Origin of the sequence: Photorhabdus temperata (assembly GCF_025384845.1) — a bacterium.
In the GTDB taxonomy this organism is placed as follows: Bacteria; Pseudomonadota; Gammaproteobacteria; order Enterobacterales; family Enterobacteriaceae; genus Photorhabdus; species Photorhabdus temperata.
Window position 1 is genome coordinate 1 of the sequence record NZ_JAJAFX010000037.1, and the last position, 52,865, is coordinate 52,865.

3 protein-coding genes are annotated in these 52,865 nt (G+C 54.0%); all 3 read right to left on the reverse strand.

Features of this window, described 5'->3' with window-relative positions:
* Nucleotides 1–13,727 (reverse strand): non-ribosomal peptide synthetase (locus tag LGZ99_RS15120; RefSeq protein WP_262979285.1); only part of this gene is annotated, 13,727 nt, incomplete at its 3' end.
* Between the two features lie 1,192 nt (nucleotides 13,728–14,919).
* Nucleotides 14,920–34,437, reverse strand: a complete 19,518-nt coding sequence (locus tag LGZ99_RS15125) for a non-ribosomal peptide synthetase (protein ID WP_036840870.1) — start codon at nucleotides 34,435–34,437, stop codon at nucleotides 14,920–14,922.
* A gap of 1,082 nt (nucleotides 34,438–35,519) precedes the next feature.
* Nucleotides 35,520–52,865: non-ribosomal peptide synthetase (locus tag LGZ99_RS15130; protein ID WP_262979286.1), on the reverse strand; the 17,346-nt coding region annotated here is incomplete at its 5' end.

Below are 52,865 nucleotides of genomic sequence, written 5' to 3' on the forward strand. Positions count from 1 at the left end.
TGATGAATGCACAACGGATCAGGATACGGGGTTTCCGTCGCATTCCAGTTTTCCAGCAATAACCTGCGCTCTGCCGGTGTCAAAATATCGATTTCTCCAACAGGCTGTTGAGGATCAACTACCATCGCTTGCAGTACCGTGCGCAAATACCCCACATAGCGCTCGATTGTGGGTTGATCAAACAGGGCCGTGGCATAACCCAAAGATCCCACAATCCTGCTATTCTCTTCAGACAGTTCCAATTCCAGATCAAACTTAACTGTGTCTGTTTCAAGAACAGAATCAACAAGCGAGACAGCCAACTCGGGCAGTTCCCATTCCGGGCTCTCATTGTTCTGCCAGGCAAACATCACCTGGAACAACGGGGTATGCGCCAGTCGGCGCGGTGGCTGCACGATTTCCACCACCTGTTCAAACGGCAGGTCCTGATGCGCCTGTGCCGCCAATGCGGTTTGCCGCACACGCGCCAGCAATTCAATGACATTCGGCGCATCCGATAAATCAATACGTAACGCCAACGTATTGACAAAGAAACCGATCAGGGGTTCCACTTCCTGGTGACTGCGGCCCGCACTCGGTGTGCCGATAACCAGATCGTCCTGACCTGACAGGCGCGACAGGACCATCGCCCAAGCTGACAACAGGGTCATGAATAACGTAACGCCCTGCTGTTCGCTCAGGTGCTTAAGAGATGCCGTTAATTCCGCATCCAGATCGATGAGCATAACCCCCGCGGCAAACGACTGCTGAGGCGGACGTGGCCGATCGGTTGGTAAATCCAACAACACGGGGGCGTCAGCCAGCAGGGTACGCCAATAGTCCGATTGCGCCCGGATCCGTTCAGCCGACAGCCACTGACGCTGCCAGGCGGCGTAATCAGGATATTGAATCGCCAGCGGTGGCAAGGGATCACGTTGCCCGGCCAGAAAAGCCGTATAGAACGTACTCAATTCACTTATCAGCACACCTACAGACCAGCCGTCTGACACAATGTGATGCTGGGTAAGCAGGAACCGGTATTCGTCATCTGTGAGCCGGATAAGCGAAGCACGAATAAGCGGGCCATGACTGAGATCAAATGACGTACTGGCTTCCCCGATGCTCAGATGTTCAAGCACCGTTTCGGTATCCGGTACCCCACGCAGGTCATACTGAGACAACGGCACCCCACGGTCCGCCGCCAACAGTTGTACTTGTGGCTGACCATCAACGGAGACGAAGACGGAACGTAACGCTTCATGACGGGCAAACAACGTGTCGAGTGCCTGCTGCCAGGCAACGATATCCAGCTGACCACTCAAGCGCAGTGCCATTGAGATATGATAAATATCACTGACGCCCTCAAACTGGGCCAGGAACCACAAACGCTGTTGGGCGAATGACAACGGCAACGTCCCTTCACGGGATATCGGCAGAATAGTGGGTAATATCTTGCGCTGTTCATCAAACCGGACACGTATTGCCTCAGCAAAGGCCGTTAAAGTGGACATTTCAAACAATACGCTTAATGGCAGTTCAACACCCAGCGCCGCTATCCGGTTCATCATCCGTACAGCCAACAGCGAATGCCCACCTAACGCAAAGAAGTTATCATGCCGGCTGATCTGTTCAATCCCCAGGACTTCACACCAAATCGCCGCCAGCGCAATTTCAGTTTCCCCTTGCGGTGCTTCATAGATCTGACGGGCAAAGGCTTCCTCGCCAGGCACCGGTAATGCCCGGCGATCCAGCTTACCATTCGGGGTCTGCGGGAAGGAATCCAGGCGTACAAAGGCCGCCGGTATCATATAGTCAGGTAAAATCGCACTCAGGTGCTCACGCAAACAGGCAACTAACCCGTCATTCGCTTCCGCCACCACATAAGCTACCAGACGTTTATCCTGCCCATCCTCCCGCGCCAGCACCGCCGCCTCTTGTACCGCCGGGTATTCCAGTAACCGGGTTTCAATTTCCCCCAGTTCAACCCGGAAGCCGCGAATTTTAACCTGCTGGTCGTTACGGCCGAGGAATTCCAAGTCACCGTCCGGCAGATAGCGGGCCAAATCCCCCGTCCGGTACATCCGCGCACCAGATACCGGACTAAAAGGATCCGGTATAAAACGCTCCGCACTCAATTCCGGCCGGTTCAGATAACCCCGCGCCACCCCGACGCCACCAATATACATTTCGCCAATGCAGCCTAATGGCACCGGTTGACCGTCTTTGTCCAACAGGTAGATGCAGGTATTTTTAACCGGCCGGCCAATAGAGCTATCATCCACAGGGGATAACACCGCCTTACAGGTCGCAGTCACGGTATTTTCCGTCGGGCCATAGGTATTTAATAGCCGTGGGCGATAAGTTTCCTCTACAAACCACACCTGAATAGATCTCTTCTGTACCGCCTCACCCCCAATAATGATTAACCTGAGACAATCCGGCAGCGGTGATGCTTTGTCTCGGGCCACCAATTCAGACCAGAATAAAGTCGGCAGAGATATCACCGTAATACGGTTTTGTCGAATTAAGGTGATAAATTCCTGCATCGAAGTCAGCCAGCTATCATCACGAATCACCAGCGTCGCACCATTACATAATGACGAGAAAAGTTCTTCCACTGAAACATCAAAAGAAAAAGAAGCAAATTGCAGCATCCGGTCTCGCGCCGTGACAGCATAGGTGTCATTAAAACCCAGATAACGTTGATACATCGCCTGATGTTCCACCATTACCCCTTTCGGCTGCCCGGTTGAGCCGGAGGTGTAAATCACATAGGCCAGATGCTGTGGCGTCAACGCCGGGACCTGCGGGTTGCTGTCCGGCAAGTCTGACAGCGTATTCGGGTCAAGTACCGTCAACCCGGCCAGCACCTCTTCGCCCAACGCAGCCCGTCCAACCGCATCAGCCAGCACCACTGCCGGGGCGGTATCATTCAGGATATACGCCAGACGTTCCCCCGGGTAAGTTGAATCCAACGGCACATAAGCCCCACCAGCTTTCAGCACCGCCAGCAATCCCACCACCATCGCCGGGGAACGTGCCACACAAATCGCCACCAGCTGGTCGGGTGCGACACCCAACGCAATCAGTTGATGAGCCAAACGGTTGGCACAAGCATTTAATTCGGCATAACTGAACGTCTGCTCCTGATATACCAATGCTGTCGCCTGTGGGGTTTGCTCTGCCTGTTGCTCAAACAATTGGTGAATACATAACGCCTCAGGATACGGAGTTTCTGTTTCATTCCAGGTTTCCAGCAACAGCGTGCGTTCCGTTTCCGGCAGGATGTTCAACGCCCGTATCGGCGTCTCCGGTGCCTGCTCAAGGGTCTCCACCAGACTCTCCAGCGCCTGCTGCATATAACCGCATATCCTGTCCGGATCAAACGGCTGCACTGCACTGGCCGTCAGCCCCAAAGTGGCCCCCCCGTCCTCCACCGACAACCCAAAGGGATAGTTAGTGCTCTCCTGCCCGCCCAGGAATTCAATGCCGTCCATCGTTTCATCCAGCGGATCCTGTTGATCATTATGCCGGTAATTCAACAGAGCACTAAAGAGAGGCGTACCGCTGGCAACCCCACTGCACCGCTGGGCCAGCGCCAGTGACGCATGTTCATGCGCCAGCAACCCGGCCAGCCGTAAATGGGCCGCCCGCACGCTGTCCCGTACCGGGGTCTCATCAATATCCAGGCGTAACGGCAGAGTATTAATAAACAGCCCCATCCCATTATCAGCGCCTTCTCCCGCCGCCATGCGCCCAAACAGCACGGTACCAAACACCACTTTCTCCTGACCACTGGTATGTGATAACACCTGCGCCCAAGCCAGATGGCACAGCGCCGCCAGACTGACCCCCAAATACCGGGCTTGATAGCGAAGACGGTCATTCAACCCAGCAGTCAGCATCCGGTAGGATGTTGTCTCCTGCGATCCATCATGATGCACATCCGCCAGCCCAAACGGCAGCGTGGGTTCATCCACCGCCGCCAGCATGTTAGTAAAGAAGCGGGTATGTTCCTCCTGACTGATACCCAACCGAGCCTGCGCCACCAGATTGCGGAACGGCACCGGCGCAGGCAGGCTCTCCTCCTGACCGGTAAGATACGCCAGTACTTCGCGATTCATCACATCCAGCGTGGTATGGTCGCCAATCAGGTGATGCAACAATTCCAGTAAAAACCAGCGTCCATCAGTCTCCTGCGCCACAACAAAACGCAGCAGCGGTGCTTGACCCAAATCAATACGATAATGACGGGGATCAAAACGTTGAACCAGTTGATCGCCCACCGGCCCATCAGCCGGGTCCAATCTCAATTCAGTGACCGATAACGGTACCTGACGCCAGACCACCTGCGCCGGCTCTGATAATCCTTGCCAGATAAAGGCCGTACGCAGAATATCGTGCCGATCAACCATCTGTTGTACCGCAGCCAAATAACGGTCCAGCAGAGGCCGGTCAGCAAAAGCCATCTGACTGACTAACAAATAGGGATCACCTTCATTTGCCAGTAAGTGGTGAAACAAAATACCGTCCTGCAACGGTGACAGGGCATAGATATCCTGAAGATTCGCTATTCCGCCCGGTACCTGTTCAATGATGCTGTCAATCTCAGGCTGAGTCAGATCAATCAACGGTAACATCGCCGGTATAAGTGTCGTCGTCGCGGGTGTAATCACATTAGCCGGCGCCATCACCGCGCGATGCCGTCCCAACGTTTGGGCCAGTGCCGACAATACCGGCGACTGGAACAAATCACGCGCCGTCAGTGTCAACCCCTGGTGACGCAGGCGTTCAATCATGCGTACCGCGAGCAGTGAATGGCCCCCCAAGGCAAAGAAGCTGTCATGCCGGCTGACCTGTTCAACCCCCAGTAATTCACGCCAAATCGCCGCCAGGGCGATTTCCGTTTCGCCTTGCGGCGCCTCGTAAACCTGACGGGCAACAGCTTCACCATCCGGCGCCGGTAGCGCATGACGATCCAGCTTACCGTTCGGGGTCAATGGAAACGCCTCCAGACGTACAAAAGCCGACGGCACCATATAATCAGGCAAAACGGCACTCAGGTGGGTACGCAGGTTGTTCATCAGCTCCTCATCCGCTGTTGCCGCCACATAGGCCACCAACCGTTTATCCGACCCGTCACCCAATGCCAACACAGCAACCTCACGCACCGCCGGGTGTTCTACCAACCGGGCCTCAATTTCACCCAGTTCAATCCGGAAGCCGTGGATTTTCACCTGATGATCGTTGCGGCCCAGAAACTCGAGATTGCCATCCGGCAGGTAACGCGCCAAATCCCCGGTGCGGTACATGCGTGCATCCGGGTTATCACTGAACGGATCAACCAGGAAACGTTCAGCCGTCAATTCAGGATGATTAAGATAACCACAAGCAACCCCATCGCCCCCGACATAAATCTCCCCGACCGCCCCCAACGGCACCAACTGACCATACGTATCCAACAGATAAACCTGCGTGTTGGCTACCGGTCGGCCAATCGGGATGCGGATCGCTCCCTGCGCTAATGCGGTGATACGGTATGTCGTCGTAAAGGTAGTGCCTTCACTCGGCCCATAGCCATTCAATAACTGTTGTGGCGGACTGGTGCTTAGTACCTGCCCGACAACATGGGGATCAAGGGCATCTCCCCCGACAATCAGGAGCTTTAATTGCGGCAGAACCGGAGACAGCTCCGCCGCCAGCTGGTTAAACAATCCGACACTCAGCCACAGCACCGTCATGCGCTGAACCTGTAGAACTTGTACAAACTCCAGCGGTGTCAGCAAAGTGGCACGATCGACCACCACTAACGCGCCGCCATTGAGCAACGGCGCCCAGACTTCAAACGTGCTGGCATCGAAAGCCGGGTTAGCGGCAAAGGCCACCCGATCGTCCGGTCCAATTTCGGCATAGCCATTATTGATGACCAGCCGGACCACCGCACGATGCGGCACCAGAACCCCTTTGGGTGTACCGGTAGAACCGGAGGTATACATAATATACGCTGACCCAGCGCTGGAGCGCGATAAGCCAAGGTTGAGGCGATCTTCCCCGCTGCCCGGGTCTGTCTCATCAAAGAGACGAAACAGCGGAACAGTCAGGTTAGCGGGAATATCCGCCCGTGTATCGGTGAGCAGCAATTTGGCTGAACAATCGCTTATCAGCCAGTTTTTCCGTTCATCCGGCACACTGGGATCAATCGGCACGTAAACGCCGCCAGCTTTAAGGACAGCTAATTGGGCTACCACCAGCGCCACCGATCGTTCTAACAGGAGCGCAACAGGGTCACCGGGGCAAACCTTTTGTTCGATCAACTGACGGGCCAGCCGGTTAGCACGGGCATTCAGTTCCGTATAGCTCAGCGTCTTCTCTCCCGCTACCAGTGCCGTCGCTTCCGGGGTTTTCTCCACCTGCTGTTCAAACAACTGATGGATACACAACGCCTCAGGATACACGGTTTCCGTGGTGTTCCAGGTTTTTAACAGCAATGTACGTTCCGCTTCCGGCAGGATGTTCAGTGCCCGAACAGGCATGTCCGGGGCTTGCTCCAGCGCCGCCGCCAGACTTTCCAGCGCCTGCTGCATATAACCGCATATCCTTTCCGGATCAAACGGTTGCACTACTTGAGCGGTCAGCCCCAGGGATTCAGAAAAATCCTCCACCGACAGCACAAACGGATAGTTGGTCCGCTCCTGTTCACTCAGGAATTCAATGCCGTCCATCGTTTCATCCAGCGGATCCGGCTGAACATTATGTCGATAGTTCAACAGGGCACTGAAGAGGGGCGTACCGCTGGCAATCCCACTGCACTGCTGGGCCAGCGCCAGTGACGCATGTTCATGCGCTAATAATCCGGCCAGCCGGGTATGAGCAGCCTGCACGCAGTCCCGTACCGGCGTCTCATCGATATCCAGCTGCAACGGCAAGGTATTAATAAACAGCCCCATCCCATTGTCGGCGCTGTCCCCTGCCTGCATCCGTCCAAACAACACCGTGCCGAACACCACTTTCTCCTGCCCGCTGGTACGCGACAACACCTGTGCCCAGGCCAGATGGCACAGGGCCGCCAGACTGACCCCCAAATGCCGGGCCTGACTGCGCAGACGATCATTCAGCTCAGGCATTAACATCCGGTGGAATTCCGTCACCTGTGAGCCGTCGCGGTGCACCTCTGTCAGCCCGAATGGCAACGTGGGTTCATCTACCGCCGCCAACATCCCGGTAAAGAAACGGGTATGCGCTTCCTGACTCACCCCCAACCGGGCTTGCGCCACCAAATTGCGGAAAGGAACCGGTGCAGGCAGGCTATCCGCCTGACCCGTAAGGTATGCCTGGACTTCACGGTGCATCACTTCCATTGTTTCATGGTCGCCAATCAGGTGATGCAGCAATTGCAGGACAATCCAACGGCCATCGGTCTCCTGCGCCACCACAAAACGTAATAACGGCGCTTCGCTCAAGTCAAGACGGTGATAACGTGGATCAAAGCGCCGGGTTAACTGGTCACTCACTGGACCGTCAACCGGGTTCAGCGTCAGCTCAGTCACCGATAATTGGGCCTGACGCCAAACCACCTGCGCCGGCACTGACAATCCTTGCCAGATAAAAGCGGTACGTAAGATATCGTGCCGATCAACCGCCCGTTGAACCGCAGCCAAATAACGATCTAACAGAGACCGGTCAGCAAAGGCCATCTGACCCGTCAACAGATACGGATCCCCTTCGTTTGCCAGCAAGTGGTGGAATAAGATACCGTCCTGCAACGGCGACAGGGCATAGATATCCTGAATATTGGCGATCCCGCCCGGCACCTGTTCAATGATGCTGTCAATCTCAGGCTGAGTCAGATCAATCAGTGGCAACATCGCCGGCGTCAGTGTCGTAGCTGCCGGGGTGATGACGTTAGGCGGCACGGTCACAGCCTGGTGCTGTCCCAGTGACCGGGCCAGTTCAAACAGCACCGGAAACTGGAACAGATCACGCGCCGTCAGTGTCAATCCCAGATGACGCAGGCGTTCAACCATCCGTATCGCGAGCAGCGAATGACCACCCAAAGCGAAGAAACTGTCATGCCGGCTAACCTGTTCAATCCCCAGTAATTCACGCCAAATCGCCGCCAGGGCCATTTCCGTTTCGCCTTGCGGCGCGGCGTAAACTTGATAAGCAAAGGCTTCATTGTCCGGCGCCGGCAATGCCCGGCGATCCAATTTACCGTTAGGCGTCAATGGAAATGCATCCAGACGCACAAAAGCCGACGGCACCATATAGTCAGGTAAAATGGCACTCAGGTGGGCACGCAGGCTGTTCACCAGCCCGTCATCCGCTAGCGCCACCACATAGGCCGCCAGCCGTTTATCCAGCCCTTCCCCCCGAGCCAACACCGCAACTTCATGCACCGCCGGATGCTCTGCCAGATACGCCTCAATTTCACCCGGTTCAATCCGGAAGCCGCGGATTTTCACCTGCTGATCGTTGCGACCCAGAAACTCGAGATTGCCGTCCGGCAGATAACGCGCCAAGTCCCCGGTGCGGTACATGCGTGCATCCGGGTTATCACTGAACGGATCAACTAGGAAACGTTCGGCGGTTAACTCAGGCCGATTGAAATAACCCTGAGCGACGCCATCTCCGCCGACATAAATCTCACCGGTCACCCCTGTCGGTACCGGCTGCTCATAGGCATCCAGCAGATAAACACGGGTATTCGCGATTGGCCGGCCAATCGGGATACGGGTCACGCCCTGCGCTAACGCCACGATAGGGTATACCGTGGTAAAGGTGGTCCCTTCACTCGGGCCATAGGCCTGCAACAATTGTTGAGGCGGGCTGTCACGCAAAACCTGGGCAATCACATGTGGATCCAGCACATCGCCGCCAACAATCAGAATTTTGAGCTGAGAAAGAACCGGGGACAACTCTGCCGCCAACCGGTTAAACAGCCCGATAGTCAGCCACAGCACTGTGATGCGGTGCGTCTGGAAAGCCGGTATTAACTCCTGTGGTGTCAGCAACGTGGCATGGTCGATAACCACCAGCGCACCGCCGTTGAGCAACGGCGCCCAAACTTCAAACGTGCTGGCATCGAAAGCCGGGTTAGCGGCAAAGGCCACCCGATCGTCCGGTCCAATTTCGGCATAGCCATTATTGATGACCAGCCGGACCACCGCACGATGCGGCACCACCACCCCTTTAGGCATACCCGTCGAGCCGGAGGTATACATAATATACGCTGACCCGGTGCTGGAGCGCGGTAAGCCGGGGTTGATGTCATCTTCCTCGTTGCCCGGGTCTGTCTCATCCGAGAAACGCAACAGCGGAACAACCAGATTAGCCAGAATATCCGCCCGTGTATCGGTGAGCAGCAACCTGGCTGAACAATCGCTTATCAGCCAGTTTTTCCGCTCATCCGGCACACTGGGATCTATCGGTACGTAAACAGCCCCCACTTTGAGAATAGCCAACTGCGCCACCACCAGTTCTATCGATCGCTCTAACAGAATCGCAACAGGGTCATCCGGGCGAATTCCCTGTTCGAGCAGCTGACGGGCCAGCCGGTTAGCACAGGCATTCAGTTCCGTATAGCTCAGCGTCTTCTCTCCCGCTATCAGTGCCGTCGCTTCCGGGGTTTTCTCCACTTGCTGTTCAAACAACTGATGGATACACAACGCATCAGGATACGCGGTTTCCGTGGCGTTCCAGGTCTCTAACAACAAGGTACGTTCCGCTTCCGGCAGGATTTCCAAGGCCCGAACGGGCATGTCCGGGGCTTGCTCCAAGGCTTCCACCAGACTTTCCAGCGCCTGTTGCATATAACCGCACAGGCTTTCCGGATCAAACGGTTGCACTACCTGAGCGGTCAGCCCCAGAGTGGTGGCACCGTCCTCTACCGACAGCACAAACGGATAGTTGGTCCGCTCCTGTTCACCCAGGAACGCAATCCCGGCCATCGTTTCATCCAGCGGATCCGGTTGAACATTATGTCGATAGTTCAACAAGGCGCTAAAGAGGGGCGTACCGCTGGTAACCCCGCTGCATCGCTGGGCCAGCGCCAGTGACGCATGTTCATGCGCCAGCAACCCGGCCAGTCGCAGATGTACCGCCCGCACACTGTCCCGTACCGGCGTATCATCCATATCCAGCCGCAACGGCAGGGTATTGATAAACAACCCCATGCCATTGCCGGCACCTTCACCTGCCGCCATACGTCCAAACAGTACGGTGCCGAATACCACTTTCTCCTGCCCGCTGGTACGCGACAACACCTGCGCCCAAGCCAGATGACACAACGCCGCCAGACTGACGCCTAAACGCCGAGCCTGACTGCGCAGACGGTCATTCAACCCGGCGGTCAGCATCCGGTAGGATTCCGTCTTCTGAGATCCATCATGATGCACACCCGTCAGCCCGAACGGCAGCGTCGGCTCCTCCACCGCCGCCAGCATGTCGGTAAAGAAACGGGTATGCGCGTCCTGACTCACCCCCAACCGGGCTTCCGCCACCAGATTGCGGAAAGGAACCGGCACAGGCAAACTCTCCCCCTGCCCGGCAAAATACGCCTGCACTTCACGGTGCATCACTTCCATTGTTTCATGGTCGCCGATCAAGTGATGCTGCAACTCCAGTAAAAACCAGCGGCCATCGGTTTCCTGCGCGATAACAAAATGCAACAGCGGGGCCTGATTCAGATCAAGACGATAGTGATCCGGATCAAAACGCCGGGTTAACTGGTCAATGACCGGGCCGTCAGCCGGGTCGAGCGTCAGCTCCGTCACCGGCAAGGTCGCCTGACGCCAGACCACCTGCGCCGGCACAGATAATCCTTGCCAGATAAACGCCGTACGCAGAATGTCATGGCGATCAACCACCTGTTGCACCGCGTCCAGATAACGGTCCAGCAGAGCGCGGTTAGCAAAGGCTACCGGATAGAGCACCAAGTACGGGTCGCCTTCCTTTTCCAATATGTGGTGGAACAGGATACCGTCCTGCAACGGCGACAACCCATAGATATCCTGAATATTGGCTATCCCACCCGGCACCTGGCCGACGATGTGGTCAATCTCAGGCTGAGTCAGCTCAATCAGCGGCAACATCGCCGGTGTCAGCGCCGTGGTGGCCGGTGTAATGACATTAGGTGGGACTATCACGGCCTGATGCCGTCCCAACGTCTGGGCCAGGTCTGACAGCACCGGCGACTGGAACAGATCGCGCGCCGCCAGTGTCAACCCCAGGTGACGCAAGCGTTCAATCATCTGTACGCCGAGCAGTGAATGACCGCCCAACGCAAAGAAGCTGTCATGCCGGCTTATCTGCTCAATACCCAGTAACTCACGCCAAAGGGCGGCCAGGGCGATCTCAGTCTCCCCTTGTGGGGCTTCATAAATCTGCCGGACAAAATCGTCTTCCCCCGGTTCAGGCAATGCCCGGCGATCCAGCTTGCCATTCGGGGTCTGCGGGAAGGACTCCAGACGCACAAAGGCTGCCGGGACCATATAGTCAGGTAAAATAGCACTCAGGTGGGCCCGCAAATCGGACGTTAATCCCTCCTGCGCTGCCGCCGCCACATAAGCAACCAAACGTTTGCCTTGCCCACTCTCCAACGCCAGCACCGCCGCCTCTTGCACCACCGGATGCTCCAGCAACCGGGTTTCAATTTCCCCCAGCTCAATACGGAAGCCGCGGATTTTAACCTGCTCGTCATTACGGCCCAAAAATTCCAGATCACCGTTCGGCAGATAACGGGCCAAATCTCCGGATCGATACATCCGCGCACCGGCTACCGGGCTAAAAGGATCCGGTATAAAACGCTCCGCACTCAATTCCGACCGGTTAAGATAACCGCGCGCCACCCCGACGCCACCAATATACATTTCACCCACGCAACCTAATGGCACCGGTTGACCATAGGGGTCCAGCAGGTAGATGCGGGCATTTTTAGCTGGCCGGCCAATAGAATGCGCATCGGCTGGGGATAACACGTCCTTATAGGTCACCGTCACCACATTTTCCGTCGGGCCATAACCGTTCAACAACCGGGGCCGGTGGCCTTCCTGCCTGAACCAGTCCTGAATGGCGTTCTTTTTGACCGCCTCACCGCCAATAATGATGAGCCGGAGACCATCCGGCAGCGGTAACCCAGTCTCTCTGGCCGCCAGTTCAGACCAGAACAGAGTCGGCAGTGACACCACCGTAATACGATATTGCCGGGTTAAATCAATAAATTCCGGCATCGACGCCAGCCAACTGTCATCGCGAAGAACCAGCGTAGCCCCGTTACATAATGACGAGAAGAAATCTTCCACTGAAACATCAAAGGCAAACGCGGCAAATTGCAACACCCGGTCTTGCGCCGTGACAGCATAGGTCTCATTAAAGCCCAGATACCGTTGATAAATCGCCTGATGCTCTACCATCACCCCTTTCGGTTGCCCGGTTGAGCCGGAGGTGTAAATCACATAGGCCAGATGCTGTGGCGTCAACGCCGGGACCAGTGGATTGCTGTCCGGCTGGTCCGGCTGGGTATTCGGATCAAGCACTGTCAGCCCCGCCAGCGCGGCTTCACCCAACGCCGCCCTCCCAACCGCATCAACCAGGACCACTGCCGGGGCGGTATCATTCAGAATATACGCCAGACGCTCCCCCGGATAAGTTAAATCCAGCGGCACATAAGCGCCACCGGCTTTCAGTACCGCCAGCAAAGCCACCACCATCGCCGGCGAGCGTTCCACGCAAATCGCCACCCGCTGGTCCGGTGTGACCCCCTGCGCAATCAGTTGATGGGCCAGACGGTTGGCTCGGCTATTCAATTCTGCATAACTGAGGATCTGCTCTTGATATTCTAATGCCGTGGCCTGCGGGGCCAGTTCGGCCTGTTGCTCAAACAGCTGATGGATACATAACGGGTCAGGATAAGGGTTTTCCGTGGCGTTCCAGGTCTCCAGCAACAACCTGCGTTCCGCCTCAGACAACACATTAAGCTGTCCGACGGGGATGTCCTCACCCTGCCTTTTTGACGCAGCCAGCACCTGCAAGTGTTCGCTCATCCGCAGAACCACTTCCTCGCTCAAACGATTTTCATCGTATATCCAGCGAAAACCGCCCTGTGCATTCACCTGGAGCGTCAGCAATTCACCGGATACCTTCTGATCACACAGTGCGTCATCTTGTCTCACCGAGACGGCGATCTGCCACGGCCAGCGGGTTGTCAGCGCCGGAATAGCCTGCAATGAAGGAAAGCGAATAAGGAGATCATGACTAAATGCCTGGTGCCGCGCCAACTGGGCAAGCTCGTTATCAATCCAGTCAGCTACCGCTCTCCACGGCTTATCAAACGCCACCTCAATGGTCATTGGCACCACAGGCGCCAGATCGGCCAGGTTATCGTTTGCCTTCACGCCCCAACCAATTTGGAATTCGGTCTGCTGAGTCAGGCGCGCAAGGTAAATGACAAATGCCTGCAACAGTGTCCGTAATGGGTCTTCTTCCCCATTTTTCGGCAACGGGGGCTGCCAAAGGCTGATTGCCCATCTGGGCTCCGCTTGCTCCCCGACGGTCTCGAAAGGTAACTGGAGCGGTTGCAAAGCGGCAAGGCGCTCATACCAGAATAATTCACCGGGTGTGAGCGCCTTGAGAATATTCTTTGTATTTTTAGTCTGTGATGAAGCGTCATTTGCGCTGATTATGTTTTCTGATATCTGAGAGAGGAATTCAGCGTTAAGAGCACTTCCTGCTTGAGCAATGCTATCTTTCATTTACTACTCCAACGAATCTGCTAGAAATTTGAAAACTGTCATTCCTGACAGCCATCACCCGTATTTTTCTTACTTCTTATCCCCAAGAAATAAAAACGGATACATCCGACATCTCTTCAAAATACGCAAATACTGGATGCCATAGCCCGGTTAATCGCCATATCATTAACAACGCTACGATGCTAATTCCCTTGACAACGAAATAAATAATTCAATTTATGATCCGGAATAAAATATTCCATTTTTGCTCCTGTTTTTTAGATAAATTAGATTAATTCTCTGTAATCCCTATTGGCTGATGATAAATTACACAATTAAAGACAAGCCAATTCCCTGCATTTATTATGCATATTTAACAAAAATATAACTTCAGGTTAAAAACCATCATATACGACATTATTTTATAACACCAAAACAGTACCACCAGTGTAGATACCATAAACAGACCCACACCAGCTTAAATATATTTCTTTATAACGATTAGATTCCATTGAAAATAGAAACGTTATTTCACTCAATACCACCAAGAAACAATTATAATTTAGAATTAATTCCACTATATATTATTCCATAATAATAGAATAATGTAACAAGCGTAATTATTAACTCTGTATGATATTGATTAAAATGACAAGCACTCCAGAGAAATCGCTTTTTGATGCGATTTCTCTGATATCCGGCGATATTAGCCATGACGAGGTATAAGCAGGAGAAGAATTTAATGCTATTCAGTTCAAAAACACCGAATAACAGATACATTGAGACTATCCGCCACTGTTTTTTCACTTCTTGTTATCCTGAGTTGTTTAAAATAAAAACAATATATACCAAGACGAGATCATGAAATTAAAGCTGATTAAATCAGCCTATATCATCACCAGGAAATATATTGTCATTATCAAATTTTCGATTATTTTTATCAAAATAAATATTTTCAATAATTACTCTACAACTAAATACACCGTCGAGATACCCAGAAAATCAAAAAAATAAAACAAAAGTAACAATATAATTAGATGTAGATCACATAATAGAAAATAACAACAATAACGAAGAGATATAATAAAATAATTTATTATGAAACTATCATTTTCCTGATTCTTTTCTAGCATAGAAATAATCCGGTATAAACAATATATACCGGATCATTACACCAATATTAGATTATTCAATATTGATTAATATATCTATATTATAACACCTCGCCACCACAACTGATTGCCAACGCCCTATTTATAGCCTGAGCTAAAGAGATTCTATTCTCATTATCCTCCAATAAACTAAAATGATTACCCGGAACAGCAATCAACCGAAGTGAAGAGTCAGGTATCATCTGTGCCCAACCTAACGATGGGTCTATAGTTAAAGGTTTCGGTTTTTCATCCGTCACAAAAGGACTCGCAGGGGGACGTTCCATCGCATAAAACTGATGCAGCGTTACCGTTAATACCTGTGGCTCATAATCTCCAACTATTTGCGCATAACACTCTATCTGCTCCCAACTTTTTGCGACTAATTCAGGGCGCAGATTGGCGGGGTATAACGCCAATTCTTGTGCTACTTCAATAAATTGCACTAAATTCAGCTCATCAATTCGCCGGTACAACGCCGCCATCTCCTGAGTGTGCTCTTCCCCAAACTGCCTGACTAACTCGTCAAAGAACTGATGCTTGAGTTGCATAGGCTGCTCCCTGATATAATGAGGCGCCGGCGTATCAATCAATCCCAGGAAGTTCACCGTCTCACCGGCATGCAAAAGCTCCTGGGCAATAGCATAAGCCAATATGCCGCCGGAAGAGTAACCACATATCCGATACGGGCCTGCCGGTTGAACCGCCTTCATCAAACTGATCATTTTGGCCGCCTGCTCTTCCATAGTCGGCACCGCTTCTTCATTGATGGACGACCAGGATACCGCATAAATCGGATAGCCTGACCGGATATGTTGAGCCAGCCCGAAGACATAGGAATAGTCTTCCATTCCACTGGGTACAAAGAACAACGGCAGTTCTGTTCCTTCCTGTCGCACCGGTATGGCACTGCTTTGCGACTGAGACTGCAAATCTGAGGTGATTTTCGCTGCCAATTCGGACAACACAGGACATTGGAACAAAGCATTCAAGGTACAAATCAACCCCTGACCGGCGGCAAGATTTATCATTCGTATGGCAAGCAGTGAATGACCGCCCAGGGCGAAGAAGTTGTCATGCCGGCTGACCTGTTCAACCCCCAGCAATTCACGCCAAATCGCCGCCAATGCCATTTCTGTTTCCCCATACGGTGCGGCGTAAACCTGACGGGCAACGGCTTTTTCGTCCGGTGCGGGTAATGCCTGACGATCCAGCTTACCATTAGGCGTCAGCGGGAAAGCATCCAGACACACAAAGGCGCCCGGCACCATATAATCCGGCAGCAAAGCACTCAGGTGTTCACGTAAACTGTTAACCAGCCCATCATTCTCCTGAGCCATCACATAAGCCACCAAATACTTGTCCAGCCCATCACCCAACGCCAGTACCCGCGCTTCACTCACCGCCGGATGTTCAGTCAAACGCACCTCGATTTCCCCCACTTCTATCCGGAAGCCCCGGATTTTTACCTGCTGGTCATTACGGCCAACAAACACCAGGTTGCCGTCTGGCAGGTAACGGGCCAAATCCCCAGTTCGGTACATACGTGCACCCGGTTTATCGCTAAACGGATCTGTCAGAAAACGTTCAGCCGTCAGCTCTGGACGGTTCAGATAACCCCGCGTCACACCCGCGCCGCCAATATACAGCTCACCGACCACCCCCAAAGGCACTGGCTGGCCCTGAGCATCCAGCAGATAAACCCGCGTGTTGGCCGTCGGACGCCCGATAGGAACCCATGTATCCGCATAGTCTGACGGACAATGCCAAGTCGTGGCACACACCGTGATTTCTGTCGGGCCATAATCATTGAACAGATTTACCCGATCTCGCAATGCCTGAAGCAGCGCCGTGCTGGGCGCTTCACCCGCCAGTACCAAGGTTGGCTTCATCGTTAGCGCCGGTAAATCGCCTCTTTCCTGGAACAAAGCCGGTGTCAGGAAAGCGTGCGTCACCCTTTGTTCTTCCAGATAGTACCAAAGGCGTAATGGGTCCTGACGAACCGGGTCGGCAGGAATAATCAGGCCGGCCCCACCGCCCAACGCGGTCATCATTTCCGACACACTGGCATCGAAACCAAAGGAAGCAAATTGCAATACCCGACTGGTTACATTCACATCAAACCGGGTTATTTGCGCCAGAGCCAGATTAACCACACTATGATGCTCCACCATCACCCCTTTCGGCGTGCCGGTCGAACCGGAGGTGTAAATCACATACGCCAGATGCCGTGCAGTCAATGCCGGTAGCTGTGGGTTACTGTCCGGCTGGTCTGGCAGTGAATTCGGGTCAAGCACGGTCAGACTCGCCAGTACTTTCTCACCCAGTGCGCCACATCCGGCATTATCCGCCAACAAGATAATCGGCGCGGCATCAATCAGAATATGCGTCAGACGCTCACCCGGATAGGCCGGGTCCAGTGGCACATAGGCTCCCCCCGCTTTCAGCACCGCCAGCAATCCCACCACCATTGCCGGTGAACGTGCTATGCAAATCGCCACCCGCTGATCCGGTTCTACACCCAGCGCAATCAGTTGATGCGCCAGCCGGTTAGCCCGGGTATTCAGTTCAGCATAGCTGAAAGTCTGGTCTTGATACACCAGTGCCGTCATATCCGGCATTTTCCCGGCCTGTTGTTCAAATAACTGATGAATGCACAGCTGGTCAGGATAGGCTGTTTCAGTGGCGTTCCAGGTTTCCAACAATAGCCTGCGCTCTGCCGGGGCCAAAATATCAATTTCCCTAACTGGCTGTTGAGGATGGACCACCATCGCTTGCAGTACCGTATGCAAATACCCCACATAGCGCTCGATTGTTGGTTGGTCAAACAGGGCCGTGGCATAACTCAGCATACCCACAATCCTGCCTTCCTCCTCAGACAGTTCCAGTTCCAGATCAAACTTGACTATATCGAGAACGGGATCAACAGGTGAGACAACCAACTCGGGCAGCCCCCATTCCAGGCTCTCATTGTTCTGCCAGGCAAACATTACCTGGAACAGCGGGGTATGCGCCAGTCTGCGTGGCGGCTGCACAATTTCCACCACCTGTTCAAATGGCAGGTCCTGATGCATCTGTGCCGCCAATGCGGTTTGCCGCACGCGCGCCAGCAACTCAATCACATTCGGCGCACCCGATAAATCAATACGTAACGCCAGCGTATTGATAAAGAAACCGATCAGGGATTCCACTTCCTGGCGACTGCGGCCTGCACTCGGTGTGCCGATAACCAGATCCTCCTGACCTGACAAGTGCGACAGAACCGTCGCCCAAGCTGACAACAGGGTCATGAATAACGTGACGCCTTGCTGTTCACTCAGACGCTTAAGGGATTGTGTCAATTCCGCATCCAGATCGACAGGTACAATATTCCCCGTAAACGACTGTTGAGGAGGACGTGGCCGATCGGTTGGCAAATCTAGCAGTACCGGCGCGCCAACCAGCATGGTACGCCAATAGTCGGATTGGGCCTGAACCCGTTCAGCCGACAACCATTGACGCTGCCAAGCGGAGTAATCAGGATATTGAATCGCCAACGGCGGTAGCGAGTCAGGTTGTCCGGCCAGAAAAGCCGTATAGAGGGTACTTAACTCATGCATCAACACGCCGACAGACCAACCGTCCGACACAATGTGATGCTGGGTGAGCAAAAAATGATATTCATCATCCGTGAGCCGGATAAGCGAAGCACGGATAAGCGGGCCATGACCGAGATCAAATGGCGTGTAAGTTTCCTCAGTGCTCAGGCGTTCAAGCACGGTTTCAGCATCCGGGATCCCACGCAGGTCATGTTGAGACAACGGCAAGCCGCTGTCCGCAGCCAACAATTGCACCTGTGGCTGACCGTCAACGGAGACGAAAACAGAACGTAACGCTTCATGACGAGCAAACAACGTGTCGAGCGCCTGCTGCCAGGCAACGATATCCAGCCGACCACACAAACGCAGTACCATCGGGATATGATAGGTATCACTAACGCCCTCAAACTGGGCAAGGAACCACAGACGTTGTTGAGCGAATGATAGCGGCAACACCTCCTCACGGGATATCGGCATGATAACGGGCAATATCCTGCGCTGTTCATCAAACCGGGCACGCATTGCCTCAGCAAAGGCAATTAAAGCGGGGGCTTCAAACAATGCACTCAGTGGCAGTTCAATACCTAAAGCCGCTATCCGGTTCATCATCCGCACCGCCAACAGCGAATGACCGCCCAGGGCAAAGAAATTGTCATACCGGCTAATCTGTTCAATCCCCAGCAACTCACGCCAGATAGCCGCCAGCGCAATTTCAGCTTCCCCTTGCGGGGCTTCATAGTGCTGACGGGCAAAGGCTTCCTCACCTGGCGCCGGCAATACCCGGCGATCCAGCTTGCCGTTAAGGGTTAACGGGAAAGCATCCAAACGGACAAAGGCCGTCGGCACCATATAGTCAGGCAAAGCTGCACTCAGGTGGGCACGAAGGCTGTTAATGAGCCCGTCATCCTCTGGCGCCACCACATAGGCGACCAGCCGTTTATCCTGCCCGTCCCTCAACGCCAGTACCCACGCTTCACGTACTGCCGGGTGCTCTGTTAGATGCGCTTCGATTTCTCCCGGTTCAATACGGAACCCCCGGATTTTCACCTGCTGGTCATTACGACCAACAAATACCAAGTTGCCGTCCGGCAGGTAACGGGCCAAATCCCCGGTTCGGTACATACGTGCACCGGGTTTATCGCTAAACGGATCCATAAGGAAACGTTCAGTGGTCAAGTCAGGACGATTGAAATAACCCCGCGCCACACCGGCCCCCCCAATATACAATTCCCCCACTGCTCCCAGTGGTACCGGATGACCGTGAGCATCCAACAGATAAACCCGCGTGTTGGCCGTCGGGTGCCCGATAGGCACCCCTGTATCCGTATAGTCTGGTGGACAATGCCAAGTGGTGGCACACACCGTGACTTCTGTCGGACCATAATCATTAAACAGATTTACCCGGCCACACAACACTTGAAGCAGCGCCGTGCCAGGCGTTTCACCACCCAGTATCAAGGTTGGCTTTATCGTTAGCGCCGGTAAATCACCCCCTTCCTGGAGCAAAGCCGGTGTCAGAAAAGCATGCGTCACCTTCTGTGCTTCCAGATAATGCCAAAGGCGGTTCGGGTCCTGACGAACTGTATCGGCAGGAATAATCAGGCCGGCCCCACCGCCCAACGCGGTCATTATTTCCGCGACACTGGCATCGAAACCCAATGAGGCAAACTGTAATATCCGGCTGGTTACCCGAACATCAAACCGGGTAATTTGAGCCAAAGCCAGATTAACCACGCTACGATGTTCGACCATCACCCCTTTCGGCGTGCCGGTCGAACCAGAAGTGTAAATCACATACGCCAAATACCGTGAAGTCAATGCAGGGACCTGCGGGTTACTGTCCGGCTGGTCAAACAGGATATTCGGGTCAAGGACAGCCCGTTCTGTCAATGCCTTCTCACCCAACGCTGTACGTCCAACATTATCCGCCAACAAAATAGCCGGCGCGACATCCTTCAGAATATGCGCCAGACGCTCACCCGGATAGGCCGGGTCCAGTGGCACATAAGCCCCACCCGCTTTCAGCACCGCCAGTAATCCCACCACCATCGCCGGTGAACGTGCCACGCAAATCACCACCCGCTGGTCTGGTACGACACCCAACCTAATCAGCTGATGCGCCAGCCGGTTAGCCCGAGCATTCAGTTCAGCATAGCTGAAGGTCTGGTCCTCATACACCAAACCCATAGTGTCTGGATTTTCCTTCGCTTGTTGTTCAAACAATTGATGAATGCATAACTGCTCAGGATACGCGGTCTCAAACGCATTCCAGGTCCTTAACAACAACGTACGTTCCGTTTCAGGCAGAATATTCAGTGCTCGTACCGGTGTCTCCGGGGATTGTTCCAGCGCTTCTGCCAAACTTTCCAGCGCCTGTTGCATATAACCACATATCCTTTCCGGATCAAGCGGTTGCACTACCTGAGCAGTCAGCCCTAGGGATTCACCAAAATCCTCTACCGATAGTGCTAGCGGATAGTTAGTCCGCTCCTGTCCACCAATAAATTCAATACCGCTGATCAGTTCATCTGACGTCTCCAGTTGGGTATTATGCCGATAATTCAACAGACTATTAAAGAGGGGGATCTCACCCCGCACACCGCTGCAACGCTGGGCCAGCGCCAATGAGGCATGCTCATGCACTAATAATCCAGCGAGTCGGCTATGTGCGGCCTGCACGCCGTCCCGTACCGGGGTATCATCCATATCCAGCCGCAACGGCAACGTATTGATAAACAATCCCATACCGCTGTCAGCGCCATCACCCGCCTGCATCCGTCCAAACAGCACCGTGCCGAACACCACTTTCTCCTGCCCACAGGTACACGCCAGCACCTGTGCCCAAGCCAGATGACACAGCGCCGCCAGACTGACGCCCAAACACCGGGCCTGATTACGCAAACGGTCATTCAGTGTGCTCGTCAGCATCCGGTGGGATTCTGTCACCTGCGAACCATCACGACGCACCTCCTTCAACCCAAACGACAACGTCGGTTCGTCTACTTCAGCTAACATCTCAGTAAAGAAACGGGTATGTTCTTCCTGACTGACACCGAGCCGGGCCTGCGCCACTAGATTGCGGAAAGGAACCGGCGCAGGCAAACACGCCTCCTGACCGGCAAGATACGCCTGTACTTCGCGATCCATCACTTCCAGCGTGGTATGGTCACCAATCAGATGATGCTGGTATTCAAGCAGTATCCAACGACCCTCTGCTCCTTCCTGCGCAATCACAAAATGTAGCAAGGGTGCCTGACTCAAATCGATACGATGCCGACACAGGTCAAAACGCCCGGTTAACTGGTCACTGATCGGGCCGTCAGCCGAGTTTAGTATCAGTTCAGTCACTGATAATTGGGCCTGACGCCAGACTACCTGAGCAGGGACTGACAGTCCTTTCCAGATAAAGGCGGTACGTAAAATATCATGCCGATCAATTGTCCGTTGCACCGCAGCTAAATAATGATCCAACAGCGCCCGGTCAGCGAAAGCCATCTGGCTGATCAACAGATACGGGTCACCGTCATTCTCCAGCAGATGATGGAACAAAATGCCATCCTGCAACGGCGACAACCCATAGATATCCTGAATATTTCCCATCCCACCCGGCACCTGCCCGACGATAAGGTCAATTTCAGGCTGGGTCAGATCAATCAACGGCAACAAGTCCGGTGTCAACGCCACCGTATCCGGTGTAATACGGTTGTCAGGCACCGGGATTTCATCATGCAGAACCAAGGATTGCGCCAGAACATGAAGTGTTGGATGCAGGAATAACGTTTGTACCGATACGCCCAAACCGATACGCCGTAATCGTTCAATCATCCGCACAACAAGTAGTGAATGGCCACCCAGGGCAAAGAAGCTGTCATGCCGGCTAATCTGTTCAACCCCCAGTAACTCACACCAGACCGCCGCCAGCATCGTTTCTATCTTCCCTTGCGGGGCTTCATAGACCTGACGGGCAAACGCCTCTTCCCCCGGTGCCGGCAGCGCCCGGCGATCCAGTTTACCGTTAGGGGTTAACGGAAAGACATCCAAACACACAAAGGCCGATGGCACCATATAGTCAGGCAAAATTGTACTCAGATGAGAACGCAGACGGTTAACCAACCCGTCATCCGCTTGCGCCACCACATAGGCAACCAGACACTTATCCTGCCCTTCTCCCAATGCCAGCACAGCAGATTCACTCACCGCAGGGTGTTCCAACAACCGGGTTTCAATTTCACCCAGTTCAATACGGAAGCCACGGATCTTCACCTGATGATCATTACGGCCCAGGAATTCCAGATTACCGTCCGGCAGGTAGCGGGCTAAATCTCCCGTTTTATACATCCGTGCACCCGGTTTATCGTTAAACGAATTGACCAGGAAACATTCAGCAGTCAATTCTGGCCGGTTCAGATAGCCCCGCGCCACACCCGCGCCACCAATATACAATTCCCCCACCACGCCCAACGGTACAGGACAGCCAAACTTATCCAGTAAATAAAGCCGGGTATTAGCAAGCGGGCGACCAATCGTCGGGTAAGGATGCGCCGGCGCTATGCAGGCCAGCGTCGCATCCACGGTGCATTCGGTTGGACCGTAGACGTTATAAGCCGTCAGTTGCGGTATACTGGCTACCGCCTGCCAGGTTTGTACTGATATAGGCTCACCGCCAATCAGCAGCGTCAACGCTTTTTGATGCTGATGCAAACCCGCTGCCAACAACATCTCTAATTGCATTGGCGTACAATCCAGCACATCAAGATTTGTCCTGGCTAAAAATTGCAATAAGGCCGCACTATCGGCGCGCACATCTTGTGGAACAATCACCAGCGTGTAGCCATTCAACAGGCCAAGTATGTTTTGCAATGCCGCATCAAAGGAAATACTGGCGTTCAGGCTAACCCGGTAAGGGGCCGGTGAAAACACAAATGCACGCTCTGTCAGCGTTCCATGTAAATTTAACAAAGAGCGATGCTCAACCATGACACCCTTCGGTGTACCGGTAGAGCCGGAAGTGTAAATCACATACGCCAAATGACGGGAAGTCAGCGCAGGTATCTGTGGATTACGGTCTGACTGGTCAGGTAAAAGATTGGGATCGAGTACCGTCAGTCCGGCCAGCGCTTCCCTGCCCAGTACCGCACATCCCACCTCATCCGCCAGTATCACTGACGGTGCAACATCATTCAGGATATGCACCAGACGTTCACCCGGATAAGCCGGGTCTAACGGCACATAGGCGCCACCCGCTTTCAACACCGCCAACAATCCCACCACCATGGCCAGTGAACGTGAAGCACAAATCGCCACGCGTTGATCAGGCACTACGCCCAGTGCAATCAGCTGATGGGCCAGCCGGTTAGCACGGGCATTTAATTCCGCATAACATAGGGTTTGCTCTTCATACACCAACGCTGTCGCGTCAGGGGTTTTCTCCACCTGTTGTTCAAACAACTGATGAATACACCACTGGTTAGGATACGCAGTTTCAGTGGCATTCCAGGTTTTCAGCAATAACGTATGTTCCGTTTCAGGCAGAATATTCAGTGTCCGTACCGGCGTCTCCGGGGCTTGTTCAAGCGCTTCTATCAGACTTTCCAGCGCCTGTTGCATATAACCGCATATTCTTTCCGGATCAATAGGTTGCACTACCTGGGCAGTCAGCCCTAAGGATTCGCCAAAATCCTCCACCGATAACGCTAACGGATAGTTGGTCCGCTCCTGTCCATCAATAAACTCAATACCGCTGATAAGTTCATCTGTTGTTGCCGGCAAAACATTATGCCGATAGTTAAACAGACTATTAAAGAGGGGGATCTCACCCCGCACACTACTGCAACGCTGAGCCAGCGCCAGTGAGGTATGTTCATGTGCTAATAATCCAGCGAGTCGGCTATGTGCTGCCTGCACACTGTCCCGTACCGAGGTTTCATCCATATCTAACCGTAACGGCAACGTATTGATAAACAATCCCATGCCGCTGTCAGCGCCGTCCCCCGCTTGCATACGTCCAAACAGCACCGTGCCGAACACCACTTTCTCCTGACCGCTGGTGCGCGACAATACCTGCGCCCAAGCCAGATGACACAAAGCTGCCAAACTCACGCCCAAATGTCTAGCCTGACTACGCAAACGGTCATTCAGTTCAGTCGTCAGCATCCGATGCGATTCCATCACCTGTGAACCATCACGATGCACCTCCGTCAACCCGAACGACAGTGTCGGTTCATCTACCTCAGCTAACATCTCGGTAAAGAAGCTGATATGTTCTGCCTGACTGACACCCAACCGGGCCTGCGCCACCAAATTACGGAACGGCGTCGGCTCAGGCAGGCTATCTTCCTGACCGGTAAGATACGCCTGTACTTCACGGTTCATCACTTCCAGCGTGGTATGGTCACCGATCAAATGATGCTGATATTCAAACAGGATCCAGCGTCCCCCAGCTCCTTCCTGCGCAATCACAAAATGCAGCAAAGGCGCCCGACCCAAATCGAGACGATAATGACGCGGGTTAAAACGCCCGATTAACTGGTCACTGATCGGACCGTCGGCCGGATCCAGCGTCAATTCAGTGACGGACAATTGGGCCTGGCGCCAAACTACCTGCGCCGGCACTGACAATCCTTGCCAGATAAAAGCGGTACGTAAAATATCGTGCCGATCAATTATCCGTTGAACCACCGTCAAATAATTATCCAACAGTGTCCGGTCAGCAAAAGCCATCTGGCTGATTAACAGATACGGATCGCCTTCACTCTCCAGCAAATGGTGGAACAAAATACCGTCCTGTAAAGGCGACAAGGCATAGATATCTTGAATATTGACCATCCCGCCCGGCACTTGCCCAACGATCAGATCAATTTCAGGCTGAGTCAGGTCAATCAACGGCAACAGGTCCGGGGTCAACGCCACCGTATCCGGTGTAATAGGGTTATCAGGCACTAGGATTTCATCATACTGAACCAGGGACTGCGCCAGAATACAGAGGGTTGGGCACTGAAATAACGCTTGTACCGATACGCCTAAACCGATACGCCGCAATCGTTCAATCATGCTCACGGCGAGCAGTGAATGGCCGCCCAACGCAAAGAAGCTGTCATGCCGGCCAATCTGCTCAACACCCAGCAACTCAGACCAGACCACCGCCAGCATCGTTTCTATCTTCCCTTGTGGGGCTTCATAGACCTGACGGGCAAACGCCACCTCCCCCAGCGCAGGCAACGCCCGGAGATCCAGCTTGCGATTCGGGGTTTGCGGGAAGGTATCCAAGCGTACAAAGGCTACTGGTACCATATAGTCAGGTAAAACTGCTCTCAGATGTTCACGTAAACTGACCACCAACCCCTCATTCGCTTCTGCCACCACATAGGCGACCAGCCGTTTGTTCTGCCCATCATCCAATGCCAGCACCGCCGCCTCTTGCACCACCGGGTGTTCCATCAACCGAGCCTCAATTTCACCCAGCTCAACCCGGAAGCCCCGAATTTTAACCTGCTGGTCGTTACGGCCCAGGAATTCCAGATCACCGTCCGGCAGGTAGCGGGCCAAGTCCCCGGTGCGATACATCCGCGCACCGGACACCGGACTAAAGGGATCCGGCATAAAACATGCCGCACTCAATTCCGGCCGGTTCAGATAACCCCGCGCCACCCCGACGCCACCAATATACATTTCGCCAACGCAGCCTAATGGGACGGGTTGGCCGTCTCTGTTCAGCAGGTAGACGCAGGTATTCTTAATCGGCCAGCCGATAGAACTATCATCTGCCAGAGATAGTATTTCCTTACAGGTCGCCGTCACGGTATTTTCCGTCGGACCATAAGCGTTCAATAACCGGGGTCGGTGGGTTTCCTGCCCAAACCAATCCTGAATGGCGCTCTTTTTAACCGCCTCACCGCCAATGATAATGAACCGGAGACAATCCGGTAACGATAATCCGTCATCTCTGACCACCAGTTCAGACCAGAATAAGGCCGGCAGTGACATCACCGTGATACGGCTTTGCCCGGCTAAGGCAATAAATTCCGGCATCGAAGCCAGCCAGCTATCATCCCGCATCACCAGCGTGGCACCGTTGCACAATGACGAGAAGCATTCTTCGATCGAAACATCAAACGCAAAAGCGGCAAATTGCAACACTCGGTCTTGCGCGGTGACGGCATAAGTCTCATTAAAACCCAGATACCGTTGATACACCGCCTGATGTTCTACCATCACCCCTTTCGGCTGCCCGGTTGAACCGGAGGTATAAATCACATATGCCAGATGCTGGGGTGTCAACGCAGGAACCTGCGGGTTGCTGTCCGGCTGGTCCGGCAGAATATTCGGGTCCAGTACCGTCAGCCCAGCCAATATCTCTTCACCCAGCGCCGCCCGACCGGCTGCATCAGCCAATACCACCGATGGAGCCGTATCATTTAGGATATACGCCAGACGTTCCTCCGGGTAGGTTGGGTCCAGCGGCACATAAGCACCACCGGCTTTCAGCACGGCTAACAACGCCACTACCATCACCGGGGAACGTGCTACGCAAATCGCCACCGGCTGATCCGGTGTGACACCCAGCGTCATCAGTTGATGGGCAAGGCGGTTGGCGCAAGCATTTAATTCAGCATAACTGAGGAACTGATGTTGATATTCTAACGCCGTGGCCTGTGGGGTTTGCTCTGCCTGTTGCTCAAACAGCTGATGAATACATAACGGATCAGGATACGGGCTTTCCGTGACGTTCCAAGTTTTCAGCAACAACGTGCGTTCCGCTTCCGGCAGGATGTTCAACGCCCGTACCGGGGTTTCCGGGGCCTGTTCAAGGGCCTCCACCAGACTCTCCAGCGCCTGCTGCATATAACCACATATCCGATCCGGCTCAAACGGCTGCACCACATGAGCGATCAGCCCCAATGTGGTGCCATCATCCTCCACCGACAGCCCAAAAGGATAGTTAGTGCGCTCCTGTTCGCCCAGGAATTCAATCCCGTCCATCGTTTCATCCAACAGATCCGGCTGATCATTATGTCGGTAGTTCAACAGCGCACTAAAGAGGGGCGTACCGCTGGCAACCCCACTGCACCGCTGGGCCAGCGCCAGTGAAGCGTGCTCATGCTCCAGCAACCCGGCCAGCCGCAGATGCACCGCCCGCACGCTGTCCCGTACCGGGGTCTCATCCATATCCAGCCGCAGCGGCAGAGTATTAATAAACAACCCCATGCCACTGTCAGCGCCTTCTCCCGCCGCCATGCGCCCAAACAGCACGGTGCCGAACACCACTTTCTCCTGACCACTGGTACACGACAGGACCTGTGCCCAGGCCAGATGACACAACGCTGCCAGACTGACACCCAAACGCCGGGCCTGATGGCGAAGACGGTCACTCATCCCGGCCATCAGCATCCGGTAGGCTTCCATCTCCTGCGAGCCATCAAGATGCACCTCCGCCAGCCCGAACGGCAGTGTAGGTTCATCCACCTCCGCCAACATGTCGGTAAAGAAACGAGTATGCTCGGCCTGACTCACCCCCAGCCGGGCCTGCGCCACCAGATTACGGAAAGGAACTGGGGAAGACAGACTGTCCTCACGTTCAGCAAGATACGCCTGAACTTCACGGTGCATCACTTTCATTGTGGTATAGTCACCGAGCAAGTGATGTTGCAATTCCAGTAAAAACCAACGGCCATCGGTCTCCTGAGCAATCACAAAACGCAGCAAAGGCGCCTGCCCCAAATCAAGACGATAATGACGGGGATTAAAACGTTCTGCCAGTTGATCACCAACCGGCCCATCAACCGGGTCCAGCGTCAATTCAGTGACCGACAAAGGCACCTGGCGCCAAACCACCTGAACCGGCACTGACAACCCTTGCCAAATAAAGGCGGTACGCAGAATATCGTGGCGCTCAACCACCTGTTGCACCGCCGCCAGATAACGGTCTAACAGAGACCGGTCAGCAAAGGCCATCTGTCCGGCTAACAAATACGGATCACCTTCGTTCGCCAGTAAGTGGTGGAACAGAATACCATCCTGCAACGGCGACAACGCATAGATATCCTGAATATTGGCAGCCCCACCCAGCACTTGCCGGATGATATGGTCAATCTCTGGCTGAGTCAGATCTATCAGCGGCAACATCGCCGGTGTTAACGCTGTAGTTGCCAGTGTAATGACGTTAGGCGGCACCATCACAGCACAATGCCACCCCAACGTTTGAGCCAATTCAGACAATACCGGCGACTGGAACAGATCACGCGCCGTCAGTGTCAATCTCAGGTGACGCAGACGTTCAATCATGCGCACGGCGAGCAGTGAATGGCCACCCAGCGCAAAGAAATTATCATGCCGGCTAACCTGCTCAATGCCCAGTAACTCACGCCAGATGGCGGCTAGGGCAATCTCAGCCTCCCCTTGCGGGGCTTCATAAATCTGACGGGCAACATCTTCCTCCCCCGGAGCCGGTAACGCCCGGTGATCCAGCTTGCCATTCGGCATCAACGGGAGGGCATCCAGACGTACAAAAGCCGCCGGGACCATATAATCAGGCAACAAGACACTCAGGTGTTCACGCAAACAGGCAACTAACCCGCCATTCGCTTCCGCCGCCACATAGGCGACCAACCGTCTGTTCCGTCCGTCATCCAGCGCCAGCACCACCGCTTCCTGCACCGCCGGGTGTTCCATCAACCGGGTTTCAATTTCCCCCAGCTCAACCCGGAAACCGCGGATTTTAACCTGATGGTCGTTACGGCCCAGGAATTCCAGATCGCCATCCGGCAGGTAACGAGCCAGATCCCCAGTGCGATACATGCGCGCTCCGGCTACCGGGCTAAAGGGATCCGGTATAAAACGTTCCACGCTCAACGCCGGCCGGTTCAGATAACCGCGCGCCACCCCGACGCCGCCAATATACATTTCACCAATGCCACCTAATGGTACCAGTTGACCATCTCGGTCCAGCAGGTAGACGCAGGTATTCTTAAGCGGCCGGCCGATGGAACGAACATCCTCCGGAGACAATATTTCCTTACAAGTCGCCGTCACCGTATTTTCCGTCGGGCCATACGCGTTCAATAGCCGGGGCCGGTGGGTTTCCTGGGTAAACCATGCCTGAATGGCACTCTTTTTGACCGACTGACCACCAAAAACCATTAACCGGAGCTCGTCTGGTAGTGACAACGTATTATCCCCGGTCATCAGTTCGGACCAAAACGACGCCGGCAGAAACATCACCGTGATACGGTATTGCCGGGATAAGTCAATAAATTCCCGCATAGACGCCAGCCAGCTATCATCCCGCATCACCAGCGTGGCACCACGACATAATGACGAGAAACACTCTTCCACTAAAACATCAAAGGCAAAAGAGGCAAATTGCAACACCCGGTCTTGCGCCGTAATGGCATAGGTCTCATTCAACCCCAGATGACGTTGATACACCGCCTGATGCTCTACCATCACCCCTTTCGGCTGCCCGGTTGAACCGGAGGTGTAAATGACATACGCCAGATGCTGTGGCGTCAACCCAGATAACCGTGGGTTGCTGTCCGGCTGGTTCAGCACGGTATTCGGGTCAAGTACCGTCAGCCCGCCCAGCGCCTCTTCCCCCAGCGCCGCCCGGCCAGCCGCATCAACCAGGACCACGGACGGGGCCGTATCATTCAGGATATACACCAGTCGTTCTCTGGGATAAGCCGGATCCAGAGGCACATAGGCCCCACCCGCTTTCAGCACCGCCAGCAGCGCCACCACCATCGCCGGGGAACGGGCCACGCCAATCACCACCCGCTGGTCCGGTGTCACGCCCAGCGCAATCAGTTGATGGGCTAACCGGTTGGCACAGGCATTCAATTCGGCATAACTGAGGGTCTGCTGTTGATACATCAGCGCTGTGGCATTCGGGGTTATCTCCACCTGTTGTTCAAACAACTGATGGATACATAACGGATCAGGATAAGGGGTTTCTGTTGCATTCCAAGTTTCCAGCAACAACGTGCGTTCCGTCGCAGGCAGGATATTCAACACCCGTACCGGCGTCTCCGGAGCTTGCTCAAGCGCCTCCGCCAGACTCTCCAGCGCCTGCTGCATATAACCGCATATCCTGTCCGGATCAAACGGCTGCACCACATACGCGGTCAATCCCAAAGAAGAGCCGCCATCCTCCACCGACAGCCCAAACGGATAGTTAGTACGCTCCTGTTCGCCCAGGAATTCAATCCCAGCCATCGTTTCATCCAGCGGATCCGGCTGTTCATTATGTCGGTAGTTCAACAGGGCGCTAAAGAGGGGCGTACCACTGGCAACGCCACTGCACCGCTGGGCCAAAGCCAGTGACGCATGCTCATGCGCCAGCAAGCCGGCCAGCCGCAGATGTACCTCCTGCACACTGTCCCGTACCGGGGTATCATCGATATCCAACCGCAACGGCAACGTATTAATAAACAGCCCCATCCCATTGTCAGCACCGTTTCCCGCCGCCATGCGCCCAAACAACACGGTACCAAACACCACTTTCTCCTGCCCGCTGGTACACGATAACACCTGTGCCCAGGCCAGATGACACAATGCCGCCAGACTGACACCCAAACGCCGGGCCTGACTACGCAAACGGTCATTCAACCCAGCCGTCAACATCCGGTAGGATTCCGTCACCCGCGAGCCATCACGATGCACCTCCGTCAGCCCGAACGGCAGCGTCGGCTCATCCACTTCGGCCAACATGTCGGTAAAGAAACGGGTATGGGCGGCCTGACTCACCCCCAACCGAACCTCCGCCACCAAATTGCGGAACGGCACCGGAACCGGTAGACGGTCCTCCTGCCCGGAAAAACAGGCCTGCACTTCACGGTGCATCACTTCCATCGTTTCATGATCACCAATCAGGTGATGCTGTAACTCCAGTAAAAACCAACGGCCATCGGTTTCCTGGGCGATGACAAAATGCAATAGCGGGGCCTGATTCAGGTTAAGACGATAGTGACCTGGGTCAAAACGCCGGGTTAACTGGTCAATGACGGAGCCGTCAGCCGGGTCCAGTATCAATTCAGTCACCGACAAGGTCGCCTGACGCCAAACTACCTGAGCCGGCACAGATAATCCTTCCCAGATAAAGACGGTACGCAAAATATCATGGCGATCAATCGCCTGTTGCACCGCCGCCAGATAACGGTCCAGCAGAGCGCGATTAGCAAAGGCCACTGGATAGAGCACCAGATACGGGTCGCCTTCCTTTTCCAACACATGGTGAAACAGGATACCGTCCTGCAACGACGACAGGGCATAGATATCCTGAATATTCGCCATCCCGCCCGGCACTAGTCCGACGATGTGGTCAATGTCAGGCTGAGTCAGATCAATCAACGGCAACATCTCAGGCGTCAGCGCCGTGGTCGCCGGTGTCATCACGTTAGGCGGCACTATCACGGCCTGATGCCGCCCCAACATTTGGGCCAGATCTGACAGCACGGGCGACTGGAACAGATCACGCGCCGCCAGGGTCACCCCTTGGTGACGCAAGCGTTCAATCATCTGCACGCCCAGCAGTGAATGCCCGCCTAGTGCAAAGAAGCTGTCATGCCGGCTGATCTGCTCAATACCCAATAACTCACGCCAGAGAGCGGCAATGGCGATCTCAGCCTCCCCTTGTGGGGCTTCGTAAATCTGCCGGGCAAAATCTTCCTCCCCCGGGGCCGGTAATGCCCGGCGATCCAACTTGCCATTCGGGGTCTGCGGAAAGGACTCCAGACGCACAAAAGCCGCCGGGATCATATAGTCAGGCAAAATGGTACTCAGGTGTGCACGCAGATCGGCAGCCAATCCTTCATGCACTTGCGCCGCCACATAGGCAACCAAACGTTTGCCTCGCCTGCCATCCAGCGCCAGTACCGCCGCCTCTTGCACTGCCGGGTATTCCAACAGCCGGGCTTCAATTTCCCCCAACTCAACCCGGAAGCCGCGGATTTTAACCTGCTGGTCGTTACGGCCCAAGAATGCCAGCTCACCGTCCGCCAGGTAGCGGGCCAAATCCCCCGTCCGGTACATCTGCGCTCCGGATACCGGACTAAAGGGATCCCGTATAAAACGCTCCGCGCTCAATTCCGGCTGGTTAAGATAACCGCGCGCCACACCAACGCCGCCAATATACATTTCACCAATGCAGCCTAATGGCACCGGTTGACCGTTTTTGTCCAATAGGTAGATGCAGGTATTTTTAACCGGCCTGCCAATAGAACGATCATCTGCTGGGGATAAGATTTCTTTACAAGTCGCAATCACGGTATTTTCAGTCGGACCATACGTATTTAATAACCGTGGGCGATAAGTTTCCTGGGCAAACCACGCCTGAATAGCTCTCTTCTGTACCGCCTCACCACCAATAATGATTAACCTGAGACAATCCGGCAACGGTAATGCTTTGTCTCTGGCCGCCACTTCAGACCAGAATAAGGTCGGCAGAGACATCACCGTAATACGGTTTTGTCGGATTAAAGTGATAAATTCCTGCACCGAAGCCAGCCAGCTATCATCACGAATAACCAGCGTCGCACCATGACATAATGACGAGTAGAATTCTTCTACCGAAGCATCAAACGCAAAAGAGGAAAATTGTAGAACCCGGTCTTGTGCCGTGACAGCATAGGTCTCATTAAAACCCAAATACCGTTGATACACCGACTGATGCTCTACCATCACCCCTTTCGGCTGCCCGGTTGAGCCGGAAGTGTAAATCACATACACCAGATGCTGTGGCGTCAACGCGGCGACTTGCGGATTACTGTCCGGCTGGTCTGGCAGGGTATTCGGGTCCAGTACCGTCAGCCCGGCCAGCGCCTCTTCGCCCAGCACAGCCCGTCCAACCGCATCAGCCAATACTACTGACGGCGCCGTATCATTCAGAATATACGCCAGACGTTCCCCCGGATAGGTTGAATCCAGCGGCACATAGGCCCCACCGGCTTTCAGTACCGCCAGCAAAGCCACCACCATCGCCGGAGAGCGTTCCACACAAATCGCTACCTGCTGGTCAGGTGTGACACCCTGCGCAATCAGTTGATGCGCCAGACGGTTAGCCCGGCTATTCAATTCCGCGTAACTGAGGGTCTGCTCTTGATACTCCAACGCCGGGGTCTCTGGGGCCCGCTCTACCTGTTGCTCAAACAGTTGATGGATACATAGCGGATTAGGATAAGGGTTTTCCGTGGCGTTCCAGGTTTCCAGCAACAACGTGCGTTCAGCCTCCGGCAACACATTAAGCTGCCCGACAGGGATTTCCTCACCCTGCCTTTTTGACGAAGCCAGCACCTGCAAGTGTTCGCTCATCCGCAAAACCCCTTCCGTGCTCAAACGATTTTCATCGTATACCCAGCGAAAACCGCCCTGTGCATTCACCTGGAGCGTCAGCAATTCACCGGGTGCCGTCTGATCATCCTGTATCACCGAGACGGCGATCTGCCATGGCCGGTGGGTTGTCAGCGCCGGGATAGCCTGCAATGAAGGCAAGCGGATAAGAAGATCATGACTAAATGTCCGGTGCTGCGCCAGCCGGGCAAGCTCGTCATCAACCCAGTCAGCTACCATCCTCCACGGCTTATCAAACGCCACCTCAACAGCCATAGGCACCACAGGCGCCAGATCTGCCGGTGTCTCATTTAACTCATTCACGCACCAACCGATTTGAAATTCGGTCTGCTGAGTCAAACGCGCAAGATAGATAACGAATGCCTGCAATAGTACCTGTAATGGGTCCTCTTCACCTTTTTTCGGCAACGGAGACTGCCAGGCACTTATTATCCATCTGGGTTCTGCCTGATTCCCGGCAGTTTCAAAAGGTAACTGGAATGGCTGCAAAGCGGCAAGACGCTCATACCAGAATGATTCACTGGGTGTAAGCGCCTGGGAGAGATCCTTTGTATTTTGGGTCGGTTGTGAAGCGTCGTTTGCGTCGGTTATGTTTTCTGACCTCTGAAGGAGGTGTTCAGTTTTACAAGCACTTCCCATTTTAGCAATGTTATCTTTCATCTATTTACCTCAACGAACCTGTTAGAAATTTGAAAACCGTCATTGCCGACAGTTACCATCAATGTTGTTTTCTTATTTCTTGCCCCCAAGAAATAAAAACGGACACGTCTGACATTAATTCAAGATACTCAGATGCGGGATGCCATAGCCCGATTAATAGCCATATAATCAACAATTATTCAGCGCTAATTTCCTTGACAATAGAATAAATAATTCATCTTATGAGCCGGAATAAGATATTATTCCCCATTTCTACTTTCAGGTAAGCGCCTTTGGCTTTCTGCAATTTTCATTATCTGACACTGAATTCCATAATTAAAAATGGAATCGTTAACTGCATTTACTATATACAAACACTAAATCAATGTTATATTTTACCCGTCCTCCATTAATATCCAACTGAAATTATTCAATATTGACAATGCAATCCTGCAATCTCAATTATGTAATAATATGACATCAGATTAAAATAATTCATAAAACATTATTTTTCAATAGAAAAAACGCCGCCAACTCAAATATCACAAACAGGCGAACACACTTTAAAAACGACTTAATGATATATTACCTCGTAATAATTAGATCATAATAAAATATAATTTCAACTACAAATAAGATTCCAAAATAGCGCTACATCTTATGCCGACAATAATTCTATTTATAACAATTGGTTGAAGGAGGCCATGTATGGCAGAATTATGAAATGTTATTTATTCACCATACTTATCACTACTAATTATTTTAATGAAAAATAGAGATTATTGAATTAAGATCAATTCAATCAACACATGTTGTTATTAATAAATAAATTACTATCATCACATGTTACACCAACTCTTCAGAATCATTTTTTTAAAAAACCAAATAATAACCACACAATTAAATATATTTCCAATATGGTAATAAAACTAAATTACACACCGAAAAATAACAACAATAGCAAAAAAACCTGATTAAATAACTTATATGGAAATTAGCCATTCCCTTATCTTGTCTTAATATAAAAATAATCCGGTATAAACAACATATACCGGATTATTACGACAACATTAAATTATTCTATATTTCTTAATCTATCCGTACTATAGCGTTTCCCCATCACAATGCATTGCCAACGCCCTATTTATAGCCTGAGCTAAAGAGATTCTATTCTCATTATCCTCCAATAAACTAAAATGGTTACCCGGAACAGCAATCAACCGAAGTGAAAGATCAGGCATTACCTGCGCCCAACCTAACGATGGTTCGCTATTTAACGACTCTGGCTTTTCATCCGTGACAAAAGAAATAGCAGGAGAAAGCTCTATCGCATAAAACTGATGCAGCGTTACCGCTAATGCCTGCGGTTCATACTCTCTGACTATTTGTGCATAACGCGCTATCTGCTCCCAACGTTTGGCGATTAAATCAGGGCACAGATTGGCGGGATATAACGCCAATTCCTGTGCCGTTTCAATAAACTGTACCAAACTCAACTCATCAATTCGCCGGTACAACGCCACGACCTCTTCTGTGCACTCTTCCTCTGACTGCCGGGCCAGCTCAGTAAAGAAATGATATTTGGGTTGCATGGCCTCTTTCCCTAAATAATGAGGCGCTGGCGTATCAATCCCCCCCAAGAAGTTCACTGTCTCACCAACATACAAAAGCCGCTCGACAATAGCATAAGCCAATATACCGCCGGAAGAGTAGCCACATAGCCGGTACGGGCCTTCTGGTTGAACCACTTTCATCAAGCTGATCATTCTTGCCGCCTGTTCTTCCATCGTTAACATCGGTTCTTCACTGATGGACGGCCAAGGCAAGGCATAAACCGGATAGCCTGACTGGATATGCCGGGTCAGCCCGAAGACATAAGAATAGTCACCCATCCCACTGGGGACAAAGAATAGCGGCAGTCCTGTTCCATCAGGTCGCACCGATATAGCACCGCTTTGTGGCTGAGACAATAAATCTGACGTGATTTTAGATGCCAGTTCGGACAGCACCGGGAATTGGAATAAAGCATTTAATGTGCAAACCAAACCACAACTGGCGGCAAGATTGGTCATTCGCATGGCAAGCAGAGAGTGACCGCCCAGCACGAAGAAGCTGTCGTGCCGACTGACCTGCTCAACCCCCAGCAACTCACGCCAAATCGCTGCCAGTGCAATTTCCGTTTCCCCTTGTGGTGCTTCATAAACCTGACGGGCAAACGCTTCATTATCCAGCGCCGGCAGCATTCGACGATCCAACTTACCGTTCGGGGTCAACGGAAGTGCATCCAGCCGCACAAAGGCCGTTGGTACCATATAGTCAGGTAAAGTTGCACTCAGATGGATACGCAGGCTATTCGCCAGCCCCTCATCCGCTTGCACCACAACATAAGCGACCAGACGCTTATCCTGCGCTTCTCCCAACGCCAACACCACCGATTCACGTACCGCCGGGTGTTCTATCAGCCGGGCTTCAATTTCCCCCGGTTCAATGCGGAAACCGCGGACTTTAACCTGCTGGTCGTTGCGTCCCAGGAATTCCAAGTTGCCATCCGGCAGGTAGCGAGCTAAATCCCCGGTACGGTACATACGAGCACCCGGTTGATCACTAAACGGATCCATCAGGAAACGTTCAGCGGTCAATTCTGGCCGATTCAAGTAACCACGAGCGACAGCGACTCCCCCAATGTAAAGTTCACCCGTGACACCCATTGGGACAGGTTCCCCGTGGGTATTGAGAATATAAATTTGGGTATTGGATATTGGGCGACCAATCGGTACGTTATCGGCAAAACAGCTCGGGTGGTTGATATCAAACACGGTACAACCCACGACGGTTTCGGTTGGGCCGTACTCGTTGATGATGCGTGATCCAGGCGATAATGTCTGCCAAAGTGCAATAGTGGAACTGGGCAGTGTCTCTCCACCCACGATAAAGCAGTGAGCGGGGCATTTTTGTCCCACGGTTTTCAATTTCTGCCCCATTGCCGAAAGATGACCGGGAGTAATTTTAACCAAAGCACCCGATTCCATTGACAACAATGCGGGAAGCAATTCAACCAGCTCCTGCCCGTCACGGAGCAAATGGATCTTGCCACCACACAGTAAAGGCAGGTAAAGACTGGTGACCGTGGCATCAAAGGCTATCGATGACGAAACGATACTATTGAATTGTCTTTCAGTTAAGTAATCACTCCGCGCCCATAGCAGGTAGTTGCAGACACCACGATGTTCCAGCATCACGCCTTTCGGTGTCCCTGTCGAACCCGAGGTATAAATGACATACGCCAGATGTCGTGAAGTTAGTTCAGGTATTTGCGGGTTGTAGTCCCGCTGGTTGAGCAATGCATTTGGGTCAAGTACGGTGAGTTCTGCCAGTGCCTTCTCACCCAACGCAGCACATCCGGCTTTATCCGCCAGCAAAATAACCGGAGCGGCATCCGTCAGAATATGTGCCAGACGCTCCCCGGTATAGACCGGATCCAACGGCACATAGGCTCCACCGGCTTTTAGTATTGCCAATACCCCCACCACCATTGCGGGTGAACGTGACACACAAATCGCCACTCGCTGATCCGGCTCTACGCCCAGCGCAATTAGCTGATGGGCCAACCGGTTAGCACGAGTATTTAATTCCGCATAACTGAGGATTTGATCTTCATGCACTAATGCTGTGGCATTCGGGGTTTTCTCCACTTGTTGTTCAAACAACTGATGGATACATAACGCATCAGGATACGCAGTTTCCGTCGCGTTCCAGGTTTTTAACAACAATGTACGCTCCGATTCCGGCAGAGTTTCCAACTGCCGTACCGGCGTTTCAGGCGCTTGTTCAAGCGCCTCCACCAAACTCTCCAGCGCCTGTTGCATATAACCGCATATCCGATCCGCATCAAACGGCTGGACAACTTGAGCGGTTAATCCCAGGGATTCACCACAATCCTCCACCGACAACACTAACGGATAATTGGTTCTCTCCTGCGCATCAAGGAATTCAATCCCGCTGATCAGTTCATCCAGCGTTGTTGGCAATGCATTATGTCGATAGTTCAACAAGCTGCTAAAGAGGGGGATCTCTCCCTGCACATTACTGCAACGCTGGGCCAGCGCCAGTGAAGCATGTTCATGTTCCAATAGCCCAGCGAGTCGGGTATGGGCAGCCTGCACGCTGTCCCGTACCGGGGTATCATTGATATCCAACCGCAGCGGCAAGGTATTGATAAACAGCCCCATGCCACTATCAGCCCCTTCTCCCGCCGCCATGCGTCCAAACAGCACGGTGCCAAACACCACTTTCTCCTGATCGCTGGTATGCGACAATACCTGAGCCCAGGCCAGATGACACAACGCCGCCAAACTGACACCCAAACGCCGGGCCTGACCACGCAGACGATCATTCAACTCAGGCACCAACATCCGGTGGGATTCCATCACCTGTGAACCATCACTATGCACCTCCGTCAATCCGAACGGCAGCGTGGGTTCATCCACCGCCGCCAGCATATCGGTAAAGAAGCGGATATGCGCTTCCTGACTGACCCCCAACCGGGCCTCAGCCACCAAATTACGGAAAGAAACTGGGGAAGGCAGGCTGTCCTCCTGTTCGGTGAGATACGCCTGAACCTCACGGTTCATCACGTCCAGCGTAGTATGGTCACCAATCAGGTGATGCAGCAATTGCAGGACAATCCAGCGCCCATCGGCTTCTTGCGCCACCACAAACCGCAGCAATGGTGCCTGATTCAGGTCAAGACGATAATAACGAGGATTAAAACGTTGAGCCAGTTGTTCACAAATCGGCCCATCAGCCGGGTCCAGAGTCAATTCAATGACCGATAAAGGTGCCTGACGCCAGACGACCTGAGCCGGCACAGACAACTCTTGCCAGATAAAGGCGGTACGCAAAATATCGTGACGATCAACCACCTGTTGCACCGCCGCCAAATAACGGTCCAGCAGAGTCCGTTCAGCAAAGGCCATCTGGCTGACCACCAGATACGGATCCCCTTCGTTTGCCAGTAAGTGGTGGAACAAAATACCGTCCTGCAATGGTGACAAGGCATAGATATCCTGAATATGGGTCACCCCGCCCGGCACCTGTCTGACGATGCGGTCAATGTCAGACTGAGTCAGATCGATCAGCGGCAACATCTCTGGGGTGAGTGTCGTCGTCGCTGATGTAATGACGTTAGGCGGCACTATCACGGCTTGGTGCTGTCCCAATGTTTGGGCTAAATCTGACAGCATTGGAAACTGGAACAGATCACGCGCCGTCAGGGTCAACCCCTGGTGACGCAGGCGTTCAATCATCCGTACCGCGAGCAGTGAATGGCCGCCTAGGGCAAAGAAATTGTCATACCGGCTGATCTGTTCAATCCCCAGTAATTCACGCCAAATCGCCGCCAGGGTCATTTCCATTGCTCCTTGTGGCGATTCGTAAACCTGACAGACCACAGCTTCATTGTCCGGTGCCGGAAGCGCACGGCGATCCAGCTTACCGTTCGGGGTCAACGGAAGTGCATCCAGACGCACAAAGGCTGTCGGTACCATATAGTCAGGCAAAATTTTACTCAGGTGAACACGCAAACTATTAACCAGCCCCTCATCCACTGATGCCACCACATAGGCCACCAACCGTTTCTCCGGCCCATCACCCAATGCCAACACAACAGCCTCACGCACCGCCGGATGCTCTGCCAGACTCGTCTCAATTTCCCCCGGTTCAATGCGGAAACCGCGGATCTTAACCTGCTGGTCGTTGCGGCCCAGGAATTCCAGATTGCCGTCCGGCAGATAACGCGCCAAATCCCCGCTCCGGTACATACGCGCATCCGGGTTATCACTGAATGGATCCACCAAGAAACGTTCTGCGGTTAGTTCAGGACGATTGAAATAACCCAGAGCTACCCCATCTCCCCCGACATAAATCTCTCCGGCCACGCCCAACGGCACCGGCTGACCATAAACGTCCAGCAGATAAACACGCGTATTCGCGATTGGCCGGCCAATGGGGATGCGGATCGCTCCCCGCGCTAACGCCGCAATAGGATACATCGTGGTAAAGGTGGTTCCCTCGCTCGGACCATAGGCCTGCAATAATTGTTGTGGCGGACGATTATCCAGAACTTGGGCAATCACATGTAAATCAGGAATATCTCCCCCGAAAATCAGGATCTTAATCTGTGGAAGCACTGGGGATAACGCTACCGCCAGCCGGTTAAACAACCCGATAGTCAGCCACAACACTGTGATACGGTGAGTCTGTAACGCTCGTATTAACTCCGGTGGTGTCAATAACGTGGCACGATCGATAACCACCAGAGCACCGCCATTGAGCAACGGTGCCCAGACTTCAAACGTGCTGGCGTCGAAAGCCGGATTAGCCGTAAAGGCAACCCGATCATCCGGTCCAATTTCAGCATAGCCATTATTGATGACCAACCGGACTACAGCACGATGAGTCACTACCGCCCCTTTTGGCATGCCAGTTGAGCCGGAGGTATACATAATATACGCTGACTCGGTGCTGGAACGTGGTAAGTTAAAGTTGAGACACTCTTCCTCTCTACTCGTATTCGCCTTATCAGAGAGACGAAGCAGCGGAACAGCCAGATCCGCCGGAATATCTGCTCGTATATCGGTGAGCAACAACCGGGCGGAACAATCACTTATCAACCAATTCTTCCGCTCATCCGGCACACTGGGATCAACAGGCACGTAAACGGCGCCAGCTTTGAGAATAGCTAACTGGGCCACCACCAGTTCCATCGACCGCTCTAACAGGAGCGCAACATGATCACCAGGACAAACCCCTTGTTCGACCAGTTGACGGGCCAACCCGTTAGCATGCGCATTCAATTCCGTATAGCTCAGCGTCTTTTCTCCCGCGATCAGTGCTGTCGCTTCTGGGGTTTTCGCCACCTGCTGTTCAAACAACTGATGAATGCACAATTGCTCAGGATAGGCGGTTTCCGTCGCGTTCCAGGTTTCCAGCAACAACCGGCGCTCCGCCGGGGCCAGGATATCAATCGTCCCAACCGGCTGTTGAGCAGGCGCGACCATCGCTTGCAGCACCGCGTGCAGATATCCCACCTGTCGCGCCATTGTCGGGGCATCAAACAACGCCGAGGCATAACTCAGCGCACCGACAATCCTGCCCGCCTCTTCTGACAAGCTCAGTTCAAGATCAAACTTAACAACATCAAAAGGTTGATTGACCGGTGACACCGCCAGCCCCGGTAATTGCCACTCCGTTCCCTCCGTGCTCTGCCAGTCAAACATCACCTGGAACAACGGGGTATGCGCCAGCCGGCGCGGCGGCTGCACAATTTCCACTACCTGCTCAAACGGTAAATCCTGATGCGCCTGCGCCGCTAAGGCGGTTTGTCGTACCTGCGCCAGTAATTCCGTCACCGTCAGTTCGCCCGGGATATCAATACGCAACGCCAGCGTATTCACAAAGAATCCGATCAGCGGTTCCACCTCCTGACGACTGCGACCGGCACTCGGTGTCCCAATCACCACCGCTTCCTGACCGGACAGGCGCGACAGGACCACGGCCCAGGCTGACAACAGCGTCATAAATAACGTCACACCGTGCTGCTCACTCAGGCGTTTAAGCGCGGCCGTTAATGCCGTATCCAGGTTAACCGGCACGGTATGCCCGATAAACGACTGCTCCGACGGACGAGGCCGGTCAGTGGGTAAATCCAGCAGCACCGGGGCATCAGCCAGCATGGCCCGCCAATAGTCGGATTGCTCCCCGGTCCGTTCAGCCGACAGCCACTGACGCTGCCAGGCGGCGTAATCCGGGTACTGAATTGTCAACGGCGGCAACGGTGCCGGCTGCCCGGCCAGAAGCGCCGTATAGAATGCACTCAGTTCGCGTATCAGCACATCGACAGACCAGCCATCGGAAATAATGTGATGCTGGGTGAGCAGGAACCGGTATTCATCATCGGCAAGCCGGATCAGCGAAGCGCGAATAAGCGGACCACGCTCAAGGTCAAATGGGGCCCGCGCTTCTTCCGCACACAGGCGTTCAAGCACACCATCCGCCTCCGGGAGCCCACGTAGATCATGTTGGGATAACCGCAGGCCGCTATCCGGCGCCAACAGTTGCACTTGCGGCTGACCGTCAACAGAAACGAAAACGGAACGTAATGCGTCATGACGGGCAAACACACTATCCAGCGCCTGCTGCCAGGCCACGCTATCCAGCTGACCGCACACGTGCAGAGCCATCGGAATATGATAAGTCTCACTGACCCCCTCAAGCTGCGCCAGGAACCACAGGCGCTGTTGAGCAAATGACAACGGTAACTCACCCTCACGGGATATCGGCAGGATGGCCGGCAGGACCATGTCCGCCTGACCAGACCCGCCCTGCATGACCTCAGCCAACGCCAGCAAAGTGGGGAATTTAAACAGGGTCGCCAGCGACAGTTCAACCCCGAAAGCCGCGACCCGGTTCATCACCCGTACCGCCAGCAACGAATGCCCCCCCAACGCAAAGAAATTATCATACCGGCTGATTTGCTCAATCCCCAAAATTTCACGCCAAATCGCTGCCAGGGCAATTTCTGTTTCTCCCTGCGGCGCGGCATAAACCCGGTGGGCATAAGCTTCATTGTCCGGGGCCGGCAATGCCCGGCGATCCAGTTTACCGTTCGGCGTCAACGGCAACGCCGCCAGCCGCACAAAGGCCGACGGCACCATGTAGTCAGGCAGCTGAACACTCAGATGGGCACGCAGGCTATGAATCAATCCCTCATCCGCCGGCGCCGCCACATAAGCCACCAGCCGTTTCTCCGGCCCGTCACCCTGTGCCAATACCACCGATTCACTCACGGCCGGGTGCTCCAGCAACCGGGCCTCAATTTCCCCCGGTTCAATCCGGAAACCACGGATTTTCACCTGCTGGTCGTTGCGGCCCAGAAACTCCAGATTGCCGTCCGGCAGATAACGCGCCAAATCCCCGGTCCGGTACATCCGCGCCCCCGGGTTATCACTGAACGGATCGAGAAGGAACCGTTCCGCCGTCAGGTCAGGGCGATTGAAGTAGCCCCGCGCCACCCCCGCCCCGCCGATATAAATTTCACCCACCACGCCCAGCGGCACCGGCTGGCCATAAACGTCCAGCAAATAAAGGCCGGTGTTGGCTATCGGACGCCCGATACTTTCAATAATCCTGTCACCCCGTTGTATCGACAGCCAGGCAGAATACGTTGTCGTTTCGGAAGGCCCATAGAGATTACATAACCGCTGTACCGGCGCTTCTGCAAAAATCTGTTCAATCAGGGCACGTTTAAGCGGTTCACCCGCCAGATTGACGGTATGAACCGACGCCATCAGCGCCTGAGCCTGCAATAACGGTTTCATCGCCGACGGGACTGAGTTAATCAGGGTCACCGGCAAAGCATGCCGCATCAATGACAGGACATCATCGACCAGATGAATCGCCGCACCACAAGACAACGGCATAAGAAATTCAAAAATGGACAGGTCGAAATTCATTGACGTCGAGAAAAGCGTCTCCCGGATCTCTTCCGCCCCAAAAGCCTGTTGTGCCCAGTGCAGGAAGTTCACGGTATTCCGGTGCTCAATCATCACCCCTTTTGGCACGCCCGTGGAGCCGGAAGTATAAATCACATAGGCTAAATGACGGTCAGTCAGCCCCGCTCTCTGCGGGTTGCTGTCCGCCTGTTCAGGCAAGATATTGGGGTCAAGTACCGTCAATCCGGTCAGGGCTGGCTCGCCCAGCGCCACACCCCCGGCCTCATCCGCCAGTATTACGGACGGCGCAGCATCATGCAGGATATGCGCCAGACGTTCACCCGGATAAGCCGGGTCCAGCGGCACATAAGCCCCGCCCGCTTTCAGTACGGCCAGCAATGCCACCACCATGGCCGGAGAACGTGACACGCAAATCGCCACCCGCTGATCCGGCCCGACACCCAGTGCCATCAGCTGATGGGCCAGCCGGTTGGCACGGGCATTGAGTTCGGCATAACTGAGGGTCTGCTCTTCATCTTCATACACTAACGCTGGCGCGTCAGGCGTTTTCTCCACCTGCTGTTCAAACAACTGATGAATGCACAATTGCTCAGGATAGGCGGTTTCCGTGGCGTTCCAGGTTTTTAACAGCAACGTACGTTCCGCTTCCGGCAGAATTTCCAATGCCCGAACAGGCATTTCCGGGGCCTGCTCCAGGGCCGCCGCCAGACTTTCCAGCGCCTGTTGCATATAACCGCACAGGCTTTCCGGATCAAACGGTTGCACTACCTGAGCCGTCAGCCCCAGGGCTTCCCCAAAATCCTCCACTGACAGCATAAACGGATAGTTGGTCCGCTCCTGTGCGCTCAGAAACTCAATACCCCTGATGATGCCATCCGACGTTGCCGACAAAGTATTGTGCCGATAATTCAACAGGCTATTAAAGAGGGGGCGTTCACCCGGCACACCGCTGCAACGCTGGGCCAGCGCCAGTGACGCGTGCTCATGTTCTAATAATCCGGCCAGCCGGGTATGAGCGGCCTGTACGCTGTTCCGTACCGGCGTTTCATCAATATCCAGACGCAGCGGCAGGGTATTGATAAACAATCCCATACTGCTGTCTGCCCCTTCCCCCGCCTGCATACGTCCAAACAGCACCGTGCCAAACACGACATTCTTCTGACCACTGGTACGCGACAACACCTGAGCCCAGGCCAGATGACATAAAGCCGCCAGACTGACGCCCAGATGTCTAGCCTGATGACGCAAACGGTTATTTAGCTCAGCTGGCAACATCCGGTAGAATTCCTCCACCTGCGAGCCATCACGATGCACTTCCGTCAAACCAAACGGCAATGTCGGTTCATCTACGTCAGCTAACAGGTCAGTAAAGAAACGGGTGTGTTCTTCTTGACTCACCCCCAATCGGGCCTGCGCCACCAAATTACGGAACGGTGTCGGCGCAGACAGGCTGCCCTCCTGCCCCGTCAGACACGCATGGACTTCGCGGTGCATCACTTCCATCGTTTCATGGTCGCCGATCAAATGATGCTGCAATTCCAGTAAAAGCCAGCGGCCATCGGTTTCCTGCGCCACCACAAAGCGCAATAACGGCGCTTCCCTCAAGTCGAGACGATGATGACGCGGATCAAAACGTCGGGTTAACTGTTCACTGATTGAACCGTCAGCCGGGTTCAGTGTCAGTTCAGTCACCGACAATTGGGCCTGACGCCAGACCACCTGCGCCGGCACTGACAATCCTTGCCAGATAAAAGCCGTACGTAAAATATCGTGCCGATCAACCACTCGTTGAACCGCTACCAGATAACGATCTAACAGAGACCGGTCAGCAAAGGCCATCAAACCCGTCAACAGATACGGATCCCCTTCGCTTGCCAGTAAGTGGTGGAACAAAATACCGTCCTGCAACGGCGACAACGCATAAATATCCTGAATATTGGCAATCCCGCCCGGCACCTGCCCAACGATGCAATCAATGTCAGCCTGAGTCAAATCAATCAGCGGCAACATCGCCGGTGTCAGCACCGTAGTACCCAGTGTAATACGGTTGTCAGGCACCTGAATTTCATCATTCTGAACCAGGGACTGCGCCAAAATACAGAGTGTTGGATGCTGGAATAGCGTTTTTACCGATACACTCAGACCGATACGCCGCAATCGATCAATCATGCGCACAGCAAGCAGCGAATGCCCTCCTAGCGCAAAGAAGCTGTCATACCGGCTTATCTGCTCAACGCCCAACAACTCACACCAGACAACCGCCAGCATCGTTTCCATCTTCCCGTTCGGCGCTTCATAGACCTGACGGGCAAACGCCGCCTCCCCCGGTGCAGGCAATGCCCGGCGATCCAGCTTGCCATTCGGGGTCTGCGGGAAGGCATCCAAGCGCACAAAGGCCGCCGGTATCATATAGTCAGGTAAAACGGTACTCAGGTATTCACGCAAACAGGCAGCCAACCCCTCATGTACTTCCGCCACCACATAGGCGATCAGTCGTTTTCCCTGCCCATCATCCAGCACCAGCACCGCCGCCTCTTGCACCATTGGGTGTTCTGCCAGCCGGGTTTCAATTTCTCCCAGCTCAACACGGAAGCCCCGAATTTTAACCTGCTGATCGTTACGGCCCAGGAATTCCAAATTGCCATCTGGCAAATAACGGGCCAAATCGCCAGTGCGATACATCCGCGCACCGGATACCGGACTAAAGGGATCCGAGATAAAACGTTCAGTACTCAATTCTGGCAGGTTCAGATAACCCCGTGCTACACCGACGCCGCCAATATACATTTCACCCACGCAACCTAATGGTACTGGCTGACCGTATCTGTCCAGCAGGTAGACGCAGGTATTTTTAAGCGGCCGACCGATAGAACTATCATCTGCCGGGGATAAGACATCCTGACAAGTCGCCGTCACGGTATTTTCCGTTGGGCCATACGCGTTCAATAGCCGGGGTCGGTGGATCTCTCGCGCAAACCAGTCCTGAATGGCGCTCTTTTTCACCGCATCACCACCAATGATAATGAGCCGAAGACCATCCGGTAGCGGTAATGTATTGTTGTCTCTGGCAATCAGTTCGGACCAAAACAACGCAGGCAGAGACATCACCGTGATACAATTCTGCCAAGCCAAGGCAATAAATTCCGACATAGAAGCCAGCCAGCTGTCATCGCGCATGACCAGCGTGGCACCATTACATAATGTCGAGAAACATTCTTCCACTGAAACGTCAAAAGCAAAAGAAGCAAATTGCAACAGCCGATCTTGCGCCGTGACTGCATAGGTCTCATTAAAACCCAAGTGACGCTGATACACCGCCTGATGCTCTACCATCACACCTTTCGGCTGCCCAGTTGAGCCAGAAGTATAGATGACGTAAACCAAGTGCTCTGGCGTCAATTCAGCTACCTGCGGGTTGCGGTCCGACTGATCTAGCAAAGTATTCGGGTCAAGTATCGTCAGTCCGACCAACGCCTCGTCACCCAGTGCTGCTCGTCCAGTCGCATCAGCCAATATCACTGATGGAGCCGTATCATTCAGGATATACGCCAGACGCTCCAACGGATAAGTTGGATCCAGCGGCACATAAGCCCCACCGGCTTTCAGTACGGCCAGCAATGCCACCACTATTGCCGGGGAACGGGCCACGCAAATCGCCACCCGCTGATCCGGCTCAACACCCAGTGCAATCAGCTGATGGGCCAGCCGGTTGGCACGGGCATTGAGTTCGGCATAACTGAGGGTCTGCTCTTGATACACTAACGCTGTCGCCTCCGGGGTTTTCTCCACCTGTTGTTCAAACAACTGATGAATGCACAACGGGTCAGGATACGCGGTTTCCGTCGCGTTCCAGGTTTCCAGCAACAACCTGCGCTCCGCCGGGGCCAGGATATCAATCGTCCCAACCGGCTGTTGAGCCTGCGCGACCATCGCTTGCAGCACCGCGTACAGATATCCCACCTGTCGCGCCATTGTCGGGGGATCAAACAGCGCCGAGGCATAACTCAGCGCACCGACAATCCTGCCCGCCTCTTCTGACAAGCTCAGTTCAAGATCAAACTTGACAACATCACAGGCTTGATTGACCGGTGACACGGCCAGCCCCGGTAATTGCCACTCCGTACCCTCCGTGCTCTGCCAGTCAAACATCACCTGGAACAACGGCGTATGCGCCAGCCGGCGCGGCGGCTGCACAATTTCCACTACCTGCTCAAACGGTAAATCCTGATGCGCCTGCGCCGCTAAGGCGGTTTGCCGTACCCGCGCCAGTAATTCCGTCACCGTCAGTTCACCCGGGATATCAATACGCAACGCCAGCGTATTCACAAAGAACCCGATCAACGGTTCCACTTCCTGACGACTGCGACCGGCACTCGGTGTCCCAATCACTACCGTTTCCTGACCGGACAGACGCGACAGGACCACGGCCCAGGCTGACAACAGCGTCATAAATAACGTCACACCGTGCTGCTCACTCAGGCGTTTAAGCGCGGCCGTTAACGCCGTATCCAGATTAACCGGCACGGTATGCCCGATAAATGACTGCTCAGACGGACGAGGCCGGTCAGTGGGTAAATCCAGCAGCACCGGGGCATCAGCCAGCATGGCCCGCCAATAGTCGGATTGCACCTCGGTTCGTTCAGCCGACAGCCACTGACGCTGCCAGGCGGCGTAATCCGGGTACTGGATCGTCAACGGCGGCAACGATGCCGGCTGCCCGGCCAGAAACGCCGTATAGAGTGCGCCCAGTTCGCGTATCAGCACATCGACAGACCAGCCATCGGAAATAATGTGATGCTGGGTGAGCAAGAACCGGTATTCATCATCGGCAAGCCGGATAAGCGAAGCGCGGATAAGCGGACCACGCTCAAGGTCAAATAATGCACGCGCTTCTTCCGCACACAGGCGTTCAAGCACACTGTCCGCCTCCGGGAGCCCACGTAGATCATATTGGGATAACCGCAGGCCGCTATCCGGCGCTAACAACCGCACTTGCGGCTGACCATCAACCGAGACAAAGACAGAGCGTAACGCTTCATGACGGGCAAACACGCTATCCAGCGCCTGCTGCCAGGCCACGATATCCAGCTGACCGCACACGTGCAGGACCATCGGAATATGATAAGTCTCACTGACCCCCTCAAACTGCGCCAGGAACCACAGGCGCTGTTGAGCAAATGACAACGGTAACGCCCCCTCACGGGATATCGGCAAGATGGAGGGTAATACCTTACGCTGTTCATCAAACCGGGCACGCATTGCCTCAGCAAAGGCCATTAAAGTGGACGCTTCAAACAATACGCTCAATGGCAGTTCAATACCCAGCGCCGCTATCCGGTTCATCATCCGTACTGCCAACAACGAATGACCGCCCAACGCAAAGAAGTTGTCATGCCGGCTGATCTGCTCAATACCCAGGACTTCACACCAGATAGCCGCCAGCGCAATTTCAGCTTCCCCTTGCGGCGCTTCATAGACCTGACGGGCAAAGGCTTCCTCGCCTGGCGCCGGTAATGCCCGGCGATCCTGCTTGCCATTCGGGGTCTGCGGGAAGGTATCCAAACGTACAAAGGCTGCCGGTATCATATAGTCAGGTAAAATCGCACTCAGGTGTTCACGCAGACGGGCAACTAACCCGTCGTTCGCTGCCGCCACGACATAAGCCACCAGACGTTTATCCTGCCCATCCTCCCGCGCCAGCACCGCCGCCTCTTGTACCGCCGGGTGTTCCAGTAACCGGGTTTCAATTTCCCCCAGTTCAATACGGAAGCCGCGGATTTTCACCTGCTCGTCGTTACGGCCCAGGAATGCCAGATCACCGTCAGGCAGATAGCGGGCCAAATCCCCGGTGCGATACATGCGCGCACCCGCTACCGGGCTAAAAGGATCCCGTATAAAACGCTCTGCGCTCAATTCCGGCTGGTTAAGATAACCGCGCGCCACTCCAACGCCACCAATATACATTTCGCCAATGCAGCCTAATGGTACCGGTTGTCCATATTGGTCCAGCAGGTAGATGCGAGCATTTTTAGCCGGCCGGCCAATAGAATGCGCATCAGCTGGGGATAACACATCCTTATAGGTCACCGTCACCACATTTTCAGTCGGACCATAACCATTCAATAGCCGGGGCCGGTGGCCTTCCTGCCTGAACCAGTCCTGAATAGCATTCTTTTTGACCGCCTCACCGCCAATGATGATGAGCCGGAGGCAATCCGGCAACGGTAACCCAGTATCTCTGGCCGCCAGTTCAGACCAGAACAGGGTCGGCAGCGACACCACCGTAATACGATATTGCCGGGTTAAGGCAATAAATTCCGGTATCGAAGCCAGCCAACTGTCATCGCGAAGAACCAGCGTCGCGCCATTACATAATGACGAGAAAAAATCTTCCACTGAAACATCAAACGCAAAAGCGGCAAATTGCAGCACCCGGTCTTGTGCTGTGACGGCATAAGTATCATTAAAGCCCAGATACCGCTGATAAATCGCCTGATGCTCTACCATTACCCCTTTCGGCTGCCCGGTTGAGCCGGAGGTGTAAATCACATACGCCAGATGCTGTGGCGTCAACGCGGAGACTTGCGGATTACTGTCCAGCTGGTCTGGCAGGGTATTCGGGTCCAGTACCGTCAGCCCCGCCAGCGCGGCTTCGCCCAGCGCAGCCCGGCCAACCGCATCAGCCAATACCACCGCCGGGGCCGTATCATTCAGGATATACGCCAGACGTTCCCCCGGGTAGGTTGAATCCAGCGGCACATAGGCCCCGCCGGCTTTCAGTACCGCCAGCAATCCCACCACCATCGCCGGGGAACGGGCCACACAAATCGCCACCGGCTGGTCGGGTGTAACCCCCAACGCAATCAATTGATGGGCCAGCCGGTTGGCGCAGGCATTTAATTCGGCATAACTGAAGGTCTGCGCTTGATACACCAGTGCCGTCGCCTCCGGAGCCCGCGCCACCTGTTGCTCAAACAACTGATGAATACACAACGCGTCAGGATAGGCGGTTTCCGTCGCGTTCCAGGTTTCCAGCAACAGAGCACGTTCCGTTTCCGGCAGGATATTCAGCGCTCGTACCGGCATCTCCGGCTCCCGCTCAAGGGCCGCCGCCAGACTCTCCAGCGCCTGCTGCATATAACCGCATATCCTGTCCGGATCAAACGGCTGCACCGCACTAGCCGTCAGTCCCAAAGTGGATCCCCCGTCCTCCACCGACAACCCAAAGGGATAGTTAGTGCTTTCCTGTCCGCCCAAGAATTCAATCCCGGCCATCGTTTCATTCAGCGGATCCTGTTGATCATTATGCCGATAGTTCAGCAGGGCACTAAAGAGAGGCGTACCACTAGCAACCCCACTGCAACGCTGGGCCAGCGCCAATGAAGCATGCTCATGCGCCAGCAACCCGGCCAGCCGTAAATGGGCCGCCCGCACGCTGTCCCGTACCGGGGTATCATCAATATCCAGGCGTAACGGCAGGGTATTGATAAACAGCCCCATGCCACTGTCAGCCCCTTCTCCCGCCGCCATGCGCCCAAACAGCACGGTACCAAACACCACTTTCTCCTGACCACTGGTATGTGATAACACCTGTGCCCAGGCCAGATGACACAGCGCCGCCAGACTGACGCCCAAATGCCGGGCCTGATAGCGAAGACGGTCATTTAACTCGGTCGTCAGCATCCGGTAGGATTCCGTCTCCTGAGATCCATCATGATGCACGTTCGCCAGCCCAAACGGCAACGTGGGTTCAGTCACCGCCGCCAACATGTTAGTAAAGAAGTGGGTATGTTCCTCCTGACTGATACCCAACCGGGCCTGCGCCACCAGATTGCGGAACGGCACCGGCGCAGGCAGGCCGTCTTCCTGACCTGTAAGACACGCCTGGACTTCGCGATTCATCACATCCAGCGTGGTATGGTCACCAATCAGGTGATGCAGCAATTCCAGTAAAAGCCAGCGGCCATCGGTATCTTGAACCACGACAAAACGCAGCAGAGGCGCCTGACCCAAATCAATACGATAATGACGGGGATTAAAACGTTGAACCAGTTGATCACCAACCGGCCCATCAGCCGGGTCCAACGTCAATTCAGTGACCGACAACGGTGCCTGACGCCAGACCACCTGCGCCGGCACTGACAATCCTTGCCAGATAAAGGCGGTACGCAGAATATCGTGCCGATCAACCATCTGTTGTACCGCGGCCAAATAGCGGTCCAACAGAGGCCGGTTAGCAAAAGCCATCTGGCTGATCACCAGATACGGATCCCCTTCGTTTGCCAATAAGTGGTGGAACAAAATACCGTCCTGCAACGGTGACAGAGCATAGATATCCTGAAGATTAGCCACCCCACCCGGCACTTGCCCGACGATACGGTCAATGTCGGCCTGAGTCAGATCGATCAGCGGCAACATCACCGGGGTGAGTGTCGTCGTCGCTGACGTAATGACATTCGGCGGCACCACCACGGCCCGGTGCTGCCCCAACGTTTGGGCCAGTTCAGACAACACCGGCGACTGGAACAGGTCACGCACCGCCAATGTCAGCCCCAGGTTACGCAGGCGTTCAATCATCCGTACCGCGAGCAGTGAATGGCCGCCCAGGGCAAAAAAGCTGTCATGCCGGCTGACCTGTTCAACCCCCAGTAATTCATGCCAAATAACCGACAGGGCGATTTCTGTTTCGCCTTGCGGCGCCGCGTAAACCTGACGAGCAACGGCTTCACCATCCGGCGCCGGTAACGCACGACGATCCAGTTTACCGTTCGGGGTCAACGGCAACGCATCCAGCCGCACAAAGGCCGACGGCACCATATAGTCCGGTAAAGTTGCACTCAGGTGAGCACGCAGGCTATTCGCCAGCCCCTCATCCACGGGTGCCACCACATAAGCCACCAGACGCTTATCCTGCGCTTCTCCCAACGCCAATACCAC

Excerpts from the sequence above, each read along its gene's own strand:
- LGZ99_RS15125 (WP_036840870.1), bottom strand. The coding sequence starts at position 34,437 with ATGAAAGATAACATTGCTAAAATGGGAAGTGCTTGTAAAACTGAACAC.